Below are 57,671 nucleotides of genomic sequence, written 5' to 3' on the forward strand. Positions count from 1 at the left end.
ACCCCAACTGACTTGAATCAAGCGTTGACGTTGTCTCTCGTTAGCATGAATAATATTTGGGCAATCTTTTCGATGAATAGAAACACCACGACCGATGGTAATATAACCAACAACTTCATCGCCAGGGAGAGGCTGACAGCAGCGAGCCATACTGGTAAGAAGATTACCTACACCTTCAATCTTTAAATCACTGCCTCGTGTTTCTGGAATGGGCTGCGGCTTTGCTTTTACAACCACTTGTTCAGGAACTATCTCTTCCATCGGCGATAAACGATGAAGAATTTGGCCTAATTTAATATCTCCCCTTCCTAATGCCGCAAGTAAATCATCTAATCGTTTAAAGTTAAAGGAGGTAACTACATCATGTAAACGCTCCGCTTTAATGCCTAAATTTTTTAACTCTTTATCTAGGATTTCTTGCCCTTCAGCGCGATTTTTATCGTAATCTTGCATTTTAAACCAATGCAATACTTTCGCTTTAGCTCTTGACGTTTTCAAATAATTAAGATGTGGGTTAATCCAGTCACGGGACGGGCGTTCCTCTTTACCTGTAAGAATTTCAATACGATCACCTGTTTTTAGTGCATACGTTAAAGGAACAATCGCACCATTGACTTTTGCGCCTCTACAACGATGGCCAATCTGACTGTGAACATGATAAGCGAAATCAAGTGGCGTAACACCATTTGGTAGATCTAATACATCACCATCAGGTGTGAAAACATAGACTCTGTCTTCTAAAAATTCCCTCTCCATAGCCTCAGATACACCACTTGAGGTCGCCATTTCCTTATGCCAGGCTAATACATCGCGTAACCATTCAATTTTACGTTCATGGCTTTCTTTACGAGTTTGACCGCCTTCTTTGTATTTCCAATGAGCAGCTACGCCCATTTCCGCTAAATCATGCATATGAAATGTGCGAATTTGAACTTCAAATACACGGCCTTCAGGGCCTTCCACAGCAGTATGTAAAGATTGATAACCATTGGCTTTTGGATTACTAATATAATCATCAAATTCAGCAGGAATTTGCTTCCACAATGAATGAACCATACCTAAAACGTCATAACACTGGTCAACGGTTTCAACGAGCACTCTCACGGCTGTGGCATCATATATTTCCTCTAATGACACATTTTTTCTAGTCATCTTGCGATAAATGCTATGAATATGTTTAGAACGACCGTAAACCGCAAAATGCTTTGCGCCAGATTCTTTAATTCGTTTGTTAAGCTCTGCCACAATTAAATCAACATACCTATCGCGTTCTAAGCGCTTTGCTTTTAATCCTTTAGCAATCGCTTTATATTCCTCAGGATGTAAGTAGCGAAAAGCTAAATCTTCCATTTCCCATTTAATAGCTCCAATACCTAAGCGGTTAGCTAAAGGGGCATAAATATCCATTGCTTCTGTTGCTATCTGCTTACGTAAAGCTTCTGGTAATTGCGCAGATGCGCGTAAAAGGCACAAGCGCTCGGCCAATTTGATTAAAACAACTCGCGCATCGTCTACCATTGCTAACAACATCTTGCGAACATTATCAAGCTGATGCTTATTTTGTTGATAAGCATTCAGAGGCTTTAGAATGCTAATGGCACTCATTCTTTCAATGCCTTTAACTAATTTAGCGATAGGCGCGCCACACTGTTCTTCTACATCATCTAAAGATAAATCAGCGTAATGAACACTAACAAAAATAATAGCTGCAATAAGTGTATCTTGATCAACTTCTAAATCCGCTAGAATGTCAGCCATTAATAAACCTTGCTGCAAACAGGAAAAGCCTGCTTCAGTTGCATGATCAAGACAAGCCAACTGACTTAGGGTGCAGGCATTTCTTATTTTATTCAAATCTTGAAAGTAACCTTTTGATCCTAATTGTGAGAGCCACTGCTCAACATCGATATGCCCGTCTTCGGTAATCCATGGTGTACTTTCTTTGACCTTAACCATACTTCACCTTTTCTCAAATAAAGCAATGGATTCAACATGGGCTGTATGTGGAAACATGTCCATAACCCCGGCTGCTTTTAAATGATAATTTAATTCATTGACTAAAATATTACTATCACGAGCTAGCGTTGCAGGATTACAAGAAACATAAACTAACCGCTTAATTTTTAAATTAATAAATTGTTTAATAATTTCCAGTGCGCCTGAACGAGGCGGATCAATTAATACCTTATTGGCTTTTTCTATTGGAAATTGACAAAGTCCATCTGGTTTATCAAGATCAGCACAATAAAAATGAGTATTGGTAATACCATTACTTTGGGCATTTAATTTTGCTCTTAAAACCATAGCCTCACTGCCTTCTATACCAATAACTTGTGCACAGCGCTTAGCAAGCGGTAGAGAAAAATTTCCTAAACCGCAAAATAAATCTAATACGACATCATCTTGGTTTAAATCCATCAACTGCATAGCTTGGCTAATCATCAATTGATTTAAACTGGCATTAACTTGCGTAAAATCTGTAGGATGAAATTTAAATTTTATCTCTTCATTAGATAAACTATAGGTTAAAAAATCGCTATTGGCTTTGGGATAGAAACGCGCAACTGTTTGGGCATTACCAGGCTGTAGAAATAAAGTAAATCCACTGCTGTTACTAAATAATTTTAATTTATCATTATCTTTTTCAGACAAGGGCTCTAAATTACGTAATATCAAAGCAACTTCTTCATCACCAGCAGCCACTTCAATTTGAGCGATACTATGCGGATTATCTAAAGAATCAATTAATTGCTTTAAAGCTGGAATATGTTTATCTACTTTGGCGTGTAAAACTGGACACTGACTAATTTCTGCAATATAGCGCGGATTATCTTTTTCTCTAAAACCTACTAAGGTCGTCTTTTTCTTTTCCACGTAGCGTACACTTAAACGAGCCTTATTACGATAATTCCAGCTTGAACTTGCTAGAGGTAGCAAAATAATTTCTGGCTTAATATGAGCAATACGCTGCAATAAATCAAGAAGTAGCGACTGCTTCTCCTGTATCTGCATATGCTCTTTTAAGTGTTGTAAAGAACAACCACCGCAAATTCGATAATGAGGGCAGCGTGGCTCTGCCCGCATAGCAGACGCTGATACTACAGTAAGCGTTTTACCTTCATCAAAGTCTTTCTTTATTTTAGTGTATTGAAAGCTTACTGTCTCACCGGGTAATGCCCCTTGGATAAAGGTCGTTTTACCATTAATACGAGCTATACCGCGTCCATCATGGCTAAATTTTTCAATTTTAGCGATTTGAGGAGCACGAGCTAAGTGACGCTTATTTCCCATTTTATAACTCTAACTTTATAGCGATGATTTAATTGTCAAGTTATTGTGTTTATCAATCATAGGGTTACCTACTAAGCACTAGGCGTTGCAAGTTCACGCGAATTCAGTTATGTATCGCTTATACGCTCTTTGCTTAATCACTTGCGCCTTATTTTAAACTTAGGGTGTGCCGCTATTGATAACGCTGCTCGAAACTTGAGATCAATCATAATCATACATCAAAAAAACAAATATTTTTGCAACATTATAGACAAATTTTTATCTAGTTTATCTTTTAACCTAAAGGTAGTTAATCTACTGCCAATCCTGGCATGGATTTCAATAAGGAGTCTATTTCTTGAACTGATAACTCATGATAACTACCGCGAGATAAAAATCTTGGCATACTAATATTACCATAACGGATACGTATTAATCGACTCACTTCAATCCCTTGAGATACCCATAGCCTTCTGACTTCGCGGTTGCGCCCTTCTGTTAAGGTAACATGATACCAAGTGTTACTGCCTTCGCCTCCTCTAAATTCAACCCGCTTAAACTGGGCAAAACCGTCATCTAACTTTACACCTTTTAATAAATTATTAATTATTTCTGGGCTTACTTGTCCATGTACACGTACCGCATATTCTCTTTCTAAGCCAAAACTTGGATGCATTAATTTATTAGCTAATTCACCATTATTGGTAAATAATAATAGTCCCGATGTATTAACATCTAAACGGCCAACCTGTACCCAACGACCTTGGCGCAATTTAGGTAACTTATCGAACACGGTCCGTGAATGCTTAGGATCATGGCGGCTGGAAATTTCTCCAACGGGTTTATGATAAATTAAGATTCTAGTTTTTAACTGTTTTTTCAAAGGATTATTAATTAATTTACCTTTTACATTAATCTTATCATTCGCTGTTGCACTATCTCCTAATTTTGCTATCTGCCCATTAACACGGACTAGCCCTTGCTCAATCCATCGTTCCATTTCCCGTCTAGAACCAAGGCCTGCTTGGCTTAATATCTTCTGTAGTCTTTCAGCGCTCATAATTAAATGTACTCTTTGGCAAGTAGTTGTGATGTATCTTCTTTAAGCGAGGTATTGTCTTCTAAAGGGGGTAATTGTTCAATCGAAGTTAGGTTAAAATAATCTAAAAATTGCTTGGTTGTTACATAAACAGCTGGTTTTCCAGGAACATCTCGATAGCCTCCCACTTTTATCCATTCTCTTTCAAGTAAGGTTTTTAATATTGAAGTACTTACACCTACGCCTCGAATCGCTTCTATATCAGCGCGGGTTACAGGCTGCTGATAAGCAATAATAGCTAAAGTTTCTAATAAGGCCTTTGAGTATTTAGGTGGCTTATCAGCTTGTAGACGACTTATCCAAAGCCCATATTGTGGCCGAGTTTGGATACAATAACCACTCGCTAGTTGTGTTAACTCAATTGCACGATTAGTGTAATCTAAATTTAATTCGCTCAAAATTTGTTTAATTCGATTGCGATCAGGTTTCTGCCAATCCTCAAATACATCTATTATTTGCTCAAGGGTTAAAGGATTTTCTGAACTCAATAATAAGGCTTCAACAATGTTTTTCAATTCATTATTAGTCATTATTTTGCCTCAAGACGTATTGGAGAAAAGTTTTCCGTTTGAGTAACGATTAAAAGAGTTTGTCTGGCTAATTCTAAAACCGCTAATAAAGTGACTATAATTCCCAGGCGACCTTCTTTAAGAATAATGAGTTCAAAGAAGGTAGTTGATTTATCTTTTTGCACTTTTTCCAAAACCCAGAGGATACGTTCTTTAACTGAGAGTACCTCTTTGGTAATCCGATGCGTGCTTTTATGTTCTTGTCGTCCAATTAAATCTAACATTGCTTTAGTTAAACTAAGCAAGGCAACATCAGGTTGATAAATGATGCGTGATAACCCTTGTGATTTTATATTAAAGCGAAAGATATCTCGCTCGCAACGCGGTAAATTATCCATCCTTTCAGCCGCCTGTTTAAACTGTTCGTAGCGCTGTAATTGCTGAACTAAGGCAAAACGAGGATCTTCTTCAATCTCCTCCGAAAGACAAGGATTTTTAGGCAACAAAAATCTTGATTTAATCTCAGCAAGCATAGCTGCCATAACTAAATACTCAGCTACTAATTCTAGGCGGTGTTCTTTCATTAATTGAATATAATGCATGTATTGCTCTGTTATTATAGCAATAGGAATATCCATAATATCGATATTTTGCCGCCGAATTAGGTATAAAAGTAAATCAAAGGGGCCTGTAAAGGAATCAAGCAAAATTTCTAAAGCGTCAGGTGGAATAAAAAGATCAGCTGGCATTTGGGTAAATGGCTTACCGCTTACGGTTGCAATAGCCGGAGCTGATAATTCTTTATCGGCGGCAATCATTAATAATCTAGACCCATCACTTCACGCACATCCTTTAATGTCCTGTTTGCTTCATCGCGCGCTGCATCACTACCTTCAGCAATAATTTGCTTCACTGAGCCTATGTCTGCTTCAAAATCTTGTATAGATGTTTGAATCGTTTTTAATTCCTGATTAATGGCATTAATAATCGGCCGTTTACAATCAATACATCCTATACCGGCGGTCCGGCAACCTGTTTGGACCCAATCTTTAACGTCTTCAGAAGAGTATATTTTATGGAACTGCCAAACTGGACACTTTTCTGGTTCACCTGGGTCAGTTCGTTTAACTCGAGCTGGATCAGTGGGCATAGTCAAAATCTTACGCTCAACAGAAGCAGGCTCTTCTCTTAAACTAATCGTATTATTATATGATTTTGACATTTTCTGTCCGTCAATCCCTGGCATTTTAGGCATCTCGGTTAATAGAGGCTGTGGTTCAGGTAATATAATTTTGCCAGAGCCATCTAAGTAGCCTAAAAGCCGCTCCTTGTCTCCTAAAGATAAATTATGCTGATTAGTGAGAAGCGCTTGTGCTGTATTTAATGCATCAAGATTACCATCCTGCTGAAATTGCTTGCGTAAGTCGGTATACAGCTTGCTATTTTTTTTACCCATTCTAGTAATGGCTTCTTGAGCTAACGCTTCAAAATTAGGCTCGCGGCCATACAAATAATTAAAACGACGAGCTACCTCACGAATGAGCTCAATATGCGATATCTGATCTTCCCCAACGGGAACATATGATGCTTTATAAAGTAAAACATCTGCGCTTTGTAGTAAGGGATACCCTAAGAAACCATAGGTCGCAAGATCTTTATCGCGCAGCTTTTCTTGTTGATCTTTAAAAGAAGGAACCCGCTCTAACCAGCCTAGCGGCGTAATCATCGAAAGAAGTAGATGTAATTCTGCATGCTCTGGTACCCAAGATTGAATAAATAACTTACATAAACTAGGATTAATCCCACAAGCTAGCCAGTCTATAATCATATCCCAGAGGATAGTCTCAATATAGCCCGGTTCATCATAATGAGTAGTTAAACCATGCCAGTCTGCGGCAAAAAAATAACAATCATACTGATGTTGTAAAGTAAGCCAATTTTTTAGTACGCCATGATAATGGCCAAGATGCAAACGGCCACTAGCACGCATACCGGAGACGACTCTTTTATTTAAATTAAATAAAGCAGACATAAAACCTCAAAATAGCACCATTAAAGTACATCATAAAATTAACTTTATCTAAAAGGCTCCGGATCACCCTTCCCCTCCCGTAAAATGACAGGATAATCCCCTGTTAAATCGACTACAGTAGTTGGCTCATAACCACAATTACCGCCATCAATAATTAAATCAATCCTACTACCTAAAATATCCTGTATAGCTTCCGGTTGACTTAAAGGAGTTTGTGCGCCAGGAAGAATTAAGCTTGTACTCATTAAGGGCGCATGAAAATACTCTAATAAAGCTAAGGTAATAGTATTGTCAGGAATGCGCAGACCTAATGTTCGTCGTTTAGGATGTAACATTAATCGTGGAACTTCATGAGTCGCTTGTAAAATAAAGGTATATGAGCCGGGAGTAAACGCTTTTAATAAACGAAATATAGGATTTGATACACGAGCATACGTACCTAATTGTGATAGATCTCGACAAACCAGCGTCATATTATGATTTTTATCCAAGTGTCTTAAAAGTCTTATTCGCTCTAAAGCACTTTTATTAGCTAGCTTACAACCCAGTGCATAACCTGAGTCAGTTGGGTAAGCAATTAAGCCATCATCTTCAATAATCTTTGCAGCCTGCCTTAATAGACGCGCTTGCGGATTATCAGGATGAATTGCAAAAAATTGGCTCATATAATCCCCTATCAGATGTTCCACTTATGCCAAATAGGCGTACAGTTTAGCGGTAGTTCGGCTTGCCGTCCAAGAGAAATACGAGACAAGGAATCACCATGATAATCTGAACCAGTTGAAGCTAATAACTCAAAACGCCTACAAAAGGCAGCAACAGTATTCATTTGATCTAAGGTTATGTTTCCTGATACTACTTCTAAACCTTCACCGCCCGCTTGTTTAAATTCTTTAATTAACTCATTTAATTTAGTTAAAGTTAACTGATATTTTAATGGATGCGCTAATACAGCTTGCCCACCGGCTTTATTAATCCCCTCTACAGCATCGGCAATAGAAATCCATGGGGTTTCTACATAAGCTTGTTTACCACGACGCAAATACTGCTTAAAAGCAGATTGAATATCCATAGCTTTAGCGTCTTCTACGCATAACCTTGCAAAATGCGGGCGTCCAATCCTATCGTGACCAGCAAGCTGGCAAGCTCTTTCAAAAGCATTATGAATACCAATATAAGCTAACTTTTCTGAAATTTTTTTAGCTCGATTAATACGGTTATTATTTTGTTTACTAATTAAATCATTTAAAAAACAATTAGCAATATCTACGCCTAAACCAATAATATGAATGTCATATTTTTTCCAGCGAGTACTAAATTCAATACCGTTAATAATCTTAACAGAGTAATGATTTGTTACTCTTAATAAATCTTCTACACCTTTAATAGTATCATGGTCAGTTAATGCTAAAACATGTAAATTAATTGCCGAAGCCTTCTCAATTAACTCTTTAGGAGAAAGAAGACCATCAGAAAAGTGGCTGTGGCAGTGTAAATCAATCATCGACGCTATTTCATCTAAATTAACAAATATTAAGAAATTTTATTACTTTATTTTGTTTCAATTTACTAAATAATTGTAATTATATATTACTTTTGCCTGCAATTTATACTTATGTATTATTCAGGACTTGCAGAAATAGAGGTTTTTGAACTATTCTTTAGGTACATAACTAACTATTTTTAAATATACATTGAGCAGTACACCGCAAAGCGAACACGTTTATTTACCTCACTTAAATGTGCAGCGTTTAGCTAATTTATGTGGCGTCTTGCATGAAAATATTCTTCTACTTGAAAAATCTCTGCAACTATCCATAAGAATTCAGCAAAATAAGTTAATTTTATATACTCACTCTCCTTCCACATTAATTCGTGCGAAAACTATTATTAAAGAGTTATATCGTCTTGCTGAACAACCAGTTAGTCCAGATATGGTGCAGTCACTGCTTACTTCTGAGGACAATGAAACTATTATGAGCTCTATTAACTCTATTAAATTAAGCCGGAAAGTTATTTTACCTCGCAACAGCAAACAAGCTGAATACTTAACCAGTATTGATAAAAATGATATAATTTTTGCTGTAGGGCCTGCCGGGACAGGTAAAACTTATCTCGCTGTTTCTAAAGCAATAGAATGTTTTGAAAAAGGCGAAGTGCAGCGTTTAGTTTTTGTAAGACCTGCGGTTGAAGCAGGAGAAAAATTAGGCTTTTTACCTGGCGATTTAGTTGAAAAGGTTCTTCCTTATTTACGGCCTATTTATGATGCAATTTATGAAATGTTAGGATTTAAAGAAGCACAAAAATTAATTCAAAACGATGTCATTGAGATTCTTCCCCTTGCTTTTATGCGCGGACGGACTTTAAACGATGCATTCATTATTTTAGATGAAGCGCAAAATACGACTATTATGCAAATGAAAATGTTTCTTACCCGAATGGGATTCGGCTCTAAGGCGGTTGTAACAGGGGATATGACTCAAGTCGATTTACCTAAAGGCATCCAATCAGGGCTTTCCCATGCTGTTAATTTATTTAAAGATTTAAATGAAATTAGCATTCATATGTTTACTAGCCGTGAAGTGGTTAGACACCCGTTAATTTCTCGTATTGTAGAGAGTTACGATAAAGAAACGGAGGGAAAAAATGGATGATTGTTGTCAAGATTTAGCCAAATACATTGATATTCAAATTGTCTGCAAAAAACCATTACCTATTGCTGTGAGTACTCTACGTAACTGGGTAAGTCTGATTTTAAATGAATTAAAGGAAACTGCCGAATTAACGTTACGTTTCGTTGAAATAAGTGAAATTACGGCATTAAATAAAACTTATCGAAAAAAAGATAAACCAACTAATGTATTGGCTTTTCCAAGTAATTTACCTAATGAAATACAACTAGAATACCCCTTTCTAGGCGATATTGTAATTTGCCCGGAAGTCTTAAAAAAAGAAAGCAAAGAGCAAGGAATAGCGCTGGAAGCTCACTGGGCTCATATTGTCATTCATGGTGTACTCCACTTACTAGGTTATGATCATATTGAGGAACAAGATGCTCGTACAATGCAAGCTATGGAGATTAAATTGTTAGTAACTCTAGGTTATGCCAATCCCTATCAACAAGAGGAAGCGATTTGTGAATAAAGAAGACGATGCCAATTCGTGGTTTATGCGTTTAAAACAATTCCTGCAAGTTGAACCACAAAATCAGGAGGAATTAATCAGTTTATTACGTGATGCTCAAATTCGTTCACTTATTAACGCTGAAACATTAGGTATGATTGAGGGTGTTATTCAATTCTCACAAATGAAAGTGCGCGATATTATGCTGCCTAAAAAGCAAATGACAACTATTTCTCAAGATGATGACTTTGAAAAAGTCATAGAAATTGTAACGAGCTCTGGCCATTCTCGCTTTCCTGTAACAGGGGATAATCCTGATGATGTAATTGGCATATTACATGCTAAAGATTTATTAAAATTTTATGCAAAGAATGCCAGTGAATTTGATTTAAACGATATGGTCCGGCAAGCAACGTTTGTACCTGAAAGTAAGCGCCTAGATTTATTATTAAGCGACTTTCGCAGCAATCGTAACCATATGGCCCTCGTTGTTGATGAGTATGGTACAGTCAACGGTTTTGTAACAATTGAAGATATTATTGAACAAATCATTGGTGATATAGAAGATGAGTTTGATGTTGATGAAGAAGCCTATATTAAGGAACATGGTGACTCACACTATATTATAAAAGCTCATATGCCTATTGAGGAATTTAATGAGTATTTAGATGCTCACTTCAGCGATGAGACATATGATACAATTGGCGGTATCGTTATGGCTAATTTTGGTTACCTACCTAAACGAGGCGAAGTAACTACTATCGATCAGTTTGAATTTAAAGTTATAAATGCCGATGCAAGACGAATAAAATTGTTAAGTTGTTTTGATAAACGCACTAATACTATCGATGAAACCGATAGCTTATATCAAGATAGCTTACCTGCCTTTTCAAAGCAGAAAGGATAAAATACCTAATATTTCTCGTTAAAATTAAGGCCAAACCGAGGGTTAATTACTAAATGAACAGTAACATTTTAATTGTTGATGATGATATAGAGCTCACTGATTTATTAGAGCAATATCTTGAACCAGAGGGTTTTAACGTTATTTGCGTCCATGATGGCGAAAGTGCTGTCAAGAAAGCTTTAAATCAACCTTTTGATGCAATTATTTTGGATGTGATGTTACCTAGGTTAAATGGTTTTGAAGTATTAAAAGCTATTCGCGAACATTTAGAAACACCAGTGCTGATGCTTACTGCGCGTGGCGATGATATTGATCGCATTGTTGGCTTAGAAATTGGAGCAGATGATTATTTACCTAAACCTTGCAATCCCAGGGAGTTAGTTGCGAGACTTCGAGCAATTTTACGTCGAACCCAAAAAATACCCGCTCAACGGCCTATTATTGAACTACAAGATATTGTGGTTGATTGCTCTAAAAGATTAGCAACGCATCATGGTCAACCCATGGAGTTGACCAATGCTGAATTTAATATTTTAGAAATGTTAATAAAATCACCAGGTCAAGCTTTTTCAAAAGAAGAATTAACCGAGTATGCATTAGGTCGAAAGTATACAGCCTATGATCGTAGTATTGACGTTCATATTAGTAATTTACGTAATAAATTAGGTGATAATGATCTAGGTGAACCGCTCGTTAAAACTGTCCGAGGATTTGGATATATGTTTAATGCGTAGTTTATATTGGAAAATATTTCTCTCTTTTTGGCTAGCAACTATTCTTATTATTATTACAACAGCCTGGGTAACAAGCGAAATTGCCCAAAAATCTTCTATTCCTGCACGTGAACATGTCTTTATGGATAGCTATGCCAATGCAGCTGTAGCTACCTTTGAATCAGGACAACATGCCGCATTAAAAAAATGGCTCGCTCAAACCGGAGCCTCTAAGAAAATGACTTTATACCTATTGTGTAGTACCGGTGAAATAATAGGTAACACCCCTCCTCCTTTAGAAATTAAACGAATTGCTGCCGATTTAGTCAATGAAGAACTTGATGAAGGATTACTTAAATTTGGGAATTTAATTATAAGCCATGAAATTTTATCTACATCTGGCAAAGCTTACCGCTTAGCGGCAGTCAGCGAAAAACCACTTTCCCACTTTGTAGTTATACCTTGGGCAGGCTTAACTATTCGTTTAACTATTGCAATTTTCATCAGTGGACTGATTTGTTATTTGCTTTCTCTCTACCTAACTCAACCATTACGATCGTTAGGTATGGCAGCAAAATCAATAGCAACTGGGAAATTAAATACACGAGTTGGACATTTCAAAGGTCACTATCGAGATGAAATTGCAGAGTTAAGTAGTGAATTCGATAGAATGGCGGAACAATTAGAAAGCTTAGTTAGCTCTAAAGAACGATTATTGCAAGACATTTCCCATGAACTACGCTCGCCTCTAGCCCGATTACAAATTGCTATTGAATTAGGCCGTAAAAAAGCATCCCCGGTGGCTGATATTGAGTTTTCCCGCATGGAGGTCGAATGCCTACGCTTAAATAACTTAATTGGTGAGATTTTACAATTTGCTCGTCTTGATCGCTCAGCAGAAGAGCTTAACAAAACAAAAGTTAATATTTTAGATTTAGTAAATCGTATTATCGAAGATGTTAACTTTGAATTTGGTGAAGAGCAGGATAAAGTTCAGTTAATAGCTGCAGAAAATTATGAATTGTTAGTTGACGAGCGACTGATGCACCGAGCAATCGAAAATATTGTAAGAAATGCTATGCGTTACTCACCACCTAATAAGAAAGTAACTATTTCTCTATCTACTAATCCAGAAAAAACAGCTCTATTCATTGATATAGAGGACTGTGGTCCCGGTGTGCCCGATGAACAATTAAAGAACATATTTAGTCCTTTTTACCGAGTTGACACATCGCGAGAAAAGAAAACAGGTGGTTATGGCTTAGGTTTATCTATCGCTGAAAAAGCCATACAACTGCATCATGGTACTATCATGGCGATTAACCGACCCAAAGGAGGATTACGAGTTCGTATTACTCTACCTCTTAAATCGACTAGCCCTACCACTAAATAAATAGTATTGCCTTTTCATTACCAAGAAAACAACTGTAATAATTTATCTATATAAGCGTATATTCTCTTTCTTTTAAATAACTTATGTGCTAAAGCTATTATATAAATAATAAATAACTTCTTTTTATTACAGGGTAGTTCTAAATGAGTTACGGAAAATATCTAAATAGATTTAGCAGTATATTTTTTTTTATAGGTTTTGTGACCGCTAAACTACAAAACCTACCTTTTTATCTTTTCTCATTTATTACTTCTATTTTTTCTCTAGCTTGTTATTTAACAGGTTATTTACTTTGGTTGTTAGCAAGCTTTATTAATCCACATTCGGCTAAACATCCTGATTTTTGGTATGGTTTTACATCATTTACAACTCAACATAAATTCGCTGCCACATTGGGCGCAGCTGCCACAATCTGCTTTTTTATTTCTCTTACTTCTCCTTTTGTTGCAATTCCAGCAGTTTGGTTATTTGCAGCAAGTAACACTTTTTGGTGTATAGCAGAATATCATAAATGGAACCATCCTCCACAAGATAAGGAATACTCGGCAAATCGGCAATCCAAATATTTACAATATGCCTTATTAACGACAGCGACTAGTTTTGTAACAGCCTTATCCATTACATTTAGCATGATTTTTCCGCTATCTGGATTCGCCATTCTAACCAGTGCAGCCATAATTAGCTTAATTTTTAGCATTCAATCACTAAATGCCTGGGCGAGTGTTAACCTTTCTAATGACAAGCCAGATTGTATTTTAACTGAAAGCTATTTGCAGATGATAGGAAATCTTAATATGTCTAAATCTGAAACATTACAAATTAGTAATCATGATAAAGCAAGTAGCGAAAATTTAGCGTCCCAAAAATCCTTGTTTACTGACGAAACCTATCCTTATTTAAATAATCTCTCAGCAAATGAAACTAACATCCAAATAGAACCATCAACGCCATATTCCTTAAAATAGAGGCCACTTGTACTTAAGTTAAAGAGACTAATTACATTCGGTGAATTTGCAATTTCATTCATCCTAACCTATTTTTTAAAGGAGATAAAAAAATATATCAACAACTAGGTTGATATATTCTTAACATTGGAGGTTATCATGATGCGATGGGCAAGAAATTCAATGCGTTTAGCATTATTAGCTTTTTTATGGAAAATGATAAAGCAAAAATCTTTCAGTAAGAGACGCATGCGAAATGATATCCACTAATACTTAATAGACTTTCTTACTTCGAAAATAGCATTTCCATTCCATACATAATTATAGTGACCGGCCTGCACTGGAATAGTTAATGCAGGCGGCCTAAAAATTGCTACACATTGAGCAGTCTTATTTCTTACGCTAGGGTATAAGATTCCCCATTCATTGTTCATCTTAATTTGCCGCCCAAATTCTTGGCTTACGGAATAATAATTGATATCTGGATTTAAATAATCCTGATAGGAACTATCACTAATATCAACTATTTTTTTAGTAACAAAAGCAGTATATTCTCGCATTTGAATAATACAAGGTGGTTCATTTGATGCAGCTAAAAATTGCTCACGATGAAATTTTGTTTCAGCAATAGCAGTTTGTAGTGAATCACCAGCATAATAAATTCCATAGGATGTACCATCACTAAAACGTGATTGACCAAAATGCGTAAAAGCAGCCATAAGTGGCGTTGCTCCAACTCCGCCTACCCAATCTTCTGGTGTAACCAAAGAAATATGCCCATATTCTGTAGTTAAGCGATCATTTGTTAAACCTTCTAGTAATGCAAGCTCTTCTAATTCTTTCTGAGATTCAGCCCAGTCAAATAAATTGACAGGTGGAAATCGTGAAGGTATCAGCCGATGTGTCTTTTCCCTAAACTCCTTATAGGTATACATCTAATTAGTGTCCTCGCCAAAAATCTAAAAATCGTCGTACCTCAGCTAAGCGGATTAAACTACCTTCCATCATATGTTTTTTAGGCGTGATACCATTAAACGGGGGCAATTTATTTTCTCGATTAATCCATGACATCGCTTGTGCACTATCTATAAATAAAATTCTTAAATCTTTGTATATTCCTAACAATAATGAAATTCGCTCTCTCTCATCACGACTTAAATTACCTTCAAATTTGTTAATACCCTTATAATAGGAAGAAATAGGCATATCTCCCATTAGCTTAAGGGCTTCTTCTTTAGTTAAATTAAAACGTTCTATTAAATTTTTAAGTGCTTTCCAAGCCACTTGATTAGAAACGTTAACGGCTTTTTGAGTCGATGTTTTCATAAATTTCCTATTGATACTCAATGAGTATAATATATTTTTAGAATAATTTCTATTTTTAGAAAAGAAGGGCTTAAGATTTCTCATAATTAGATATTCTTCTAAAATAATGTTTATAATTTTAAATTAATTACAGCAACAAAGGATATTGATGACGCCTCAAGAATTATTAACCAAGCGCCAAATGCCAATTGGTGCTGAGCTTATCAATAAAGGCGTGCATTTTAGAGTTTGGGCGCCTAAAAGAAATAAGGTAACACTTATTTTAAATAATAATAAAGAGCGCGGTATTCACTTAGCATCAGAAGGTAACGGCTATTTTTCTAGCTTTATTAGTGCAGCTAAAGAAGGTGATTTATATGGTTTTCAGCTTGATGAAGATGCAAAAATATACCCTGATCCCGCATCCCGATATCAACCAAACGGCCCACATTACTCTTCTGAAATAATTAATCCAAAAAAATTTAAATGGACCGATGAAAATTGGCAAGGCATTAAGAAGGAAGATGCTATTATTTATGAAATACACATAGGTACTTTTACCCAAGAAGGAACTTTTTTAAGTGCAGCCGACCATTTAGATTATCTGGCTGATTTAGGTATAACTGTTATTGAAATGATGCCAATTGCAGAGTTTGCTGGTGAATTTGGTTGGGGTTATGATGGGGTTGATTTATTTGCGCCTATGCATACCTATGGAAAGCCTGATGATTTACGTCATTTCATTAATCGTGCCCATGAATTAAATATTGGTGTTATTTTAGATGTTGTTTATAACCATTTAGGGCCAGATGGTAATTATCTAAGACAATTTTCAGATAGCTATTTCTCCGATAAATACACAACCGATTGGGGAGAGGCCATTAATTTTGAAGATAATGCAACAGCGGTAAGAGAATACTTCTTAGCAAATGCAAAATACTGGATAGATGAGTATCATTTTGATGGTTTAAGGATTGATGCTTCACAAAATATTTATGATGCTTCAAAAATCCATATTTTACAAGAAATAAGCGAAGTTATACGGCAAGTAGCGCCCAATCGCTCTATTTACTTAATTGCTGAAAATGAACCGCAAAACAGTGATTATGTAAGACCTGTTAGCCAAGGCGGCTTTGGATTTGACGCACTCTGGAATGATGATTTTCACCATACAGCCCAAGTCCTTTTAACTGGCAAACGCGAAGCTTATTACACAGATTATAATGGTTGTCCGCAAGAATTTATCTCAGTCATTAAATATGGCTTCCTATATCAAGGCCAATGGTATAAATGGCAAAAAAAAACACGTGGTAAACCGACATTTGATTTAGCATCGACTTGTTTTATTAATTTTTTAGAGAATCATGATCAAATCGCAAACTCTGTTTATGGGGACAGGATCCATAAAAAAGCCAATCCGGCCCTGCTGCGTGCTATGACAGCTTATTTATTGCTTGCACCGCAAACGCCTTTGTTATTTCAAGGTCAGGAATTCGCAACCTCTAGCCCATTTAATTACTTTGCTGATCATAAATCTGAAATAGCAGAACAAGTTTATCGAGGTCGCCTTGAATTTTTTAGACAGTTTCCCAGCGTACGTACCCCTGAAGTACGGGCCTCTATGCCTAGTCCAATTGATAGAGAAACATTTATTAGCAGTAAATTAGATTTATCGGAGCGGGAACAAAATGATACCTGGTATCAACTACATAAAGATTTAATTGCCCTTAGAAAAACGGATCAAGTTTTCACTGGCTATACTTCTAAACAACTAGATGGTGCCATGTTATCTAATCAAGCTTTTGTTATTCGTTTTTTTAGCAAGCAAGGTGATCGATTAATGATTATAAACCTAGGCACAGACTTAAATTTAGAACCAGCTCCAGAGCCCTTATTAGCGCCTCCTATTAATTGCCGCTGGGAATTATATTGGTCAAGCGAAGATCCTAAATATGGAGGTCATGGAACTGTTCGGCCTGCTACTAAAGATAATTGGTATATACCAAGTTATTGTACAATGATTTTAAAGCCTAAAGAGTTAACATAATGAATCAGATAATTAGGCATCACCATATTGCTCACTATGTAGCAAAAGATAGCCCCATAGAGAATGCTAAACGGTTATTACGGGGCGAATGGCTTATTACTAATGGCCTAGGTGGTTATGCTTCTAACTCGGTAGCTGGTATTACTACGCGTAAATATCATGGCTACTTGATTGCTGCTTTACCGCCTCCTTATGGGCGAACAATCATGCTTAATCATCTTCATGAAGAAATTATGACCGATAAGGGTGATCTTTTTTTAATTAGCTGTCATGAAAGGGGAAACAATAACATATCATTAATGGGTATGAGCTATTTGCAAGAATTTTACTTAGATTATGGCTTACCTGTATGGCGTTATAATATTAATGGTATTATCATTGAAAAAAGAATTATCCTTATCTATCTACAAAACACTGTACAGATTACCTATAAGCTAATTGATGGTGCTAATAATATTCGTTTAAATATTCAACCCTCTTTTAATTTTCACTCTCATGAAGCACCGGTTACTCAAAATAATCAATCCCCCTATCGGGTCTTAGCCATTGAAAACCGCTATGAAATAATTCTTGATGATTACCTCTTTGTACGGCTCTTTTTACATGGTGAAACTATTAAATTTGTTTTACAAGGCCAGCTAATTCCTGACGCCTTTTTTAGGATGGAAGAAACACGAGGCTATGAGTCTTTAGGTAAAATTTGGACACCAGGCTATTTTACTCTAGATTTAACCAAAGGAGACTCAGCCACACTGGTTGCATCAACCGAGAACTGGGAAATTATTTCTGCACTTAAGCCTGACAAAGCCTTAGCTGCTGAATATGGACGTCGTAAGCACTTATTATCACTAGCGCCCCAGGCCGCCAAAGAGGGAATGGGGGCCGAATTAATTCTCGCAGCTGATAAATTCATCATCACGCCTCAAACCCGCATTGAAGATAGCATTTTAGCTCATGCTGAGGGTAATGAAGTTCATACCATCATTGCTGGTTATCATTGGTTTACCGATTGGGGCCGCGATACAATGATTTCTTTAGAAGGATTGACATTATGTACAGGACGTCATAAGGAAGCGTTATGGATTTTAAAAACATTTACCCACTATGTAAAAGATGGTCTTATTCCCAATATGTTTCCAGAAGGCGGTAACGAAGGCTTGTATCATACTGCCGATGCAACCTTATGGTTTTTTCATGCTATTGATCGCTATTTAACAATGACTAATGATTATTCCGAATTGCCTTATTTTCTACCAACGCTTAAAGAAATTATTCAATGGCATGAAAGAGGAACCCATTTCAATATTGGTATGGATCCTAAAGATGGTTTAATTAAACAGGGACAAGAAGGTTATCAATTAACTTGGATGGACGCTAAGGTTGGCGATTGGGTGGTAACGCCCAGGCGAGGTAAAGCAGTTGAAATCAATGCCTTATGGTTTAATGCTCTAAAACTAATGGAAGAATGGACTGAGCATTATGATAAACAAGCGAGTCAACATTATAGAAAGTTAGCTCAGCGAGTCTATCAATCGTTTAATCAAAAATTTTGGCTTGCCGATAAACACTATCTTTATGATGTTATAGAAGGAGAAGCAGGAAACGATAATGCATTACGTCCCAATCAAATTTTTGCAATAGCATTAAAGTATCCTGTTTTGGAGAAGAAACGTTGGATAGATGTTATTAAAAGTTGTGAAAAAGAATTACTTACGCCCTATGGGTTACGCTCTTTAGCACCTAGTCATCCTGATTATAAGCCACGCTATGATGGTGACTTAAGGGCGCGGGATGCTGCTTATCATCAGGGTACAGTCTGGGCGTGGCTAATTGGGCCATTTATTGATGCATGGATTAAAACATACCCTCAGAAACGTATGAAAGCTCGCCAATTTTTAGTAGGCTTTGAGCAGCATTTAGAAGATTCAGGCGTTGGTTCTATTAGTGAAGTATTTGATGCAGAAGAGCCTTACACACCTCGCGGTTGCGTAGCACAAGCTTGGAGTATTGCTGAAGTACTACGAGCATGGGTAAAAACAGCACCGGAAACAAGCGACTAACTGATGCTAGTAGTATTTAATTATTAGCATTCTCGCCCAACATTGTCGCTTAAGATACAGACACAATAAGCCTAGTATAATTTACATGCTCTAATTCTGTACAATTTACCCTGGTCGATTTTTAATTGACTATACTTTACCTTTAAGCAGTTAAGGTGACTTAACAAACCTTTAACAAGCTAGCACTGTAGTCTCAAAATTGATTTAAAGATGATATAAAAAAGACTCAGTAGCTTTTTGTCAAGTGAATTAAAAAACTAATTTGCCAAAATAATATTTAAAGGATTAAAGAAATTATGGGTAACATTACTTATTTAACCTTTTTTATAAGTACATTAGCTATCCTTAATCCATTAAGCAAAGTTCCAATATTACTTAGCTTAGGTGAAGGACATTCGGAAAAAAAGTTGAAAAATATAGCTTTCATTACCTCATTAGCGGTATTTATTATTCTTTTAGTAAGTTTATGGATTGGTTCCAGTTTACTTAAAGCATTTGATATTTCAATTGGCGCATTTACTACGGCAGGAGGAATTATAGTATTTTTAATTGGTTTACAATTAATGCAAATAAATCTTACTTCCCAACAACCAAATCAAGTTACCATAAGAAAAGATCAATAGCAGTCATCCCACTTGCCATTCCTCTTATTGCAGGTCCTGGAACAATAGCCACTGTTATATTACATGATTATCATGTGCAATCTGTTTCAGAACGATTAGTATTAAGTATGCTTTGTTTTATTCTAGCTTTGATTGTTTGGCTTTGTTTGCATTTTGCTAGTTTTTTAAACAAAAATTTGGGCCAAGACATTTTAGCAATTATTAGTCGACTGATGGGCCTGATTACAAGTGTCATCGGGGTACAGCTTGCAAATACCGGCTTGCACCTTTTATTCCCCGGCATAAAGGGTTAAAATTATTTTCTTTTCTGTTAAACAGAATCTAATTTAAACAAATTAAAGTGCGATAATAAAAATTAATGAACAGTAAGCTTTATAAAATTCCTCGTTTATTATCGTTGGATGTGTTGCGAGGAATTATTGTCGCATTAATGATTATTGTTAATAATCCTGGAAAACAGCCTTCTTATGCGTGGTTTGAACACTCGCCTTGGAATGGATGTACTTTAGCAGATGTCATTTTTCCCTGGTTTATTTTTATTGTTGGTGTATCGAGTGCTTTTCAGCTTTCAATCCTTAAAGAAAAATTGCCGATTAACTTTTTAATTGTAAAAATCTTTAAACGTAGCCTTCTACTTTTTGTCATTGGCATATTATTAAATGCTTTTCCTAACCACTTTGATCTAAGTTCTTTACGGTTTTATGGCGTTCTTCAGCGTATAGCTATTTGTTATTTTTTTGCAGCGATTTTATTTTTAATAATCAGTATGCGTACACAATTTATTATTTTTATCTTGTTACTTGTTAGTTACTGGCTTGTTAATATTGGATTTCCTGGTTATTCGGGTTATAACCTCACTAAACAATTTAATATTCCTGCTTTAGTCGATAGTACGCTATTTTCTTCAGCGCATTTATATGGCAAGTATTATGATCCTGAAGGCCTGTTAAGTACCGTTTCATCTTTCGCGACCGTTTTGCTAGGCAATCTTACAGGTTTTTGGCTTTTATCTCTTTATAATGAAAAACAAAAGCTCTACGGCCTAATAACATCAGGCTTTTTAGGAATGGTATTAGGTTGGTTGTGGAGTTTTTGGTTTCCTATTAATAAGACATTATGGACAAGCGCTTATGTGCTTTGGACAGGTGGCCTAGGATTGCTAGCCTTAGCAGCATGTTATTGGCTAATTGAAATTAAAAAGTTAAAACGTTGGTCATACCCTTTTAAAATTTTTGGTTTAAATGCCTTATCAGTCTATGTATTACATATTGTCTTCTTAAAAATTCAAGTGCTTATTCAGATTTCTTATAATGGCACAACTAATAATTTAAAAACGTTCATAACAGAGAGACTTTTTGCTAATTTATCTGCCCAAAATGCTTCTTTAAGTTATGCATTGAGCTATACGTTAGTGTGGCTTATTTGTTATAAGTTATTTTCTAAGGAAATGAGTTCATCTTAAATTTATTAACCTGACCTGGATTGACATCAACTTAGCCAATTACTTAAGGCCACGCCAATACCCAGGCTTGTGGTCTTATGATTATATTCAATTAAACTTTGCCCATAGCCACTAAAAAACTGAGTGTAAACGGAAAATGTATTTAGAAATGGGTAAGATAGTGTCATTTGTATAAAGCCTCTTTTAAGGCCGCTGGCAAGATTTTGCACTTCTAAGCTAGCTTTTAAGTCTGCAAATTGATAGGAAATAAAAGTATTTTCATAGCCTAAATAGTAAGCAATATTAGGATTATGGATATCACTTGATCTTGCTTCATCAATTAAGCTCCATGCTCGAACGTGAGCTAGCCAGCGAGGGCCTGAAAATTGCAGCTGCAAAAAGAGGCGATTCCAACTTCGTTCAAGCAAGCCACCTCGACCGTTTGATTGATGGTTAACGCCAAGCTGAGTAGCAACAGAGGGATTAAAATAATTTTCTATAAAAAACTCAGGTGCGTAATTGATTTCACGAAAATATTGAGAATCAGCATAAACCTGCCAATACATCAATTGTGTATAAGCAAAATTAAAAGAAAGTGGCTTGTCTTTAATTAAATGATGAACGACTGGCACTAAAAAACTAAGTTGCGCCTTTAGTTCATTTTGCATAATAGGTTGATTATCAGGTGTTGCCTGCCAATAGATCGATTGAAAAGGATTGCTTGTATGATAATACGGCAAAATATAATTAGGGTGATATAAATTAATAATATTTATAAAGCGCGCAGTTTTCTTTTTTTCTCTAACTTGCTTTTCAAGTACGGTTTTTTCGTCTAGCAAAAGATCAGTCTCAGAAAAGCAAGCTCCGCTAAGTAAACAATAATTTAAAAAAATAAAATAAGTTATAGGCTTAATTCTCATAAAGGCTAGCGCTCCATTTCTATGCCTCTTACAATCAATTTAACTTAATTTTATATATCTGCCTAGCGATAATTAATTATTCAGCTATAAAATAATTAGCTGCTTGTTATTTTTGTTTAAAAGCATTTACTCTCTTTTCTGATACTAGCTATAACGGCTTGATAACGTTTGCTTAAACGCTAATATGTGTTGATATGCGTCATCTATCCTTTGCTGGCTGATTTCACCTGATTTAACTTTTGCTTCAATAATATCAATAACTTCTTCTAGATTTTGGGGTTTGTCACTCAATTGATTACCAAATATAAACATATCAGCGCCGGCATTAATAGCTAAAGTTAACGCTTGGGGAAGACCATAATTTTCGCTAATTGCCTTCATTTGCATATCATCTGTAACAATGACACCATTAAAATTAAGTTGTTTGCGCAAAAGATTAGTTAAGATATTATAAGATAAAGTTGCTGGTAAACCAGTTTTATCTAGTTGTCGGTTAACAACATGAGCGGTCATTATCATGCCACAAGCTCGATCACTATTTAATAATATCTCGTAGGGAAGTAATTCATAATTTTGCCAAGTATCAGTTACATCAACAAAACCTAAATGAGAATCAGCGGTTGAACTTCCGTGGCCTGGAAAATGCTTATAGGCACATTGAATATTGTGATTTAAAAACTGACTAGAAAAAAGATTAGCAAAAAGAGCAACCTGTTGTGGTTCAGCTGAAAAGCTACGCTCTAGTTTACCAATAATAGGGTTATCTGGATTGACATTAACATCTAATACAGGTGCGAAATCTAAATTAAAGCCTGAATTTTTCAGAGTTTCAGCCATAGTCATTGCCTGTTTTTCAGCTTCTTTTATAGGCATTTTACTAATCTCTGCAGCAGTAAAAGTCTTTGGAAAACCATATTTTTCTTTTAAACGGTCAACTTTGCCGCCTTCATAATCGACTGAAATAATTAAAGGAAGCTGCATGCGATTATGCTTTAAATTAGCTTGGTAATTAAAATACTGTAGATCCTGAGTGAGTTTTTTAACTTGTTCTGGGCTTTCTATATTTTTATCATATGTCTTAGTGACATAATTATAATCAAATAAAATAACACCGCCTATATTACTCTTATCAATTATTTTGGTAATTAATGAGTTTTTTGTAATTGATTTTCCGTCAAAACCAATAATCAACATTTGCCCAATTTCTTCACGTAAGCCAGGGGGTTTTGCATAGGTAATTTTTTGAAGGAAAAGTGATAAAAACAGCAGAAAAAGAAAGCGAAATTTCATAAAATTTAAGCGAAAAAATTGCAGGAAGATATAATACATAGAATTTACAAAATGGTCAAACGTTGGTTTATTATTTAGAGTATAAAATTAAAAAAATAGATTGATTAGTTATATTTTTAATTAATTTATGTAAAATAATTATTCGTATTTAATAGCTTCTATACTACGGTTGGGTAGGAAAATAGGTATTATAAATTTTTAGGTAACTACCATCTTTTTCCATTTTCAATAACTGTTGATTAATTTGACTAATTAAATTTCCATTGTTAGGAATAGACATGATGCTAATCCCCTCACCTACGGGTGTTTCTGCATCTAAATTCTGCAACTGATCACCGCAAGTCATAACCCAATATTTTGCACTCATGTAGTTTAAAAAGGCAGCATCAATTTCATTATTATTCAATGCATTCATTACATCTTCAATGTCCTCAAATTGTTGAATAGTAAATAGGCTAGGAAAGTTTTGTAATAAGTAATCATAATAGGGCCCTTCCTTTTCCTGCGTCTTAAGAATACCAACAACCTTACCTTTTAAATCATTTATTGATTTATAAGAATTTTTTTTAACTATAAATTGACCTTTACTGAGCATATAAGGGAGACTAAAAAGATAAGTTTCTTTAAGTTTTTTTGAAGCTGTAATACCTCCTACTGCTATATCAATATTACCCGCATTAAGAGCTGAGAATAACCGATAATAATCCATAGGAATTATTGAGCAGTCTTGCTTTAAATTTTTACAAATAGTTTTTATTAGCTGAATATCAAAACCACTATCAGGTGATAAAACAAAAGGAGGGTAAAACAATAAAGTTCCTACCCTAATAGTGGCAAAGCTTGGTACGGTTATTAAACAAGAAAGTATGATACCTAACAACTTAATTCGCAGTTGCATATGCTACTTTCCTTACCCTAATTTTCCTTATATTTTGATACTTAATTCTATAAAGTATCAAATTCCCTTAAATTTTTTAAATCCTATTTGTTTTATTATAGATTAATAATTCACTATTTTAACTTTATTCATTGGCTACAAGCATATTGACAGCCCTTAGCCACCCCTTGAAATTATCCTCTATCTGCTCATAATGATTTTCAGGTAAATAGTCGCTTTCACTTTGCCAACTTTGTTTAATTTCAGCAATTGATGCAAGCTCGCCACAACCTAAGGCTGCAATTAATGCTGCTCCTTGTGCCGTTGTTTCAATATCTGTTGGTCGTTGTACAGTTAACTGGCATTGAGATGCTAAAAATTGCAACAGCCACTGATTTACAGTCATTCCACCATCAACACGTAAGATTACTGTTTTAATTTTGCTGTCATTCTCCATACACTGTAATACTTGTCTAGTTTGATAACAGACACTCTCCAAAGCAGCACGAGCAAAATGGGCACGATTACTTGTTCTGGCTAGACCAAACACTAAAGCCCCAGGAGATGATAACCAATACGGCGCTCCTAAACCGGTAAAGGAAGGTACTAAATAAACGCCTTCATTGTCTTTTAAACTTCTCGCTAATTGTTCCGATTCAGCAGCACAAGATAAAAGTTTCATTTCATCTCGCAGCCATTTAATAATGGTTCCTGCATGATAAAGACTTCCTTCAAGACCGTAGGTTAGCTGATCTTTTATTTTATAAGCCACTGTGGTAATTAAATTAGTAGAGTCTATGGGTTTATGACCTGTATTCATTAACAAAAAGGCGCCGGTGCCATAGGTTGCTTTTACCATACCATCCTCAAGGCAACGCTGGCCAATTAAAGCAGCTTGTTGATCACCCGCAATACCCGTAATGGGCACTGAAAAACCAAATAGTGCCTTATCAATTGCACCAAAATAGGCATCGCAAGACTTAACTTCTGGCAATACATTGGCATTAATTTCAAATAAGCTAAGCAATTCTTCATCCCATTCTTGCTTAAAAATATTAAAGAGTAAGGTTCTAGAGGCATTAGTTACATCGGTAGCGTGAACTCTACCTTGCGTTAAACGCCATAATAAAAAGGTATCAATAGTACCAAAGGCAAGTTGACCTTGTGCCGCAAGTGTATGGGCCTTTGGACAGTTTTTTAAGAGCCAATATAGCTTGCTTGCTGAGAAATAAGGATCAGAAAACAAACCGGTTCTTTCCTTGATATAGGCCCTATTTAAAGTGGAGCAAAAATCTTCTGTGCGTCTATCTTGCCATACAATAGCAGGATATAAGCATTCGCCTGTTTGCTTATTCCAAATGAGGGTAGTTTCACGTTGATTGGTGATACCACAAGCCAGTAATTTCTTGCTATCAATCTGCGCTGTGACCTCTTTAATTGCCTTGACTGTTTTTGTCCAAATTTCTTCAGGACAATGCTCTACCCAACCTTTTTTAGGATAAAATTGAGTTAAATCATACTGCCTGACAGCGATTAATTGCCCGAATGGCGTATAAATCATCGCGCGTGTACTACTTGTCCCTTGATCGATGGCTAAAAGATATTTTTGCATTTCTTTCTATTTCCTAAATATAAAGGTAGTATTAATTGATTTTACATGCTTTTTAGCAAGGCAAAAACATGACTAAGTTTTTTGATCTCGCTGTAATAGGAGGTGGAATTAACGGCTGTGGCATCGCCGCAGATGCAGCCTTACGAGGTTTGTCCGTTGCTTTAATAGAAAAAGATGATATTGCCTCAAAAACATCTTCCAACAGTAGTAAATTAATTCACGGTGGCTTAAGGTATCTTGAGTATTATGATTTCGCTTTGGTAAAAAAAGCACTTGATGAACGGCAACTATTACTTTCTTTAGCACCGCATTTAGTTAATCCATTACCCTTTGTGTTACCTTATTTAACTTCTATGCGTCCTATGTGGTTATTGCGCTTAGGTTTATTTTTATATGACAATATAAGCCGTAAAAATAAATTGCCCAAAAGCAAGCTAATTAAACGACAAACTTCCCTGCCTTATTTTTCACCATTAAAATTGCCCATAAATAAAGGGCTTCTTTTTTATGATTGTCATACAGATGATGCAAGACTAACCCTAGCTAGTGCTTTGCAGGCCAAACAACATGGTGCTGATATTTATTCTTATACCGAGCTTGTTCATGCCATAACTGAAAACAATATCTGGCATTTAACGCTTAGAAATCCTCAAGGCAAAGAAATTCTATGCCGAGCGCAAGCAGTAGTTAACGCGACAGGTCCCTGGGTTACTTCAATGAATGAACTATTGTCTCTACCTAATCAACAACCGATATCTTTGATTAAAGGTAGCCACATTGTTGTGCCTAAACTTTACAAGAATGAGCATGCTTATTTATTGCAAAATAATGATAAGCGAATTGTTTTTGTTGTTCCTTATTATCAATATTCAGTCATTGGTACAACAGATACACCTTTTACCGGCGATCTCAATCAAGTTAAGATTGACACTCAAGAGATAGATTACCTTCTACAAATAGTTAATGGCTATTTTAATCAAATTTTAACACCCAAAGACATTGTCCATACTTGGAGTGGCGTAAGACCGCTTCTTGCAGGAGAAGGTTATTCTCCTCAAGCACTTAGCAGAGATTATATTTATCACTTCACCTCTAATCCTGCACCCGCGTTAACTATTTATGGCGGTAAAATTACTACTTACCGGCAACTAGCCAAAGACGCTGTTAATCAACTTAAAGCAATTTTTCCTCACTTAAATCCATCAATCACTCATAAAACACCCTTACCAGGCGCAACATACAATGGCATAACCTATAAGGAGTATATAAAATATGCTCAAAATAAATATTGCTGGCTTCCTCATGATACTTTAACTCGTTTACTTACAACTTACGGAACTAACTTAGAAATTCTACTTGCTAATTGTAAAAATTTAACTGATATGGGCCAAGATTTTGGTTTTGGACTCTTTCAAAAAGAGGTCGATTATTTACGCAAACATGAATGGGCAGTACAGATAGAAGATATTTTATGGCGGCGCACTAAATTAGGTTTTTATTACACTGAGCCATTAAAAGAAAAACTAAAAAATTATTTACTCTCATGAATTTAAACCGCTCTTATGATAATAGATCAGGAAGGTATATCACTATTTTAGTGAAGGGTTGGATTTGAGCGCAGGTTGTACGAAAATAATTCTGAAAAAGCGCAGCATAGCTATCTATGTGAGCATCCCCATCTACATGGGGACAAGCTTTGAAGGATTATTTTTGTGCAAGATGCGCCGAATACAGCCCTTCGGTGGTAGGACTTACCTCTTATCTTTATCAATTGCTTCACGTATAGCTGTTACATCAGCTGCAATAGTTTGGTTAAGCAATTCATTTAATGAAGACTCAGGCAAATTGCCTGAATCGGAATAAACAATTATACCTTGTTTAAAAATCATGAGATGGGGTATTGAACGAATGTGAAAAGCCTGTGCTAATTCTGTTTCTTTTGCTACATCGACCTTTGTAAATATAATATTTGGATTTGCACGAGCAACACGTTCATATACTTCAGCAAATTGCTTACAAGGCGCACACCAATCAGCCCAAAAGTCAACAAGAACGATATCGTTCTGATTAATAAGTTGTTCTAGCTGGGAGGCATTGGTATTTAATTTTAGCATACGATATTTCTCTCGGCAGCTTTATTGAGTGCTACAAGAATATTATTAAAAATGCTATCAGCATCCCCAATCCCACTCACCCGATGGAAATAGGGAGCATTAGCCTCTCCTGACTTAGCCCATTCTTCATAATAATGAATTAAGGGCTCAGTTTGCTGATGATAAACTTCTAATCGTTTAGCAATTGTTTCTTCTCTATCATCATCACGCTGAATAAGTGACTCTCCAGTAACATCATCAAAGCCCTCAAGCTTAGGAGGATTAAATTTAATATGATAAACTCTTCCTGAAGCCACATGAACACGCCTTCCACTTAATCGATTCATAATTTCACTATCTGGCACTGCAATTTCGATAACATGGTCTAAGTGAATATTAGCTCCTCTTAATGCTTCAGCTTGAGGCAATGTTCTTGGAAAACCATCAAATAAAAAGCCATTCTGGCAATCGGGTTCTTTTAAGCGTTCTTTAACTAAACCTACAATGATGTCATCAGAAACTAACTTACCTGCGTCCATTATCGCCTTGGCATTTTTGCCCAGCTCAGTTCCTGCAGCAATAGCTGAACGGAGCATATCACCTGTAGAAATTTGGGGTATATTGAAATATTTAATTAACTTAAGGGCCTGGGTACCTTTGCCAGCACCGGGGCTACCTAATAACATTAAACGCATTAATTAGCTCCTAATTATGACTTAAATTCAATCTGTAATAATTACATTTATTTTAACTAGTATATTAATTTTACAGCACAAATTATTAATAAACTCGACCAATTTAGATTAACCTTTAATCAGTGACAACGGCTTAACTGTGCATGATAAATATCTGCTCGTGTACTTACTTTTCTTGCTACTTGCATAACCCAAGGCCTTTTCAAGTAAGTTTGATGCTGATAACCGCCAATCCCTTCATGATAAGCTAAATAGAGATTATACGCATCATTACGAGGAATTCCTGTGCGTAGATGGATCTGGTTGATATACCAGCCAATAAAATCGACCGCATCAGTAAAGTCACCTCGGGATGACCATAACCGACTATTATTTCTTTTATAAAGCTTCCATGTTGTATGCAAAGCTTGAGTATAGCCATAGGCGCTGGAAGGCCTTTTCCAGGGAATGACCCATAATATTCTCGTTCGCTTAGGACGCGCTCGGCCGTCAAATTTTGACTCTTGATGGATTATGGCCATTTGTACAGAAATAGGCACTTTCCAGCGATGTGCCACCTCTTTAGCATCTCTATACCAGCCAGGATATTGCTTAAAAATATAGCAAAGATTATCAACGTTACGTGGTGGTTTGGTCGCGCAAGTAGATAATAAAAATGGCAAGCTGATTACAAAGAGACGTAAGAAATTCATTTAGAATGGAAACCAATATAAAAATAGACTTATTAGTAGCAAAAAAGCTTCTAAAATAAAACTCTTTTAGAAAAAATTCTTTACTAATTAGATTGTTTCTGCAAAAGGACATGTTAAAATCTTAAAATGCAAGTTTAGGATAAACATCACAAGTCAAAAAACAATGAAGTTGCAGCAAAAGTAGACAAAGCGCAAAAACAGTATTAACTTAACTATTTTGTCCGCTTTAATAAATTATCATTGATTTAAAGGTTTTGATGATTCTTAAAATTTAAGTTTAAATTAAAAATAATACATTATTTATTGAGAATTTAATTGAACATCTTAGTCTTTGATATTGAAACTATTCCTGATATTGAAACAGGAAGAAAATTATATAATTTAGATGATTTATCTGATGAAGATGTAGCTACCGCCATGTTTGCTTTGCGAAAAGCTAAAACTGGAAACGATTTTCTACCTCATTATCTTCAAAAAGTTGTTGCCATTTCTTTAGTACTCAACCAAGAACAACAACTTAAAGTATGGTCTTTGGGCACTGAGCAATCCGAGGAAAAAGAATTAATTACGCGTTTTTTTACAGGCCTTGATAAGTTTATGCCCACATTGATTACCTGGAATGGAAGCGGTTTTGACTTACCTGTATTACATTATCGTGCCCTCTTACACGGTATAAGTGCACCTACTTACTGGGAATATGGCGAAAATCAGCAAGCATTTCGCTTTAATAATTATTTAAATCGTTTCCACTACCGTCATTTAGATTTAATGGACGTTTTAGCCGCTTATCAAAATAAAGCATTTGCTCCTTTAGATGAAATTGCCAGTATGTTAGGGTTTCCCGGTAAAATGGGTATGAATGGCGCCAAAGTTTTAGATAGTTATTTTGCTGGAAATGTAAAAGAGATCCGAGATTATTGTGAAACTGACGTATTAAATACTTACTGTATTTATCTACGCTTTGAGCTGATGCGCGGAGTGTTTAATCAAGAACGCTATAATCAAGCTATTAACCAGCTAAAAACCTATTTAGGTAATAATTTACATAAAACTCATTTGCAAGAATTTTTAAATAAATTGGCTTAAAAGCAATAACCTACAATTTAATAGGCGAGAATTAATCTACTGTTTATCGGTTATAGGTTGATGTAAAATTTTTCTTAATAGCCACGCATCTTCTAGGCCACCAGCATCTTGATAATAATCTTTTTTAATGGAATCCTTTTGAAATCCAAATCGCTGATATAAAGCAATAGCACGTTGATTACTTGGCCTGACCTCTAAAATAATACTATCAATTAAGCTACCCTTTAATTTATCAATAATTGTTTGTAGCAAATATTTCCCTAAACCTTGACCCTGCATAGAAGGGGCAATACATAAATTTAATATATGATAGACTGTGCAAGTCTCACGCGAAATGATATAACCAACAATAAATTTTTCTTTATCTATTTCTTGCTCTAATACCTGGCAATCATAGCCCACTAAGATACAATCACTTATAATATTACGGCTCCAAGGCGCGCGATGTCCCTTTAATTCAATGCCATATACTTCATCTAGATCAGAGAATTGCATTGAACGAACGGTAAACATAAATGGCTCACCTTCTTAATAATTTTTATAGTTAAAATAATTAAATGTAGCTTCAGTCTACTTAAAAACCACTTAAATATAAGCATTTAATCCTTAATCTCTAACGCTAATTGTAGTTTCTGCTATAGGGATTATCAATTTCTAAATAATCACTCACATCTTTTGGTAATGTGCTAAATCATAAGCTCAAGAGATGTCAGACTCAACCTAAATAACTTGATTAAGTGAAACAAATCATTAACCAGGTTGAAACTTTGTCAACCTAGTTAATGATGATTTATTATTTTTTCTTCTTTTTGGGTAAGTATAAATCAGTTATCGTCCCTTCAAAAGCTTCTGCTGCCTGTCCAACTGATTCTGATAAAGTAGGATGTGGGTGAATGGTCAACGCAATATCTTCTACATCACAACCCATCTCAATAGCTAAGGCTGTCTCTGCAATGAGATCGCCTGCACTTATACCGACTATACCTGCCCCTAAGATTCGATGAGTGGTTGGGCAAAAGAGTAATTTAGTCATACCTTCCTCTCGACCCATACTAAGCGCCCTACCACTTGCTGCCCATGGGAAAACGCCTTTCTCATAAGCAATTCCTTTTTCTTTTGCCTCTTTTTCAGTTAAACCTGCCCAAGCTACCTCAGGATCAGTATAAGCAACGCTTGCAATACACTTAGGCGCAAACTCATGTTTCATTCCAGCAATAACTTCTGCAGCAACTTTTCCCTCAGGTATTGCCTTATGAGCTAGCATGGGCTGACCCACTACGTCACCAATAGCAAAAATATGAGACACGTTGGTCCGCATCTGCTTATCAACAGGAATAAAGCCTCGCTCATCGACATGAACACCCGCTTTTTCAGAATCAATTGATTTCCCATTTGGTCTTCTACCAACAGAAACAAGAACTTGTTGAAACTTTAGTGGGGCATCCGTTTTATGCTCGCCTTCCATAGTTACATAAATACCATCTTTTTTGGCTTCTACAGCGATCACTTTCGTCTTTAGTAAAAAGTTAACGCCCTTCTTACTCATGCGTTTTTGTAATACAGTAACTAAATCCGTATCGGCACCAGGGATAAGCTGATCCATAAATTCAACGACAGTCACTTTAACACCTAAAGCTGAATAAACAGTGGCCATTTCCAGTCCAATAATACCGCCACCAAGAACGAGTAAATCGCCCTTGATATTAGCTAATTCTAAAGCACCTGTGGAACTAAAAATACGTGGGTCTTCAGGAATAAAAGGTAAATTAACAGACTCACTACCTACGGCAATGATTGCATTTTCAAAATCTATCGTTTGCTTATTATCAACACTAATTTGATTAGGGCCTGTAAACTTAGCAGTACCATTAACAACTTCTACTTTACGCTGCTTAGCTAGGGCTTTTAAGCCGCCCGTTAACTTGCCAACTACTGAGTTTTTCCACGTAACTAGCTTTTTATTGTCAAACTTAGGCTTTCCAAAGGTGACCCCCTGTGCTGCCATCTCATGAGCTTCTTCAACTACTTTAGCAATATGCAGAAGCGCTTTTGAAGGAATACAACCTACATTGAGACATACACCGCCTAAAGAAGAATACCTTTCTATTAAAACTACTTTCTTACCTAAGTCAGCAGCACGAAAAGCCGCCGTATAACCACCTGGGCCACTACCAATAACGACTACTTCTGCTTTAATACTTTCACTCATTACGGCCTCATTATTAAGTTCAGTTAATCTTATCTACTTTTCTTTTGCGCATTTAATAAAATGCATACTATAAAATAATTCTACGAATATCACTCAGTAGCTCAGCAATATAGCGAGTAAATCGTGCAGCTTCTGCACCATCAATAACGCGATGATCATAAGATAATGATAACGGTAACATTAGCCTTGGTTTAAATTCATTATTAGTATAAATAGGTTTTATAATAGATCGCGATAAACCCAGAATAGCAACCTCAGGACTATTTACAATGGGTGTGAACGCTGTACCACCAATACCTCCTAGGCTTGAAATGGTAAAGCAACCGCCGCTCATATCCATAGGGGTTATTCCCTTTTCCCGAGCCCGCTGACTTACTTCAGCCATTTGGCGTGCTATTTCACCCACTGATAATTTATCTACACCTTTTAACACAGGAACCACTAGCCCATTCGGTGTCTCAACAGCAATACCAATATTGCAATATCTTTTATAAATTAAATTTTCCCCAGCACTATCCAACGAAGCATTAAACTGTGGAAAAGCAAGCAATGCCTTGCTAACTACTTTCGTAACAAATGCTAAAATTGTTAACTTATAGCCAGCATTCTTTGCAGCCTCTGTTTCAGCTTTTCGAAAGGCTTCTAAGTCAGTGATATCTGCTTCATCAAATTGGGTAACATGAGGGATAGTTAACCAAGAACGGTGAACATTCTGTCCAGTTAGACGTTTTATCTTATTCAGTGGCTTTGATTCAATTTCGCCAAACTTACTAAAATCAATTGCAGGAGTTGGTGGTAAAGAAAATTGGCCTGATGTAGGTTGCTCTGCTAATTTCGTTTTAATAAAAGCCTGAATATCTTCTTTAGTAATTCTGCCTTTACGCCCTGTGCCTTTTACCCTAGCCAGGCTAACGCCTAACTCTCTAGCCATTCGCCTTACTGCCGGGCCTGCAAAAATATTGCTACCTGCAGCTTCTGAATCTTCACTAACTGGCTCTTGGGTTTGAGTTTGTGGCTCTGATTTTTCAGGTAGCTGCTCTTTTACCCCTTCTGCTTCCTCTATCTGGTCTTTAGATTTTATTTCTAATTGCTGGGCTACAGCTTTATCAGATTGCTTTTGATCTAATTCTTGCGTCTTCAATGTTAAAATTAATGTTCCTTGTGCTACTTTATCACCTACTTTTATAGCAACATGCTCTACCTTTCCAGCAGCAGGTGCTGGAATATCCATGGTAGCCTTATCACCTTCTAAAGTGATTAAAGCTTGATCTTTTGCGATATCATCGCCAGGCTTAACCATAACATCAATAACATCAACATCAGTGGCCCCGCCAATATCAGGAATGACAACATCAACTTCCTTGATCTCATCAGACGTATTATTTTGCTTTGCTTCAGACTTATCTACCTGATGGTTTGATTGCTCAGTATGAGCTTGATTGAATGTCGTGTCCTTTTGTTTATCTTCTTTAACCTCTTCTGCTGTTTGGGCTTCATCAGAAAGAGTCAAAATGACGTCGCCTTCGCTTACCTTATCGCCAACTTTTACTAATATTTTATTTACTTTTCCAGCTTGAGGTGATGGAATCTCCATGCTTGCTTTATCTGACTCTAACGTAATTAGAGACGTATTAACATCAATTTCATCGCCAGGATGCACTAAGATTTCAATAACATCTACATTATTAGCTCCACCAATATCAGGAACTTTTATTTTAATTTCATCTGTCATGTTTATCCTCAGCCATAGACTCTTGAGCCTAATGTCATTTATTTCTTACGACTTATGCCCACTGCTGGAACCAAGCAAGGGGCAAAAAGTATACTCTAATTAATGTGTAGCTGGATCTAGCTTATCAGTATCAATATTATAACGTTTTAAGGCATCACTAATGACACTTTTCGGTAAATCACCTTGTTCAACCAACACCTCTAATGCAGCTAGAGTAATAAATTTTGCATCAACTTCAAAGAAATGTCTTAATTGAGTTCGTGTATCACTACGGCCGTAACCATCTGTTCCCAATACTTTATATAAAGATGGCACAAAAGGCCTAATTTGATCCGCATATAAACGCATATAATCAGTCGCAGCGACTACAGGGCCTCGACAATCCTTCAATTGCTGAGTTACGTAACTTTGACGAGGTGTTTTTTCTTCTGGATGCATTCTATTATAGCGTTCAACAGCCAAACCATCGCGGCGTAATTCATTAAAACTAGTCACACTCCAAATATCGGCAGTCACTTTATAATCTTTTTGTAATAATTCAGCTGCAGCAATTACTTCGCGTAAAATAGTTCCACTGCCTAAGAGCTGAAGATGTGCTTTCCCTTTTTTAGAACTCTTATGTAGCCGATACATGCCTTTAAGAATGCCTTCTTGAACACCTTCAGGCAGCTCAGGATGACTATAATTTTCATTCATTACTGTTATGTAATAGAAAATATTTTCCTGGTTAACATACATGCGACGTAAACCATCTTGAATAATAACTGCGAGTTCATACGCATAAGTTGGATCGTAGGTAACGCAATTAGGAATAGTCGATGCCAATATATGACTATGTCCATCTTGGTGCTGTAAGCCTTCGCCTGCTAATGTAGTTCGACCAGCTGTTCCACCGAGTAAAAATCCTCTAGCCTGTATATCACCAGCAGCCCAAGCTAAATCACCAATGCGCTGAAAACCAAACATAGAATAATAAATATAGAAAGGAATCATAGGCAGTTTATTAGAGCTATAAGACGTTGCAGCTGCAATCCATGAACAAAAAGCACCAGCCTCATTGATACCTTCTTCTAAAATTTGACCATCTCGTGCTTCGCGATAATACATAACCTGTTCATGATCAACAGGGGTATATAATTGTCCTACCGGCGAATAAATTCCAACCTGACGAAACAACCCTTCCATACCAAAGGTTCGACACTCATCGGGAACAATAGGGACAATTTTTTTACCTATTTCTTTATCTTTTAATAAGAGTGTTAAAAGACGAACAAATGCCATAGTCGTTGAAATTTCTCTATCGCCAGAGCTTTTTAACACGGGTTCAAAATAAGATAGATCGGGAATCTTTAATGGCTCGAAATCCGTACTTCTCGCAGGTAAGTAACCACTTAAAGATTCACGCTGCTTACGCAAGAATTGCAACTCTGGGCTATCATCAGCAGGACGGTAAAAAGGAATTTCGGTAATTTTATCATCGCTGATTGGGATACTAAATCGATCTCGAAAAGCCCGTAAATGCTCAATAGACATTTTCTTTTGCTGATGGGTGATATTTTGGCCCTCGCCAGCGGCTCCCATGCCATACCCTTTAATAGTTTTTGCTAAAATAACAGTTGGAACACCTTCGCTTTCCATTGCTTGAGCATAAGCTGCATAGACCTTTTGTGCATCGTGTCCACCACGATTTAGGCGCCAAATTTCCTCATCTGACATGTGTTCAACCATTTTTTTAAGCTCAGGATATTGACCAAAGAAATGCTCGCGAACATAAGCGCCATCGTGTGCCTTATAAGCTTGATAATCACCGTCTACACACTCTTCCATACGCTTTTGCATAATTCCATTTTTATCACGCGCAAAAAGATTATCCCAACGTGCACCCCAAATTACTTTAATAACATTCCAACCTGCACCGCGGAATAAACCTTCTAACTCCTGAATGATTTTGCCATTACCGCGTACAGGGCCATCTAAACGTTGTAAATTGCAGTTAACAACAAAAATTAGATTATCTAATTTTTCACGGGCAGCAATGGTTAAGGCGCCAACTGATTCTGGCTCATCCATCTCGCCATCACCTAAAAATGCCCATACCTTCCTACCTTCAGGTTCTATTAATCCACGATTTTCTAAATACTTAAGAAACCTGGCCTGATAAATAGCCTGTAGAGGACCAAGGCCCATTGACACTGTTGGAAATTGCCAGAAATTATTCATTAAATAAGGATGAGGGTAAGATGATATCCCTTTTCCCTCTACCTCTTGACGAAAATTAGCAAGCTGTTGCTCAGATAATCGTCCTTCGAGAAAGGCGCGCGCATAAATACCCGGTGATGAATGGCCCTGAATATACAGTAAATCTCCACCATGCTTCCCATTTGGCCCTTTAAAAAAGTAATTAAATCCTACTTCATATAAGGTAGCAGCTGATGCATACGAGGCAATGTGACCGCCAAGCTCAGGCGCATATTTACCAGCCCGCAGAACCATTGCAACGGCATTCCAGCGAATAAGTGCGCTAATTCGCTTGCCAATTCCCTCATCAGGCGGCATAAGCTTTTCTTCGTGAGGCTTAATAGTGTTTCGATAAGGAGTACAGATTGTATTAGCAATCTTAACACCCTCGGCATTAGCCATATTTTGCAATTGCCTTAAGAGGAACCCTGCTCTCTCGCTACCCTCATTTCTTAATACCGATTGTAAGGCGTCCAGCCATTCACGTGTTTCAATTGGATCAATATCATTAAATGTTTCACTGGCCATGAATGTGTTCCTCGTCTTAAGTCTTATTGACAAACTTGTACTGATCGTAACTGCTTGGAGACTGCTCCAGTGCAAGCTTGTACACAAATCCGATAGTCTGATCGACAGTCACAAGTTGTTTTGCGGCATTGTAGTGGATCACGGTAAGAATTCAAATCACGAATAATCTCTCCACCTTTTACATATTGTTCATGCTGATAATAAAGGTAAGCTTCGGATGCCGATTGCTTAGCAAAAGCAACACATTGCGGACAACTATTACGACAAACTTTATTACAAGCCGCTGCTCGCTGTTCACAGACGAGCGTGCATAAATTACATGAAGCTTTCGTTTGACCTAAGGGATAATGCGTACAAGAGCTCAAAAAGATAAATAAAAAACTCAGTACGCTACGCATAAAAATAGTCATTTAAGTATACTCATGATAATAATATTTAGCCTAATATAACCAAGTCGACAAGGTAAATAAGGCAATTAAAATTAAATAAACAATCAGGGCACACTCTACTAAGCTTTGGGCATAAGGTAGTGTAATTACTTCTTCTTCCTGACCACGTGCTGCAAGCAATCCTCCTGTACTTAATATGGCATCATTATTTTGGGGTGAAGTTAAAAATATCTGCTGATAATAGTTAAATCCCTTTTGAAAGTTACCAACGAAAAGATATAGCATTAACGTTATTCTTGCAGTAGGCCAATCTAAAATATTAATTATATTTGTTGCTGCTCTTTGCGTAACTTCATAATGCATACATAAAGACACTAACCGATAAAATAGCACGCCTAGGGGGCCAATTAATATAAACCAGAAGATAATAGCAAAAAGCTCATTATTGACTTTAGCAAAGTAATTTCCTGCGCCTAATTCCTGCTCTAATTCATTAGCAGGTGTAGAATTTGGATAAAAGGGATTCTCTGGCCCAATACAATAATAAAAGATAATAAAACTCATTAAAAAACCAAAAAGGCCAAATATAAATTGGCCTATAAGTACAAATAAAATCCAAACAATTAGTAATAAAGGTAATACAAGAAGAATTAAGGCGATATAAGAGTTTTTAAGCAACCCTGTTTGAGAAAATTTACTTGTTAAATTCTCCATATAATCAGGAAACCATTTAAAGCGTGTTGCTGAAACTGAATGTATTAAATAACGCTCGCTTAAGAGGCTTAATATTATAATTAATAACTTCATGATTAATCCTTACGCATTCTATCTGATAATGCAATGGGAGTCGGATATTTTAAAACTACTAAGTAAGAAGAAACGATAAATGTCAAAATAGTAGTAGCCTGAATTAAATTAGATGCAACCTCTGAAATTAAATTGGTGCCGAGAGCAATGCTAGCAACTAAAAGGGAAAACTCACTTGCTTGGCCTAAACGAAAACCTACCTCTCTAGCAACTGGCTTCTTCTCACCTGATTTTACAAGAAGATATTGAAATACTAAAGGCTTAAGCACTAACATTAATAAAGCAAGTAAACACGCAGGTATAATAACTTGCGCTACAAAACTAAAGTTAAAAGTTGCCCCGATAGAAAAGAAAAACATCACCAAAAAGAAATCTCTTAAAGGCTTAAGGCTTTCAGCAATATAAAGAGAAATGGGACTCGATGCTAAAACAACGCCTGCAACAAAAGCACCAATATCTTCTGACAAGCCTATTTGCTCAGCTACAAAGGAAAGACCAAGACACCAACCAATTGATAATAAAAACACATATTCTTGTGTTCTATCAAAACGAGCTAAGAGCTTTACTAATACATAGCGCTCCACAGCAAAAGCAAATAATGTTAAAGAAGGCAAAGCAAATCCAACCAAAATAAAATCATTTACGGAAAGACCGTCACCTTGCGCACCATTAATTAAAATAAGCACAATAATAGCAATAACGTCTTGCATTAATAAGACGCTAATCATTACTTCACCTGTATGTTGATGATGCAAAATGGTTGTTGGCAAAAGTTTTAAGCCAATAATTGTGCTTGAGAACATCATTGTTGCACCTAAAACCCATGACTCTCCAACACTAAGCCCAAACCATCTACCTATACAAAATGCTATTACAGCAAATAGAGCTGAGCTAATAAGGGCTATTCCAGTAATTTTTTTGAGCATATGTACAAGATTTTGTGGCTGCAAATGTAGTCCTAATAAGAACAATAGGAATACAATACCTATATCGCCAACCTGTTGTACAACAGTTACATCTGTAACAAGCTTAAGGCCCCAAGGTCCTAATGCCGCGCCTAGCAAAATATACGCGACTAACAGTGACTGTCTTGTATATAAAACAAGAGTTGAAAATACTGCAGCCCCAGCAAAAATTAAAAAAATGGTATAGAAAACTGAGTCTGTATACATAATCATGTCACTGTTTAAAGAGTAAAGAAGGCTTATCACCACAACAAAAAGTAATTGCTAATTTTTTACTAAACTGCATTATTTTTACTTCCATATATTAAATATATTATTTAAGTACTCATGGCCTAAAGGGTCCATTTATTAAGAACTTAAAAAAGAACCCTGCTTTTACAACAGATGGCATTCAAAATCAAGTAAGCTTTAGAGAATTCAAACCACAATTTATATTATATTTTTAATAAAAGCTTCCAGATGTTTTGCCACGAAAAACATAGTAAGAATAAGCAGTATAAGCAAGCAAAACTGGCAACATAATTACCACTCCAACTAAAATGAATATAAGCGTTGAATCAGGCGCTGCAGCTTCCCAAATCGTTACTTGATGAGGAATTAAGTAAGGATAAATACTAATAGCGATACCTAAATAAGCACATAAAAAGATAATAATACTACCAATAAAGGGCTTAATTTCATTGCCAACTGCCAAGTTTGAAAGATTGTACCATGTTATTAAAATAACAACGCCAGTTAAAATAGGAAGGGGCGCTAGAAGAAGAATATTAGGAAAGCTATACCAACGATTAAAAATTTCCTCACTATGTAGCGGCGTCCATATACTTACAACAATTAAAAATAAACTAACTAAGGTCAGCATTCCTTTGGCATAATGAATCATTTTACGCTGCAGCCTTCCTGTACTTTTAATAACCATCCAGGTTGCTCCGAGTAACCCATAACCACAAATTAGAGCCACACCTGTTAGTAAGCTAAACGGTGTTAACCAATCTGTGCTATTTATAGTAAGCTTAGCCTCATCAATAGGAAAGCCTTGCACAACGCAACCTAAAACGACACCCTGAAAAAAAGCTGCTGAAATTGAACTAAGAGCAAATATCCAATTCCAAAGAGGTTTGCTTGCAGATGCTTTAAAGCGAAACTCAAAACTTACACCCCTAAAAATTAAAGCGATGAGCATTAACATTAAAGGCATATATAAGATAGGAAGCAATAAACCATAAACAATAGGAAAAGCACCATATAACATGGCGCCACCAAAAACCAACCAAGTCTCATTACCATCCCAGACCGGCGCTATTGAGCCCATCATCTGGTCTCTCTCAAGTTCACTTTCAGTAAAGGGAAATAAGATACCTATACCTAAATCAAAGCCATCTAAAATAACGTACATTATAATGATAAAGGCAAGCAATCCTGCAAAAAGAAAAGGTAGCATTATTTAGATTCTCCTCTTCGATTAGCCTCAGCCATATATTGAAACGGCATATGATCTACGGCTTTATTGTCAAGGATAACTAATCCATGACGAATTGTTTTAAACAAGTAATAAAGATAAAAACTAAAAATGATTCCATAAACTAAAATAAGAAGCATGAAAGAAATAGCTACTTCTTGCCAGCCGATATTCGAAACAGCGTCACGTGTACGCTGCAAATTATAAACAATCCAGGGTTGACGGCCAAACTCAGCAGTAAACCAACCACTAATTGTTGCAATAAAACCAAGTGGCGCTGTTATTAAACACCATCTGTGAAATAATTTTGATTTAAATAACCTATTTCCTCGTCGTAGCAAGAGAGCGACAACTGCTGTAGCTAGCATTAAAAGCCCAATACCAACCATAATTCGGAAAGAGAAAAAAACTGCAGCCACTTTTGGTTGGTCAGCCAGACTGACTGTACGTAAACCTATTAGTTCGCCATTTATGTCATGAGTATTAATTAAGCTAGCTAGTTTAGGTATTTCAATAGCATAATTATTTTTTTGCTCTTGTTGAGATGGAATAGCAAATAAGACTAAAGGCGCACCTCTTTGTGTTTCCCAAACACCTTCTATAGCGGCTGTTTTAAGAGGCTGATATTTATGAATAGCCAGACCAACTGTATCCCCTATCGCTATCTGCAAAGGCACAACAATTAAAGCAGACCACATAGCAAACGATAAGCATTTTTTAGCAACATCTAAATGTTTTTTCTGTAGTAGATAATAAGAAGACACACCAGCAACCACAAAACAGGTGGTTGTATAGGAGGCAAAAATCATATGAAGAACACGGGGAATAAATAATGGATTAAAAACCACATCCCACCAATTATTAACAATATATTTGCCATTCACTATCGTGTAGCCCGCTGGCATTTGCATCCAAGAATTTGCTGATAAAATCCAAAAGGCAGAGATTGCTGTACCAATCCCAACGAATACCGTTGCAAAAAAATGAAACTTAGGTGGAACTCGTTCCCAGCCAAACAGCATCACGCCCAAAAAGCCAGCTTCTAAAAAGAAAGCTGTTAATGTTTCATAAGCAAATAACGCACCCAGTACATTGCCAAATTGAGCTATAAAAGGGCCAAAATTGGTGCCAATTTGATAAGCCATGACAATCCCTGACACGACACCCATACCAAAGGTTAGTGCAAAAATCTTAGTCCAAAACTTACAAATGGTTAAATAAAGAGGATTATTCGTTTTTAGCCAAATAGCCTCCATAATGATTAAAAAAATACCAAGACCTAAGTTTAAAGTAGGAAACAAAATATGAAAGCCAATACTAAATCCAAATTGTGCCCTTGATAAGATTTCTACAATCATATTTCTACCTTTGGAAGTATTATGAGGATAAAGACTATTCAGTGCTGTTTACATACTAAGTTTTGAATCTCCACTTTTATGCGATTGAGAGTACTCTTAAGTAAACAAAATTTATATTTTATACTTCTTTACTGAAAAAATATATTTTTAATCAATATTTAATAGCGTTTTAATCTATACAACGTTATTATTGTCTTTTTAAGACTTAGATTGATTAGATAATAGACAATTAGTAATTAAAATGTTACCATTTGATCGTTGTCCATCAGAAATGATGCGCATTAGAAGATTTAAAAATAAACGTTTAAATTTAATTAAATCCAATAAATGATAATGCAGGTATCAAATTAGGGAGTTTAGACACAAATGGCCTATACCAATGTCCTATCTAAATTAAAGACTAGGAAGAAGCTCTTTCTGATGCCATGGATAGTTTGGGGCTTAGGTTGCATCTTTTACTTTTATGAATGTTTATTACAAGTTTCACCTAGCGTTATGAGTAGTGAACTTATGCGTGATTTTGCTGTAACTAGTCAAACATTAGGTATTTTATCTGGGATTTACTTCTATTCATATGCAGCATTACAGCTTCCAGCTGGCGTCTTAATGGACTATTTTGGGCCGCAACGCCTACTTACAATTGCAACATTAATATGTTCATTAAGCACAATTACCTTTGGTTATACCAACAGCTTCTATGCAGCATGTCTGGCTCGTTTAATGATTGGGTTTGGTTCTGCTTTTGCCGCTGTAGGAACAATGAAACTAGCAGCCAATTGGTTTCCTGCTCAACGTTTTGCGTTATTAACCGGTATTATGGTAACTATTGGCATGCTTGGCGCTATTGGTGGTGAAGCCCCATTAGCATTACTTATAGATAGCTATGGCTGGCGTGAAAGCATGTTTATTATGGGTACTTTAGGCATTGTCTTAGCAATTTTAATTCTTCTTATTGCCAAAGATTCACCTAATCAATCGGAATCGACTGCCAAAATAGTTAATGAAAGGGAACATGTATGGTCAAGCTTATTACAATTAATTAGAAATAAGCAGCTATGGCTAATTGCTATCTATGGTGGGTTAATGTATATGGCCACACCCGTTTTCTGTGGTTTATGGGGTGTTCCTTTTTTAATGTATAAAATGAAACTTGCAAAAGCAGTAGCCGCCAATTATATTTCCTTCGTTTTTATTGGCTGGGCTATTGCAAGTCCATTATGGGGAATTTTTTCTAATCGGATAGGTCGGCGAAAACCCCCTTTATATATAGGAAGTATTGGCGCCTTAACCACTAGTTTATTATTTATTTATGCACCCATTGATTCAGACATTTTAATGCATTTATTATTGTTGTTATTTGGCGTTTTTTCCGCAGCTTTTCTTCCAGCATTTGCAATAGCAAAAGAATTATGCAATAAGCAGTATGTTGCAACCGGTTTAAGTTTTATGAATATGATGAATATGATAGGCATTGCCATAAGTCAGCCTCTAGTAGGCTTAATTTTAGATAGAATGTGGCAAGGACAGATAATAGATAAAATTAGAGTTTATCCAATTGAGGCTTATCATTTAGCATTGGGTATTTTACCATTAGGTATTTTAATCGCCTTAACCATTTTACCCTATATAAAAGAAACATACTGTCAAAATATTCATAGCCAAGAATAAGCAAAATAAATAAAAGTTAGCGTATAATTTCACCCTTTTTGATGAAGCAAACTAGCAGAGAAACTATGTCTAAGAAACTTTATATTAAAACAAATGGCTGTCAGATGAATGAATATGATTCATCAAAAATGGCAGAAGTCTTATTACATTCACATAATCTTGAAAAAACAAATAATGTAGAAGAAGCCGATGTTATACTTTTAAATACGTGTTCCATACGTGAAAAAGCACAGGAAAAAGTTTTTTCACAACTTGGTCAATGGCGAGAATTTAAAAAAGCAAATCCTAATGTGATTATCGGTGTAGGCGGATGTGTAGCAAGCCAGGAAGGCAGTGATATTATTAAGCGTGCACCCTTTGTTGACTTAGTATTTGGTCCTCAAACACTGCATCGCTTGCCTGCCTTATTAGAAGAACGGTTGCAAACAAAAAAACCGGTTGTTGACATTAGCTTTCCTGAGATTGAAAAATTTGATCATTTACCTGCGCCTCGAGCCGAAGGTCCGGTTGCTTTTGTTTCAATTATGGAAGGTTGTAGTAAATATTGCAGTTATTGTGTAGTGCCCTACACGCGTGGTGAAGAAATTAGTCGTCCTTTTGATGATGTCTTAGCCGAGTGTTATCAGCTAGCAATGCAAGGTGTACGTGAAATCAACTTGTTAGGTCAAAATGTTAATGATTATCGTGGACAAATGGAAAATGGCGATATTGCCGATCTTGCTCTTTTAATTCATTATCTTGCTGCTATTAAAGGGATAGGTAGAATTCGCTTTACAACATCACATCCACTCGCTTTTTCGGATAATCTAATCAATGCCTTTGCCGAAGTTCCTCAACTTGCAAATCACTTGCACTTACCGGTGCAAAGTGGTTCTGATCGAATTTTGTCTCTTATGAAGCGTGGGTATACAGCATTAGAATATAAATCAAAAATTCGTAAATTACGTAAAGTAAGGCCTGATATTCGCTTATCTACCGATATTATTGTTGGATTTCCCGGTGAAACTGACAAAGATTTTCAAGACACAATGGATTTAGTTCATGAAATTGGTTTTGATACTTCTTTTAGCTTTATTTATAGTCCTCGTCCTGGTACACCTGCTGCTAATTTGGTTGATGAAATTCCTATGGACGTTAAAAAGCAGCGCCTACAACTTTTACAAAATAGATTAACCTTAAATGCCTCCCGTTATAGTCAATCTATGATTGGTAGCAAACAGCAAGTACTTGTCACAGGGAAATCCAAAAAAAACGCGGCTCAATTAGCCGGTAGGACAGAATGTAATCGAGTGGTTAATTTTGATGGTCCAGCTGATCTTATCGGTCAGTTTGTCTCAGTTACAATAACTGAAGCATTACCCAATTCATTACGCGCACGTTTCGAGGAAAGCGTGACGGCTTAATATGATAACAATACCTAAAGATATGTATGGACAACGAATTGATGTTGTCCTTGCGCAACTATTTCCTGATTACTCTCGATCTCAATTAAGTCAGTGGTTAAAAGAAGGAAAAATTACTATCAACGATAGTCATTTAAAACCAAAAGATAAAGTACTTGGTGGTGAAGTCATTCAATTTAATCTCCAATTAATTTCAGAAAACAAACACGAAAAGCTAGAACCTGAAGCGATTCCGCTCAATATTGTGTTTGAGGATAATGAAATAATGGTCATTAACAAACCGGCAGATTTTGTTGTTCACCCAGGGGCAGGAAATCCTACACATACTTTAGTTAACGCTCTACTTCATTATAATCCTGCTTTAGAGAAGCTGCCCCGTGCAGGCATTATTCATCGATTAGATAAAGATACTACAGGCTTGCTTATCATTGCTAAAACGCTTACAGCCCATACTTATCTTATAAGACAGATGCAAGCTCGCCAAATTAAACGTCATTATCTTGCTTTAGTGCAAGGACATGTCATTGCCAGTGGTGAGATAAATACTTTTTACGGGCGCCACCCGCATAATCGTTTGAAAATGGCTGTTCGAGAGCAAGGTAAAGAGGCTATTACCCATTATAGTATTCGTAAACAATATCAATTCTATACATTATTAGATATTGAACTTTTAACAGGAAGAACCCATCAAATTCGTGTCCATATGGCGTATATGAGACATCCTATTGTAGGTGATCCACTTTATGGTACGCGTATGCGTATTCCATCCGGCGCAAATGATCAATTAATTATGGCATTACAACAATTTAAACGGCAAGCTTTACACGCCTATACCTTGTCCCTAATGCATCCCGCTAAACAGCAACAGTTGACATTTAAAGCGCCTTTGCCTGATGATTTTGAGCATCTGTTAATTTTATTGGATGATTATATTGACTAATATTTACCCTAACTGGACAGCATCTGCAAATGTATTTGCCTTAACGACCGACCGATTAGGCGGCTTTAGTGAAGGCGCTTTCGCAAGTAACAATCTTGGAACTCATGTCGGCGATAATCCTGAACATGTTAAGGCAAATCGCCGAGCTTTACGATCTAGTTTACCAGCAGAGCCTGAATGGTTAGAGCAGACACACAGCATTGATTGTATCGTAGTTGAAAATACTGACCAACGCTATGCTGATGCAGCTATTACTCGTGCTCCTAACCGTGTTTTAGCAATCTTAACTGCTGATTGCTTACCTATTCTATTGTGCAATCGCCAAGGTACAGAAATCGCAGCTATTCATGCCGGCTGGCGTGGTTTAGTTAATGGCATTATAGAGCAAACTATTAACCAAATGATGAGTAAGCCTCAAGATTTACAGGCTTGGATTGGCCCTTCCATTTGCGCTAAATGTTATGAAGTAGGCGACGATGTTTATAAAAAATATCATGAAAAGTACCCTTTTTCTAACCATTTTTTTACGCCTCATCAACAAAAGTGGTTAGCTAGTATGCCAGGCATTGCTGAGCAAATTCTTAAAAAAATGACAATTTCAGAGGTATATCAGTCACATTTATGTACTTTTGAGAATAAAAATCAGTTCTATTCCTATCGTAGGGAGGGACAAACAGGTAGAATAGTTACACTAATTTGGTTCACAAACTAACTAGGACAAATTTATGCATCGTTACTTTCGACTCATATTGAGTATTTTTCTATTAAATTTATTACCTCTTTCTTTATTTGCTGATATAGCTCCTCAAACCGTACCCATGCCTTCATTAGCACCTGTGCTAAAGAGTGCTATGCCTGCTATTGTAAACATTGCAGTACAGGGCATTATCCAGATGCCTTTACCGAATACTGAGGATGACGACAATAATGACAAGAATAGTCCACCTGAAAATCAACAACTAGTTCCAGAAAAACCAAGAAAATTTCAAAGTATTGGTTCAGGAGTCATTATTGATCCTAACAATGGCATTATTATTACCAATGATCATGTCATACGTAATGCAAATTTAATTACCGTTACTTTAAATGATGGCCGTCGCTTAAAAGCAAAGCTTATTGGTACTGATAGCGAAACAGACTTAGCTGTTTTAAAAATTGATGCAAAAAACCTTAAAAGCTTACCTATAGGCGATTCAGACAAAGCCGAAGTTGGTGATTTTGTTGTTGCTATCGGAAACCCTTTTGGCTTAAATAGCTTTGGCAATAGTCAGTCAGCAACCTTTGGTATTATTAGTGCCATGAAGCGCAGTGATTTAAATATTGAAGGTATTGAAAATTTTATTCAAACGGATGCTGCAATTAATCCGGGTAATTCCGGCGGAGCTCTCGTTAATGCTAAAGGTGAATTAATAGGTATTAACACAGCAATTATATCGCCTTATGGCGGTAACGTCGGTATTGGCTTTGCAATACCTATTAATATGGCTAAAGATGTCGTGATGCAACTTATTAAATATGGTTCGATTCATCGTGGCCTTATGGGTATTTTTGTACAACACTTAACACCTGAATTAGCGCAAGCCATGGGTTATAGTGAAGATTTTCAAGGTGCTTTAGTTTCCCAAGTAAATGAGGGCTCCCCTGCTGAAAAAGCAGGCTTAAAATCTGGTGATATCATTACCCAAATTAATAATACTAAAATTACTCAAGCAACTCAGGTTAAAACCACTATCAGTCTTTTACGCGTTGGCAGTGACGCTAAGATAACTATTCAGCGTGATGGTAGAGAAATGACCTTAAATGCAGTTGTCACTGATCTTAAGAAGCATGAGCAACAGTTACAAGCACATAATCCATTCCTCTATGGCCTTGCATTAAGAAATTTTGAACAAGACTCACCTATACATGGCAATGTCATTGGCGTTCAAGTTGTTGGTGCTTCTGAAAACAGTGCTGGATGGCGTGCTGGCTTAAGACCAGGAGATATTATTGTCTCCGCAAATAAACAGCTAACCCCGAATATTAAATCATTACAATCCATTGCCCAACAGCAAAATCAACGTCTTTTAGTTCAAGTACTTCGCGGTCCAGGTGCACTCTATTTATTAATTATTTAATGAAGTAATTCGTTAATCTCTTAATAAACTAAATCTCCAATTCTGGAGATTTAGTTTTCATATTAATAAATAGCGTAATTCCAAAACTTTTCTTAAAAATTCCTTACCTACTCTTGACATACAATCTATAAAAAGCCACAATCACGCCTCCTGTGGCTATGTAGCTCAGCCGGTTAGAGCGCGGCACTCATAATGCTGAGGTCGGTAGTTCGAGTCTACCCATAGCCACCATAAATCAAGCACTTACTTTATTATTATAAATTGCAACTTCCTTTTAGAGTGTATATAGGATGCAATTTTAATCTATTTTATCTAATTGGAATATAAGCCTTGATGCAATGCAGCGTAATTAAGGTTTTCAGTATCAAATTCTCTACTGATTTTAAATCATCTAGGAATAACTAGGATGAATATAGTCTTAAATGAGTATGCTTTATAACATAGGCGCTCTAATAAATAGTAATAAGACCTTGACTACGCTGCATTGCATCAAGGCTTGCTGATTAAAAATTAATCATCATCTATACTTATTATAATGAAATCTCAAATTGTTGGGTAACATAATGCCTAATGTTACAGATATTATGGTAAGACTTGGCTATAATGTTTCTGCGGAGGGAGTATGCTTTGGCTATAAAATGATGCGTACTCAGGCAGTTTTCATAGGAAGATTACAAGAATTTAATGAACGAATTAAACTATTGAATGCATTTAAAGAGAGGGATATACTCTTGTTAAGCTATCATGCAGAAGTAAATGAGGAAGAAGAACTTAGCTATTTACCAACTGATAAGTTAAAACGAGATGCACAACAAATTAAATATAAGAGTGTAACTGATGAGGAAAAGAAATTAAAACAGCAACGAGTTGATATGTTAGCATTCTTTGGGAATATTGCTTTACATCAGATGCCTTCCCATCACCGAAGTTGGCTAACAGCCAGTAATGATGATCCCTTAAAACAAACAATGTCAATTGAAACTGTTGCAAAAACTACTGCATCTCGTGAACTAGAAGCTCGAGGAAACATCAAATACCTCTCTGGATTATGCTCGCAGGGAAGCACTTACATCGAATATGACATCAATCAGTTAGAATCTCACCTTGCTGATCTTCAAGAAAAATTGAAATTGCTTCAGCTCATTAATTCAGAGAATGAAACTTTATCGCGCGAAATTGTTTTATCTCTTGGAGCAAATGGTCATGGAATGAGTCTACAATATAATCCTAAATTAGATGAATGGACATTAACTGATATCAATCTACCTCCAGATGGTATAACTTATAAGGGTCCAACAGGATTAAAAAAATTAGCAGACGATTTAATAAATTCAGATATTTTTTTTAATAAGCCCAATAAGACAATTAAAATGCAGACAATTGCGTTACTGACTGGCGACTATGCAGAAATTGCAATTAAATCAGGACGCTCAGACATACTTTCTCGACTCGAATCGATGCAATTTGATATGAGCAGTATCCATCAAAAATATTCATTAAGTGAAACGTTACAAAATACGGATCCACATTTATTTAAATTTCTATTAAAAAAGTTGCCCATGGCAATTCAACAAGCAATATATGCTGATGATTATGAACAAATAAAAAAATTAGCTCAATTTATTGGTAGCCTTGAAGAAGCGGATGTTAGAGCGCTGTTACAGCGTGCGGCATTTCTTGAGAAATTTAAAGCTTTTAGAGGTCTAGTCGAAAGTGGTGTAGATTTAAGTGCCGCAGATGAGAGAGGAAATACGCCTATTCATTTAGTCTTAAAATCACTTAATCAAAGTACAGATCCGTTTATTTATGCACCAATACAATATCAGAATGAAAAGCAATTGGTAATGGATGCAATATTAGAAAAAATAAGCCCTGAACATTTTTTTAGGAAAAATTCTGAGGGTATTTCTGCCTTCGATATTGCTTTTTCATATCAAGATATGTCTGTAATTATTCGAATTTTGCTGGCTACACAAGATCTTAAGCTATTAGGAGATAAAATTAAGGTATTGCATCTGTTCCGAGATAAATTGACGAACGCCCTTATCGACTATGTTAAGGGAATCAACAATCCGAACGATAAAATAGCAATTTTGGATGGAATTTACACACAGCAAAATGCTTTAGGTACATTCCTAAATACGCCTAAAGACAGAATTCGATTCTTCTTTACAAATAAAAAATACGATGGCCAAAAAGTAACTGGCAGTATTGAAGCCTTACATTTGGCATTTCCTAAAGAAGATCCAGCGCAGGTAGATCAACTTTTGCCTAGGCAACAAGACTGATTCCTGATTAGGCAACATTTAATTTATCAATACATTATTGACTGAAAATAATAATAGATTTTGTAAAAAAACTATCTAAGCAGCGCGTTGTTGCTCTTTATTGCGCCTCAACAATCTCTCGGCCAATTAACGAATAGCTTGAACCATTGCAATTTTCTGAGCATCTGAGAAAATATAATTTTAATTCATGAGTAAAAACCTCTTTAGGATAAAGTTAACAGCACCTTTTCCGCAGGGTACATATAAGGGTGCAATTTAGTTGAAATGACTAGCATAATGAAATACAGTGGTGCACTACAAAAATTTATTAATTTGTTGATTTAAATTAATTTTTTTTACCAACGTACATGGGTGTACAATAATAATATTAATGCCCCAGCCCTCATAATGCTGAGGTCGGTAGTTCGAGTCTACCCATAGCCACCATTAAATCAAACACTTACGTTTTTTTTCTTCCATTTTTCCTCTATTATAGAATGCACATAGAGTGCAACTTAAATGTTTTAGGGTCTTCCCCAAATTAGGGGGCAAATTAATACATATCCAAATGCTACATTTTATTATCAAATTTACTTTCGTCAATGTAGTAGTCTACATCTTTATAGCTTTTCTCATAATGGGATAAATCTACCTTCCTTGTGGGCTGGTAAATGCCAGTATAAAAAGAACTTTGTATCTCTTTGTATAAGTCAACTGTTGTAGCAGTTCTCTTCCCCCAACCAAAAAATGTAAAACCTTTAGTTTCTTCTAGTTTACCAGTTAATTCCTTTCCTACATCTGATGCTATCTGCCAATATTTTCTATGTGAAATAGCTTTCCTGGATTTAGCATCAGCTAATGCTTCTTTAATAATATTTCTTATTCTAAAGGCACTATGAGAATAACCTTTAACACCCCCTCTACCTAAATCGTACTTATGAGTTTTAATACGATTTAAAATTTTAGTCAAATTAGATACATATATTTCAGAAGTAAGTTCCTCTAGGCTCTTCTTATAATTTTCAATTACTTTTCGGCCTTCGCTTGTTAAACCTAATTTTTTATCTTTCAAACTTCTACTAAATATAGCTTCTATTTGACTTACACAATTTAACTCAACTTGACCTTTTAATCTAGATTTTTCTTCTTCCTTTAAACTAGACTGCTCACGCATTATCCATTGTAATTTTGCCTCATGAATGACCTCGTTAATTTCATTCAGAATCAGCTGAAGCTCAGAGTGTATGGTAGTATTTTTTCTAATCTTATTCTGAATTTTAGTAATTTTAATAAAATTTTTATTTTTGGAAAATAAATTAGCATTTTGTTCTAATAATCGCTCCTGTATGCATTTATAAAGTTGTGGATTTCTAGAGTTAACTTCTGGGCGAACTGAGGCTTTAAGTAATTCAATTGTTAGCTGATTTGCCAATGGTAAAGGCACATCTTTATCAGAAGGCTCTATACCAAAAAAGCAGGCAGCTTTTTCTAAAAAATTTATACAATCTGTATAATGTATGTCGCTACCTGCAATATACTGCCCTTTTCTAACAATATTTCTAGTTGTATTTCTAAAATTACTCCACGAATCTATTAATTGGAGAAGGTCCTCTGCTTCTAACCCATTTATACTTCCATCAAAAATTTTTTCCCATTGCTTTTTCTGATTTAACCAGAACTCGAAAATTTGTTTATTTCCAGCATTAGTATGCTGCCTAGGCATAAAAATATTCACTATGATAATAAATTATACTTTAATTATACAATAAATATATTACGCAGGAATTAAGCTCATAATTACTTTATAGCTCCTTCTCTATAATGGGATAAAAGAGTGCAAATTCATTATAAGTGGGTGTATAAAGATACATATCAATACATTGATTTCTTTTCTAAATTTTTGAAATAAAATATTATTTTATTTATAGATGTACATAATGATACATTAAAAAAGAAATTGAATCGCTCTCATAATGCTGAGGTCGGTGGTTCGAGTCTACCCATAGCCACTATTCAATCAAGAAATTACCACTTAATTAGCAATTCTATTTACTTAATAACCGTCACATAAGGATAATCTATTCTATTAAAAGTAGTTCCTGCCATAAATAGAGAAGAATATAATTAAATAATAAATTGTCAGACACATTTCATAATTGCTGTTTGGTCAATCTTATCTACCTCGGGCATGTCTTTTTTAGAGCGACAATCAAATAACGTTTTAACTGTTCGATGTTCAGATAGCTTTGGTGTTGTGTTGACATAATCATGTTGAAGGGCTGCTAAAATCATTATTACTTTGGCAGGTTGGCGCTCTTTATCTAACTGTTTTTCTAGTAATTGAATGCAGGCATTAGCACTTCCACCACTCGCTAAACCATCATCTATAAAAATTACTTTTTTACCTGATAATGCCTTTATTTTTTCGGTAGGTAATTCAACTGTATCCTTATCTCCATACCCTTTATTAAAAGATTGCAATTGAACTAATTCTTCAGGCATTTTGTTATTGCCTTTTTTACGGATAACGAAAAGTGGCAACAGTAAACGATCAGCAACTTGAGCTGCAATAGGAATACCACGAACCTCTGGGCTAGCTATTACTAAATCTTGCCAATTTAGTTTATTTTTTTCTACAAAACGTTGTATTTTTAATAAAAGCTGTTTAGTCATTTTTTGATTTAAGCCGGCATTTTGATGCAAACTTAAGACATCAAAAAATTTATTGCCTTTGTAATTGTGATGCGCCATGTGACGCATTGCTTCATCTCTTTTTAAATGCCAACTAACCTTAAAACGTTCTGGAGAAATAGGCACATTCTCATTTCCTGATTTTCTTTCTAACGGCTCAGTAACTTCTTTAACTTTAAATTCAACAGATTCAAGCTGATTAAAAAAATACTCTTTAAAATAATAGGTAAACGTTTGACCAACACAACGCCTAGCACCGGCCGAATGATAGAGACCTGCTGTTTTTAAATCTAAAAAAACCGCACTTCCAGAAGGAAGAGTGCTGCCATTGCTTAAAGTAATAGCTTCTTCTAAAATTCTTGAACGGATAGGGAAAAGGTATCCCCTATTAATTCCCTGTTGATATACTTTTTCCCGAATAGCGAAGTCATGTAAGTCTGCATTTTCTTTAACTGCAAAAGCTAAGGCTTCATACATAACATTTTCAAGAAAATCGGGCTCAAATATTAAATCAAATACACAATCATTAAGGATTTCCGTAATTTTCACTTTTGTTAGTCCTAGTTTCTCTTGTTCATTAATCCTTAATAAGGCTTCTTCAAAACGTTTTACCATTGAATCAGCTGACGAGGCTTTGATAAAGGATTGAATAGTTTCCTTAGCTTCTGCTAATAGATTATTAACTGAGTGACTGTATAACCAAGTAGTCAATCCTATTGGATCTAAACTTTTATAATAATTGTTATAAAAGCATTGTCTCATAACAGTTAATAATTGATTTCGATTTTGCTGATAGCTCTCAAGAGAGATTGCCTGACCAAATAAATATTCAGACCAAAATCCACAAAAAAATTTATCAAAAGTAGTATCTAACTCAAACGTTTTTTTAGCAAAAAAGGTATTATTTAAATGCTTATCAGTTAAATATTCTATGCGCTGACGATCACCTTTAAGTACCTGCCTAAAAGCATTATGAATTAATTTCCATACGTTAATCTGATTATTGTTTCGATAAGAATGGGAATCACCGCTATCGGTTGCTACAAAGTCAGATTTTAATTGAGCAGCTTGTGAGAAATGACGGTAGACGTCCCCTAAATGACTTTTTCCCTCAAGAACTTTTTTTATTTCCTCTGGCGTTTCTAAATAAAATATCTGTTTATTTAAAATAGAAAATGAGAAGTTTTGAGTTTGATATTCAGCCTGAACAGCTTTGATAGAACTATATTCGAGGCCGGTACGCCGCCATTGAGTAAATAAGGAAGATAAACCAATTGGTTTAATACTAGTTAAGATTGGTTTTTGCAGAGGTACTTGCTCTTTCTGTAATAATGGATGAATTTCTTTTATTCTTTGTAATTGAGAATAGATAGAGATACTAATTGCATGTACAGAACCATTAGTAGAGATTGTAACACTATCTTTTCCTAATTCTTTCTTAATTTTTTCCAATAAAGGTTTAGTTTTTTCCTGATAAAATTTCAAACGCTGTTTAATTGCATCATCATTATCGTCAGAGCGTGAACTAGTACGTGATTGCATTCGTACTTTCAATATGTCTTCGTTCATATCTAAATAAATTAGACCAGCCGGCTTACCCCAATTTTTATTAAAATCCTCATATTGTGTAAGTGTCCGAGGATAACCATCTAATAAAACAACCTTATTTTTATAGTTAGGTTTTGCCAATTCTTCAGCTAAAATTTGTTGAATTACCTCATCAGGTAATAAATGGCCTTGACTAATACAGGTTGCATATTGTTTGCTAATAGGATGCTCTGGATCTTTTAAGAACTGACGTACAGTTTCACCTAAAGATAAATGGATAAAATTTTTATTAATAGTTGTTAACGCTAAACCTTGTGTACTTTTACCACTACCTGGCCCGCCTGCTAATAAAATAATTTTCATGTTCACCTCAATATTTTTAATTGTTAGAATGTTAATACTTTTTAATAAGTTTGTTTCCCCGCATTAATTACGGGAGAGAAAGGTGAACCCTTATTTTTCAGAATCAATTGAGTCAATTAACATCGGCATTACAAAATATCAAAATGGATTGCTGCTCTATGATGTAAAAAATAAAAATAATAAAAATATTGATTTGTTAATAAATCTTGCTGAACTTTTTGCACTTCCTTATAGTGTGTATCTGCTTGATGTAAACGGCGCTACTGTGAAAATCAATGAGGCCGGAGCAACTATTTGTGGTTTTAATTCGTCAAATCATGCAATAGGTAAAACCATTTTTGCTGTCTCTATGGAAAGCGCTAAGCAGCTATTAGATAACTGTAAATTAACTTTAAAACAAGAATCCGTTAAAATTTTTGATGAATTTAATACACGCTTAGATGGTAAATCGCTGCAACTCTTATCTTTTAAATTTCCTTGTTATGATTTTGCCTATCAATTACGTGGCACGTTAGGGATATCAATAGTTTTAGGCGAGCATTCACTGGCTAATGCTATAACACAGTTAACAACTATTGGCTTATTGCCTAAGAATAATTCTGATGAAACTCAAGCCCTAAAATTAAATTTAGGTAATGCCTTATTAACTCCTAGAGAGCAAGAGTGCCTTGAATATACTGTAAAAGGTTTTACAGCTAAACAAATAGCTAAGAAACTTTCTATTTCACCTAGAACAGTTGAAGAATATATTAATCAAGTGAAATTAAAATTAGACACTTGCACTAAACGTGAGATGATCCAAAAAGTATTAAATATATAGTTAATATATTTACTATCAAATTAATATATTGAAGTTATAAAAATTGCCTGCACTAATTTGTTTGTTAGCTAATCAACCCCGTATTTGAGACGGAGTGTTTACCATATTAAATTTAATTATTATGAATTTCTTCAGAATAATTAAGAGGTAAATATGATTCCTTCCAAACAAATTAGTGTTGAGTCACAACAATTTGATATAAGCCGGCTTTTAACACTTAATCATAACAAATTAAAAAATACATTTGCTAAAAAAGGGATCTTTTTTAAAACACCTGAAGAATTAATATCCAGCAAATTCATTAATTTTTATAATCAAGGTTGTCCAATTCAAACTTGGCATATTGATCCTAAGAAAGTCGCACGTAATAGCTTTAAGATTTTTTCAACAGGTGATCCTTTTGCCATTATATCCCCTGATGTTGAAATCACTGGTGAAAATATTAATATTCATGTTGGTGTAGAACATGCCAATTATTCACCTTTTGCCTTACTTTATGAAGCACTGCAACTTTGCCGCTGTGCTTATGAACAAGGCGCTGAAAAAATTACTATTGCGTTACCTGAACAATTTCATCCCATCTTATACGCTAATGATTTTAATATATTGCTCATGAAGTTATTTAAGGCAAGTGGCGCTAATAAGATTTATTTTTATGATAAAAATTATCAAGGAATTTTAGATGAGACTAACATCAGCGCTACTATACCCCTTATAATATCCGAGCAACCTGAATCTAATCATGAACATTACCAAATCAGCAAAAACGAATTATTAAATTATCTGCAATTACCAAATAAGCAGACTAATAAAGCAACCATTGATTCACAAGTTATGCACTTTACTCGTAGAAGTTATTTAAATCAGATCTGGGCTAAATTCGATTTAAAACACCATAATTTGCTTGAGAATTTCTGTGGCAATACAGCTTCCTCTATCAGCATTCCTGAACAAGAACAGACACATATACTATTGTGCTGTTTAGCAAATAGACCTCTAGCAGAAAAAATAGCAGCTGATCTTCGTCTAAAGGGAGAAAAAGTTAAGCTCTATTATCCTCAAGGGAAAGGTGATAAGGCTACGATTCCAAGTGAAGCTAAAATTGCTGGTGCTGTAGTAACTATTGTGCAGTCAACCCGCCCAAATCCTGACAACCTTGTCGAAACGGCAGAGTATCAAAAAAATGGGGCTTCTGCTTACTTTTTTGAAGCTCTAATGATTGCAAGGCAAGCTCATCTGCGCGGTGCAGCAAAAATTAATTTAATTAATCCCTATCAGTTTAATGCTCGCTCTGACAAAGCTGAAAATAATCCTAAAGGAAAAACTGGGGCCTATGTACAACAAAATGGCTTATTATTAGAAGCAGCTGGAGTAAATCAAGTTATTACAGCAGAATGTCATGATAATCATACTATGTCAGGAACTTATACAGGCAAAA

47 protein-coding genes, 1 tRNA gene and 1 pseudogene (2 of these 49 running past the window's edge) are annotated in these 57,671 nt (G+C 35.7%); 21 read left to right on the forward strand and 28 right to left on the reverse strand.

Annotation, left to right across the window (positions count from 1 at the left end):
* The 8 genes from relA to ACQUW5_RS01110 all read right to left on the reverse strand — a co-directional run.
* Positions 1–1,956 carry the 5' portion of a GTP diphosphokinase gene (gene relA, locus ACQUW5_RS01075; protein ID WP_444989166.1) on the reverse strand. Its footprint begins 261 nt before the window's first position, so 1,956 of the gene's 2,217 nt are visible here — the first part of the coding sequence; its start codon is at positions 1,954–1,956; its stop codon lies beyond the left edge, outside the window.
* 3 nt (positions 1,957–1,959) lie between these two features.
* Positions 1,960–3,291 (reverse strand): 23S rRNA (uracil(1939)-C(5))-methyltransferase RlmD, encoded by a 1,332-nt coding sequence (rlmD, locus tag ACQUW5_RS01080; RefSeq protein ID WP_444989168.1) that lies wholly within the window; start codon positions 3,289–3,291, stop codon positions 1,960–1,962.
* A 289-nt stretch (positions 3,292–3,580) separates the two neighbouring features.
* The gene (rluB, locus tag ACQUW5_RS01085) at positions 3,581–4,330 is read right to left on the reverse strand and encodes a 23S rRNA pseudouridine(2605) synthase RluB (RefSeq protein ID WP_444989169.1); all 750 of its coding nucleotides are present in this window, start codon (positions 4,328–4,330) and stop codon (positions 3,581–3,583) included.
* A gap of 2 nt (positions 4,331–4,332) precedes the next feature.
* Positions 4,333–4,899 carry an SMC-Scp complex subunit ScpB gene (gene scpB / locus ACQUW5_RS01090; RefSeq protein ID WP_444989171.1) on the reverse strand — a complete coding sequence of 189 codons (567 nt, stop codon included), beginning with the start codon at positions 4,897–4,899 and terminating at the stop codon, positions 4,333–4,335.
* Positions 4,899–5,696: a segregation and condensation protein A gene (locus tag ACQUW5_RS01095; protein WP_444989173.1), complete on the reverse strand. Its 798-nt coding sequence runs from the start codon at positions 5,694–5,696 to the stop codon at positions 4,899–4,901. Before ACQUW5_RS01095 ends, scpB begins: the two co-directional genes overlap by 1 nt.
* Complete coding sequence (locus ACQUW5_RS01100) at positions 5,696–6,910, reverse strand: tryptophan--tRNA ligase (RefSeq protein ID WP_444989175.1); 1,215 nt, start codon at positions 6,908–6,910, stop codon at positions 5,696–5,698. Before ACQUW5_RS01100 ends, ACQUW5_RS01095 begins: the two co-directional genes overlap by 1 nt.
* 44 nt (positions 6,911–6,954) lie before the next feature.
* The gene (locus tag ACQUW5_RS01105; protein WP_444989177.1) at positions 6,955–7,575 is read right to left on the reverse strand and encodes an L-threonylcarbamoyladenylate synthase; all 621 of its coding nucleotides are present in this window, start codon (positions 7,573–7,575) and stop codon (positions 6,955–6,957) included.
* A gap of 11 nt (positions 7,576–7,586) precedes the next feature.
* Positions 7,587–8,414, reverse strand: coding sequence for a PHP domain-containing protein (locus ACQUW5_RS01110; RefSeq protein WP_444989179.1), 828 nt, complete (start codon positions 8,412–8,414; stop codon positions 7,587–7,589).
* A gap of 190 nt (positions 8,415–8,604) precedes the next feature.
* Between ACQUW5_RS01110 and ACQUW5_RS01115 the strand changes: the two genes are divergently transcribed.
* The 6 genes from ACQUW5_RS01115 to ACQUW5_RS01140 all read left to right on the forward strand — a co-directional run bounded on the left by ACQUW5_RS01115 (position 8,605) and on the right by ACQUW5_RS01140 (position 14,011).
* Positions 8,605–9,564 carry a PhoH family protein gene (locus tag ACQUW5_RS01115; RefSeq protein WP_444989181.1) on the forward strand — a complete coding sequence of 320 codons (960 nt, stop codon included), beginning with the start codon at positions 8,605–8,607 and terminating at the stop codon, positions 9,562–9,564.
* Entirely contained in the window at positions 9,557–10,054 is a 498-nt protein-coding gene (gene ybeY, locus ACQUW5_RS01120) for an rRNA maturation RNase YbeY (RefSeq protein WP_444989183.1), read from the forward strand. The genes ACQUW5_RS01115 and ybeY overlap by 8 nt, the downstream gene beginning before the upstream one ends.
* Positions 10,047–10,940, forward strand: a complete 894-nt coding sequence (locus tag ACQUW5_RS01125; RefSeq protein ID WP_444989185.1) for a CorC family transporter — start codon at positions 10,047–10,049, stop codon at positions 10,938–10,940. The genes ybeY and ACQUW5_RS01125 overlap by 8 nt, the downstream gene beginning before the upstream one ends.
* Positions 10,941–10,993: 53 nt before the next feature.
* Complete coding sequence (gene cpxR, locus ACQUW5_RS01130; RefSeq protein WP_444989187.1) at positions 10,994–11,674, forward strand: two-component system response regulator CpxR; 681 nt, start codon at positions 10,994–10,996, stop codon at positions 11,672–11,674.
* Positions 11,667–13,046, forward strand: a complete 1,380-nt coding sequence (cpxA, locus tag ACQUW5_RS01135; RefSeq protein ID WP_444989189.1) for a two-component system sensor histidine kinase CpxA — start codon at positions 11,667–11,669, stop codon at positions 13,044–13,046. Before cpxR ends, cpxA begins: the two co-directional genes overlap by 8 nt.
* Before the next feature lie 143 nt (positions 13,047–13,189).
* Positions 13,190–14,011, forward strand: coding sequence for a hypothetical protein (locus ACQUW5_RS01140; protein WP_444989191.1), 822 nt, complete (start codon positions 13,190–13,192; stop codon positions 14,009–14,011).
* A 245-nt stretch (positions 14,012–14,256) separates the two neighbouring features.
* On the opposite strand, the gene ACQUW5_RS01145 is transcribed toward ACQUW5_RS01140, so the two are convergent.
* Positions 14,257–14,925: an RES family NAD+ phosphorylase gene (locus ACQUW5_RS01145; protein ID WP_444989193.1), complete on the reverse strand. Its 669-nt coding sequence runs from the start codon at positions 14,923–14,925 to the stop codon at positions 14,257–14,259.
* 4 nt (positions 14,926–14,929) lie between these two features.
* Positions 14,930–15,316, reverse strand: a complete 387-nt coding sequence (locus tag ACQUW5_RS01150) for an antitoxin Xre-like helix-turn-helix domain-containing protein (RefSeq protein ID WP_444989195.1) — start codon at positions 15,314–15,316, stop codon at positions 14,930–14,932.
* 148 nt (positions 15,317–15,464) lie between these two features.
* On the opposite strand from ACQUW5_RS01150, the gene treZ reads away from it, so the two are divergent.
* The 4 genes and pseudogenes from treZ (at position 15,465) to ACQUW5_RS01170 (ending at position 21,487) form a co-directional block, all read left to right on the forward strand.
* Positions 15,465–17,342 carry a malto-oligosyltrehalose trehalohydrolase gene (treZ, locus tag ACQUW5_RS01155; protein WP_444989197.1) on the forward strand — a complete coding sequence of 626 codons (1,878 nt, stop codon included), beginning with the start codon at positions 15,465–15,467 and terminating at the stop codon, positions 17,340–17,342.
* A complete protein-coding gene (locus tag ACQUW5_RS01160) occupies positions 17,342–19,402 on the forward strand; it encodes an amylo-alpha-1,6-glucosidase (RefSeq protein ID WP_444989199.1) in 2,061 nt (686 codons plus the stop codon). The genes treZ and ACQUW5_RS01160 overlap by 1 nt, the downstream gene beginning before the upstream one ends.
* Before the next feature lie 296 nt (positions 19,403–19,698).
* A pseudogene (locus ACQUW5_RS01165) lies at positions 19,699–20,318 on the forward strand (MarC family protein).
* Between the two features lie 65 nt (positions 20,319–20,383).
* Positions 20,384–21,487 carry an acyltransferase family protein gene (locus ACQUW5_RS01170; RefSeq protein WP_444989201.1) on the forward strand — a complete coding sequence of 368 codons (1,104 nt, stop codon included), beginning with the start codon at positions 20,384–20,386 and terminating at the stop codon, positions 21,485–21,487.
* Between the two features lie 26 nt (positions 21,488–21,513).
* On the opposite strand, the gene ACQUW5_RS01175 is transcribed toward ACQUW5_RS01170, so the two are convergent.
* The 4 genes from ACQUW5_RS01175 to glpK form a co-directional block, all read right to left on the reverse strand.
* A complete protein-coding gene (locus ACQUW5_RS01175; protein ID WP_444989203.1) occupies positions 21,514–22,386 on the reverse strand; it encodes a phospholipase A in 873 nt (290 codons plus the stop codon).
* A gap of 144 nt (positions 22,387–22,530) precedes the next feature.
* Entirely contained in the window at positions 22,531–23,715 is a 1,185-nt protein-coding gene (locus ACQUW5_RS01180) for a glycoside hydrolase family 3 protein (RefSeq protein ID WP_444989205.1), read from the reverse strand.
* 124 nt (positions 23,716–23,839) lie between these two features.
* Entirely contained in the window at positions 23,840–24,574 is a 735-nt protein-coding gene (locus ACQUW5_RS01185) for a transporter substrate-binding domain-containing protein (RefSeq protein ID WP_444989207.1), read from the reverse strand.
* Positions 24,575–24,698: 124 nt separating this feature from the next.
* The gene (gene glpK / locus ACQUW5_RS01190; RefSeq protein WP_444989209.1) at positions 24,699–26,165 is read right to left on the reverse strand and encodes a glycerol kinase GlpK; all 1,467 of its coding nucleotides are present in this window, start codon (positions 26,163–26,165) and stop codon (positions 24,699–24,701) included.
* A gap of 68 nt (positions 26,166–26,233) precedes the next feature.
* On the opposite strand from glpK, the gene glpD reads away from it, so the two are divergent.
* Positions 26,234–27,712 (forward strand): glycerol-3-phosphate dehydrogenase, encoded by a 1,479-nt coding sequence (gene glpD / locus ACQUW5_RS01195; RefSeq protein ID WP_444989211.1) that lies wholly within the window; start codon positions 26,234–26,236, stop codon positions 27,710–27,712.
* A 204-nt stretch (positions 27,713–27,916) separates the two neighbouring features.
* On the opposite strand, the gene ACQUW5_RS01200 is transcribed toward glpD, so the two are convergent.
* From ACQUW5_RS01200 to ACQUW5_RS01210, 3 genes are all read right to left on the reverse strand, one after another.
* The gene (locus tag ACQUW5_RS01200; protein WP_444989213.1) at positions 27,917–28,279 is read right to left on the reverse strand and encodes a thioredoxin family protein; all 363 of its coding nucleotides are present in this window, start codon (positions 28,277–28,279) and stop codon (positions 27,917–27,919) included.
* Entirely contained in the window at positions 28,273–28,953 is a 681-nt protein-coding gene (adk, locus tag ACQUW5_RS01205; protein ID WP_444989215.1) for an adenylate kinase, read from the reverse strand. Before adk ends, ACQUW5_RS01200 begins: the two co-directional genes overlap by 7 nt.
* Positions 28,954–29,072: 119 nt before the next feature.
* Complete coding sequence (locus ACQUW5_RS01210; RefSeq protein WP_444989217.1) at positions 29,073–29,645, reverse strand: transglycosylase SLT domain-containing protein; 573 nt, start codon at positions 29,643–29,645, stop codon at positions 29,073–29,075.
* A 315-nt stretch (positions 29,646–29,960) separates the two neighbouring features.
* On the opposite strand from ACQUW5_RS01210, the gene ACQUW5_RS01215 reads away from it, so the two are divergent.
* Positions 29,961–30,731, forward strand: coding sequence for a 3'-5' exonuclease (locus tag ACQUW5_RS01215; RefSeq protein ID WP_444989219.1), 771 nt, complete (start codon positions 29,961–29,963; stop codon positions 30,729–30,731).
* 36 nt (positions 30,732–30,767) lie between these two features.
* Here the strand turns inward: ACQUW5_RS01215 and rimI are convergent, their stop codons facing one another.
* The 9 genes from rimI to ACQUW5_RS01260 form a co-directional block, all read right to left on the reverse strand.
* On the reverse strand, positions 30,768–31,244 hold the full coding sequence (rimI, locus tag ACQUW5_RS01220) for a ribosomal protein S18-alanine N-acetyltransferase (protein WP_444989221.1): 477 nt from the start codon (positions 31,242–31,244) through the stop codon (positions 30,768–30,770).
* Between the two features lie 280 nt (positions 31,245–31,524).
* The gene (lpdA, locus tag ACQUW5_RS01225) at positions 31,525–32,940 is read right to left on the reverse strand and encodes a dihydrolipoyl dehydrogenase (protein WP_444989223.1); all 1,416 of its coding nucleotides are present in this window, start codon (positions 32,938–32,940) and stop codon (positions 31,525–31,527) included.
* Between the two features lie 67 nt (positions 32,941–33,007).
* A complete protein-coding gene (gene aceF, locus ACQUW5_RS01230) occupies positions 33,008–34,672 on the reverse strand; it encodes a dihydrolipoyllysine-residue acetyltransferase (protein ID WP_444989225.1) in 1,665 nt (554 codons plus the stop codon).
* Between the two features lie 99 nt (positions 34,673–34,771).
* Positions 34,772–37,438: a pyruvate dehydrogenase (acetyl-transferring), homodimeric type gene (gene aceE, locus ACQUW5_RS01235; protein WP_444989227.1), complete on the reverse strand. Its 2,667-nt coding sequence runs from the start codon at positions 37,436–37,438 to the stop codon at positions 34,772–34,774.
* 23 nt (positions 37,439–37,461) lie between these two features.
* Complete coding sequence (locus tag ACQUW5_RS01240) at positions 37,462–37,848, reverse strand: Aq_678 family protein (protein ID WP_444989229.1); 387 nt, start codon at positions 37,846–37,848, stop codon at positions 37,462–37,464.
* A gap of 30 nt (positions 37,849–37,878) precedes the next feature.
* Complete coding sequence (locus ACQUW5_RS01245; protein ID WP_444989231.1) at positions 37,879–38,634, reverse strand: hypothetical protein; 756 nt, start codon at positions 38,632–38,634, stop codon at positions 37,879–37,881.
* A 2-nt stretch (positions 38,635–38,636) separates the two neighbouring features.
* The gene (locus tag ACQUW5_RS01250) at positions 38,637–39,806 is read right to left on the reverse strand and encodes a cation:proton antiporter domain-containing protein (RefSeq protein WP_444989233.1); all 1,170 of its coding nucleotides are present in this window, start codon (positions 39,804–39,806) and stop codon (positions 38,637–38,639) included.
* 235 nt (positions 39,807–40,041) lie between these two features.
* Positions 40,042–41,040: a cytochrome d ubiquinol oxidase subunit II gene (gene cydB / locus ACQUW5_RS01255; RefSeq protein WP_444989235.1), complete on the reverse strand. Its 999-nt coding sequence runs from the start codon at positions 41,038–41,040 to the stop codon at positions 40,042–40,044.
* Positions 41,040–42,416, reverse strand: coding sequence for a cytochrome ubiquinol oxidase subunit I (locus ACQUW5_RS01260; protein ID WP_444989237.1), 1,377 nt, complete (start codon positions 42,414–42,416; stop codon positions 41,040–41,042). Before ACQUW5_RS01260 ends, cydB begins: the two co-directional genes overlap by 1 nt.
* 366 nt (positions 42,417–42,782) lie before the next feature.
* Between ACQUW5_RS01260 and ACQUW5_RS01265 the strand changes: the two genes are divergently transcribed.
* The 7 genes from ACQUW5_RS01265 to ACQUW5_RS01295 all read left to right on the forward strand — a co-directional run bounded on the left by ACQUW5_RS01265 (position 42,783) and on the right by ACQUW5_RS01295 (position 50,832).
* Positions 42,783–44,084 (forward strand): MFS transporter, encoded by a 1,302-nt coding sequence (locus tag ACQUW5_RS01265; protein ID WP_444989239.1) that lies wholly within the window; start codon positions 42,783–42,785, stop codon positions 44,082–44,084.
* Positions 44,085–44,149: 65 nt separating this feature from the next.
* Positions 44,150–45,487 carry a tRNA (N6-isopentenyl adenosine(37)-C2)-methylthiotransferase MiaB gene (gene miaB / locus ACQUW5_RS01270; protein WP_444989241.1) on the forward strand — a complete coding sequence of 446 codons (1,338 nt, stop codon included), beginning with the start codon at positions 44,150–44,152 and terminating at the stop codon, positions 45,485–45,487.
* A gap of 1 nt (position 45,488) precedes the next feature.
* A complete protein-coding gene (rluD, locus tag ACQUW5_RS01275; protein ID WP_444989243.1) occupies positions 45,489–46,427 on the forward strand; it encodes a 23S rRNA pseudouridine(1911/1915/1917) synthase RluD in 939 nt (312 codons plus the stop codon).
* Positions 46,420–47,139 carry a peptidoglycan editing factor PgeF gene (gene pgeF / locus ACQUW5_RS01280; RefSeq protein ID WP_444989245.1) on the forward strand — a complete coding sequence of 240 codons (720 nt, stop codon included), beginning with the start codon at positions 46,420–46,422 and terminating at the stop codon, positions 47,137–47,139. Before rluD ends, pgeF begins: the two co-directional genes overlap by 8 nt.
* Before the next feature lie 106 nt (positions 47,140–47,245).
* The gene (locus tag ACQUW5_RS01285; protein WP_444989605.1) at positions 47,246–48,544 is read left to right on the forward strand and encodes a Do family serine endopeptidase; all 1,299 of its coding nucleotides are present in this window, start codon (positions 47,246–47,248) and stop codon (positions 48,542–48,544) included.
* 154 nt (positions 48,545–48,698) lie between these two features.
* A tRNA-Met gene (locus tag ACQUW5_RS01290) sits at positions 48,699–48,775 on the forward strand.
* Between the two features lie 332 nt (positions 48,776–49,107).
* Positions 49,108–50,832 carry an ankyrin repeat domain-containing protein gene (locus ACQUW5_RS01295; protein ID WP_444989247.1) on the forward strand — a complete coding sequence of 575 codons (1,725 nt, stop codon included), beginning with the start codon at positions 49,108–49,110 and terminating at the stop codon, positions 50,830–50,832.
* Between the two features lie 550 nt (positions 50,833–51,382).
* Here ACQUW5_RS01295 and ACQUW5_RS01300 read toward each other — a convergent pair.
* Both ACQUW5_RS01300 and ACQUW5_RS01305 read right to left on the reverse strand, forming a co-directional pair.
* Positions 51,383–52,534 (reverse strand): hypothetical protein, encoded by a 1,152-nt coding sequence (locus tag ACQUW5_RS01300; RefSeq protein ID WP_444989249.1) that lies wholly within the window; start codon positions 52,532–52,534, stop codon positions 51,383–51,385.
* A gap of 416 nt (positions 52,535–52,950) precedes the next feature.
* Complete coding sequence (locus tag ACQUW5_RS01305; protein WP_444989251.1) at positions 52,951–55,413, reverse strand: nucleoside monophosphate kinase; 2,463 nt, start codon at positions 55,411–55,413, stop codon at positions 52,951–52,953.
* A gap of 82 nt (positions 55,414–55,495) precedes the next feature.
* Between ACQUW5_RS01305 and ACQUW5_RS01310 the strand changes: the two genes are divergently transcribed.
* Together ACQUW5_RS01310 and ACQUW5_RS01315 are read left to right on the forward strand one after the other, a co-directional pair.
* Positions 55,496–56,233, forward strand: coding sequence for a LuxR C-terminal-related transcriptional regulator (locus ACQUW5_RS01310; protein ID WP_444989253.1), 738 nt, complete (start codon positions 55,496–55,498; stop codon positions 56,231–56,233).
* 153 nt (positions 56,234–56,386) lie between these two features.
* Positions 56,387–57,671, forward strand: the 5' portion of a protein-coding gene (locus ACQUW5_RS01315; RefSeq protein WP_444989255.1) for a ribose-phosphate pyrophosphokinase-like domain-containing protein. Its footprint extends 902 nt past the window's final position; the window shows 1,285 of its 2,187 coding nt (coding positions 1–1,285); the start codon lies at positions 56,387–56,389; its stop codon lies off the right edge, out of view.

It is taken from the genome of Legionella pelazae, from assembly GCF_052527395.1.

Coding starts and splice junctions, on each gene's coding strand:
- rluB (WP_444989169.1), bottom strand. CDS start 4,330: ATGAGCGCTGAAAGACTACAGAAGATATTAAGCCAAGCAGGCCTTGGT.
- ACQUW5_RS01210 (WP_444989217.1), bottom strand. CDS start 29,645: ATGAATTTCTTACGTCTCTTTGTAATCAGCTTGCCATTTTTATTATCT.
- glpD (WP_444989211.1), top strand. CDS start 26,234: ATGACTAAGTTTTTTGATCTCGCTGTAATAGGAGGTGGAATTAACGGC.
- cpxA (WP_444989189.1), top strand. CDS start 11,667: ATGCGTAGTTTATATTGGAAAATATTTCTCTCTTTTTGGCTAGCAACT.
- ACQUW5_RS01305 (WP_444989251.1), bottom strand. CDS start 55,413: ATGAAAATTATTTTATTAGCAGGCGGGCCAGGTAGTGGTAAAAGTACA.
- aceE (WP_444989227.1), bottom strand. CDS start 37,438: ATGGCCAGTGAAACATTTAATGATATTGATCCAATTGAAACACGTGAA.
- ACQUW5_RS01185 (WP_444989207.1), bottom strand. CDS start 24,574: ATGCAACTGCGAATTAAGTTGTTAGGTATCATACTTTCTTGTTTAATA.
- ACQUW5_RS01240 (WP_444989229.1), bottom strand. CDS start 37,848: ATGACTATTTTTATGCGTAGCGTACTGAGTTTTTTATTTATCTTTTTG.
- rlmD (WP_444989168.1), bottom strand. CDS start 3,291: ATGGGAAATAAGCGTCACTTAGCTCGTGCTCCTCAAATCGCTAAAATT.
- ACQUW5_RS01175 (WP_444989203.1), bottom strand. CDS start 22,386: ATGAGAATTAAGCCTATAACTTATTTTATTTTTTTAAATTATTGTTTA.
- rluD (WP_444989243.1), top strand. CDS start 45,489: ATGATAACAATACCTAAAGATATGTATGGACAACGAATTGATGTTGTC.
- miaB (WP_444989241.1), top strand. CDS start 44,150: ATGTCTAAGAAACTTTATATTAAAACAAATGGCTGTCAGATGAATGAA.
- ACQUW5_RS01100 (WP_444989175.1), bottom strand. CDS start 6,910: ATGTCTGCTTTATTTAATTTAAATAAAAGAGTCGTCTCCGGTATGCGT.
- ACQUW5_RS01150 (WP_444989195.1), bottom strand. CDS start 15,316: ATGAAAACATCGACTCAAAAAGCCGTTAACGTTTCTAATCAAGTGGCT.
- lpdA (WP_444989223.1), bottom strand. CDS start 32,940: ATGAGTGAAAGTATTAAAGCAGAAGTAGTCGTTATTGGTAGTGGCCCA.
- rimI (WP_444989221.1), bottom strand. CDS start 31,244: ATGTTTACCGTTCGTTCAATGCAATTCTCTGATCTAGATGAAGTATAT.
- cydB (WP_444989235.1), bottom strand. CDS start 41,040: ATGCTACCTTTTCTTTTTGCAGGATTGCTTGCCTTTATCATTATAATG.
- cpxR (WP_444989187.1), top strand. CDS start 10,994: ATGAACAGTAACATTTTAATTGTTGATGATGATATAGAGCTCACTGAT.
- ACQUW5_RS01245 (WP_444989231.1), bottom strand. CDS start 38,634: ATGAAGTTATTAATTATAATATTAAGCCTCTTAAGCGAGCGTTATTTA.
- ACQUW5_RS01265 (WP_444989239.1), top strand. CDS start 42,783: ATGGCCTATACCAATGTCCTATCTAAATTAAAGACTAGGAAGAAGCTC.
- ACQUW5_RS01260 (WP_444989237.1), bottom strand. CDS start 42,416: ATGATTGTAGAAATCTTATCAAGGGCACAATTTGGATTTAGTATTGGC.
- ACQUW5_RS01140 (WP_444989191.1), top strand. CDS start 13,190: ATGAGTTACGGAAAATATCTAAATAGATTTAGCAGTATATTTTTTTTT.
- ACQUW5_RS01095 (WP_444989173.1), bottom strand. CDS start 5,696: ATGATTGCCGCCGATAAAGAATTATCAGCTCCGGCTATTGCAACCGTA.
- ACQUW5_RS01300 (WP_444989249.1), bottom strand. CDS start 52,534: ATGCCTAGGCAGCATACTAATGCTGGAAATAAACAAATTTTCGAGTTC.
- aceF (WP_444989225.1), bottom strand. CDS start 34,672: ATGACAGATGAAATTAAAATAAAAGTTCCTGATATTGGTGGAGCTAAT.
- ACQUW5_RS01200 (WP_444989213.1), bottom strand. CDS start 28,279: ATGCTAAAATTAAATACCAATGCCTCCCAGCTAGAACAACTTATTAAT.
- adk (WP_444989215.1), bottom strand. CDS start 28,953: ATGCGTTTAATGTTATTAGGTAGCCCCGGTGCTGGCAAAGGTACCCAG.
- ACQUW5_RS01160 (WP_444989199.1), top strand. CDS start 17,342: ATGAATCAGATAATTAGGCATCACCATATTGCTCACTATGTAGCAAAA.
- ACQUW5_RS01110 (WP_444989179.1), bottom strand. CDS start 8,414: ATGATTGATTTACACTGCCACAGCCACTTTTCTGATGGTCTTCTTTCT.
- treZ (WP_444989197.1), top strand. CDS start 15,465: ATGACGCCTCAAGAATTATTAACCAAGCGCCAAATGCCAATTGGTGCT.
- ACQUW5_RS01180 (WP_444989205.1), bottom strand. CDS start 23,715: ATGTATTATATCTTCCTGCAATTTTTTCGCTTAAATTTTATGAAATTT.
- ACQUW5_RS01145 (WP_444989193.1), bottom strand. CDS start 14,925: ATGTATACCTATAAGGAGTTTAGGGAAAAGACACATCGGCTGATACCT.
- ACQUW5_RS01285 (WP_444989605.1), top strand. CDS start 47,246: ATGCCTTCATTAGCACCTGTGCTAAAGAGTGCTATGCCTGCTATTGTA.
- ACQUW5_RS01250 (WP_444989233.1), bottom strand. CDS start 39,806: ATGTATACAGACTCAGTTTTCTATACCATTTTTTTAATTTTTGCTGGG.
- ACQUW5_RS01105 (WP_444989177.1), bottom strand. CDS start 7,575: ATGAGCCAATTTTTTGCAATTCATCCTGATAATCCGCAAGCGCGTCTA.
- ACQUW5_RS01295 (WP_444989247.1), top strand. CDS start 49,108: ATGCCTAATGTTACAGATATTATGGTAAGACTTGGCTATAATGTTTCT.
- ybeY (WP_444989183.1), top strand. CDS start 9,557: ATGGATGATTGTTGTCAAGATTTAGCCAAATACATTGATATTCAAATT.
- scpB (WP_444989171.1), bottom strand. CDS start 4,899: ATGACTAATAATGAATTGAAAAACATTGTTGAAGCCTTATTATTGAGT.
- glpK (WP_444989209.1), bottom strand. CDS start 26,165: ATGCAAAAATATCTTTTAGCCATCGATCAAGGGACAAGTAGTACACGC.
- ACQUW5_RS01170 (WP_444989201.1), top strand. CDS start 20,384: ATGAACAGTAAGCTTTATAAAATTCCTCGTTTATTATCGTTGGATGTG.